A 55,545-nucleotide genomic window follows, 5' to 3' on the forward strand; every position below is an offset into this window, starting at 1 on the left:
AAATCCCTGGTGGGCCTGGTGCAACACATCACCAAGCAAGTGATCCAGCGCGAACTGGCCATCGATTCGAGCCAGATCGAACACGTCATGCGTGAGGCGCTCAAGTTGTTGCCGTTGGGCGTGGGTAACGTGCGGCTGTACATCAATCCCCAGGACTTCGAACTGGTCAAGGCCCTGCGCGAGCGCCATGAAGAAACCTGGCGCATCGTCGAGGACGCGGCGCTGCTGCCGGGCGGTTGTCGGGTGGAAACCGAACACAGTCGCATCGACGCCACTGTTGAAACCCGCATCAGCCAGATCATGGCCAAATTGTTCGACCAACTGCACGAACAGGCCCTGCACCCGGCGGCCGCCGACCTGAGCCTGGAGCTGCCGGATGAACCCCTGATCAGTGCCGATGCCGCGCCGGTCGATGTGGAGCAGGAGGTGCCTGAATCGGACGCTTCTGTACCGGACAACCGCGATGCGCCTTGAGCGAACCAGCTTCGGCAAGCGCCTGGGCAGCTACGCCGAGGCCAGTGAGCTGGCCGGCCAACCGATCCTGGAAGGTCGCCTGCTGCGCATGGTCGGCCTGACCCTCGAAGCTGAGGGTCTGCGTGCCGCCATGGGCAGCCGCTGCATGGTGATCAACGACGACAGCTACCACCCGGTACAGGTCGAAGCCGAAGTCATGGGCTTCTCCGGCAGCAAGGTCTTCTTGATGCCGGTGGGCAGCGTCGCCGGTATCGCACCGGGCGCGCGCGTCGTGCCCCTGGCCGACAATGGTCGCCTGCCCATGGGCATGAGCATGCTCGGGCGGGTGCTGGACGGGGCCGGGCGCGCCCTGGACGGCAAGGGCGGCATGAAGGCCGAGGATTGGGTGCCGATGGACGGCCCGACGATCAACCCCCTCAAGCGTGACCCCATCAGCGTGCCGCTGGACGTGGGTATCCGTTGCATCAACGGTTTATTGACGGTCGGCCGCGGCCAACGCCTGGGCCTGTTTGCCGGTACCGGGGTGGGTAAGAGTGTGCTGTTGGGCATGATGACCCGCTTCACCGAAGCCGACATCATCGTGGTGGGGCTGATTGGTGAACGGGGTCGTGAGGTCAAGGAGTTCATCGAGCACATCCTCGGTGAGGAAGGGCTCAAGCGTTCGGTGGTGGTGGCTTCGCCTGCGGACGATGCGCCGTTGATGCGGCTGCGGGCTGCCATGTATTGCACGCGCATCGCCGAGTATTTCCGCGACAAGGGCAAGAACGTCCTGTTGCTGATGGATTCGCTGACCCGTTTCGCCCAGGCCCAGCGGGAAATCGCCCTGGCCATCGGCGAACCGCCGGCCACCAAGGGCTATCCGCCTTCGGTCTTCGCCAAGTTGCCGAAACTGGTCGAGCGCGCCGGCAATGCGGAAAAGGGCGGCGGTTCGATCACCGCGTTCTATACCGTGCTGTCCGAAGGTGACGACCAGCAAGACCCCATCGCCGACTCGGCCCGGGGGGTGCTCGACGGTCACATCGTGCTGTCCAGGCGCCTGGCCGAAGAAGGTCACTACCCGGCCATCGACATCGAGGCTTCCATCAGTCGGGTCATGCCGTCGGTGATCAGTGCCGAGCACATGAAACGGGCCCAGCAGTTCAAGCAGTACTGGTCGCGCTACCAGCAAAGCCGTGACCTGATCAGCGTCGGTGCCTATGTGCCCGGCGGTGACCGCGAGACCGACACCGCCATCAGTCTTTACCCGGCCATGGCCGTCTACCTGCGCCAAAGCTTGAACGACAACATCGGCATGGGCGCCAGCGAGGCGCACCTGCAGACTATTTTCGCTCCGGTCTCAGGCACGTAACCGGCCATGGCCACGAGTCGTGCGGCGCGCCTGGCACCCGTGGTGGACATGGCGGAAAAGGCCGAGAAGACCGCCGTCCAGCGACTGGCTTATTTCCAGGGGCAAGTGGCCGTTGCCGAGAGCAAACTGGCAGACCTGGAAAACTTTCGACTCGAATACCAGGAGCAGTGGATTGCCCGAGGCAGCCACGGGGTCTCCGGGCAATGGTTGCTGGGTTACCAGGGGTTCCTGGCACAACTGGGCACCGCCATCGACCAGCAGCGCCAGAGCCTGGTCTGGCACCAGAACAACCTGGAGAAGGCTCGCCAGAGCTGGCAAGAGGCGTTTGCCCGGGTCGAAGGGTTGCGCAAACTGGTGCAGCGCTATATCGATGAGGCGCGACAGTTGGAAGACAAACGCGAACAGAAACTGCTCGATGAGTTGTCCCAGCGCCTGCCGCGACAGAACCCCTACTGATGCGAAATGAGGTTTTTGTCGTATGAGCGAGGCAAAACCTTGCTCAGACCTTTACCAGATGCTACACCTTGTACACGTATGTCCATGACAAGGAAGCCGATCATGTCAGTCGTTACCGAAGTATCCCCCGATGGGCATAAGCTGACGATTTCGATCAAGGGTCGATTCGATTTCGGGCGGCATCAGGAGTTTCGCGAGTCCTATGAGCGGCTCAATACGAAACCCGATTCCATCGTGGTGGATTTGAAAGAAGCCACTTATCTCGACAGTTCCGCCTTGGGCATGCTCCTGCTGTTGCGCGATCATGCCGGCGGCGATGATTCGGATATCCGGGTCGTCAACAGCAGCTCCGACGTCAAGAAAATCCTCGCGATCTCCAATTTCGACAAGCTGTTCGACATCAGTTGATCGCCATGCAATCGTCGTCGGAGTCACTGACGGTCCTGATTGCCGAAGACAGTGCCGCTGATCGACTGCTGTTGTCGACCATTGTCCGCCGCCAGGGTCACCACGTGCTTACCGCGGCCAATGGCGCCGAAGCGGTCGACGTCTACCTGGAACAGCGTCCGCACCTGGTGCTGATGGACGCGATGATGCCCGTGATGGACGGCTTCGAAGCCGCGCAGAGAATCAAGCAACTGGCTGGGGATCAATTGGTCCCGATCATTTTCCTCACCTCCCTGACTGAGAGCGAAGCCCTGGCCCGTTGCCTGGAAGCGGGTGGCGACGACTTTCTGGCCAAGCCCTACAACCAGGTGATCCTGGCAGCCAAGATCAAGGCCATGGACCGCTTGCGCCGGTTGCAGGCCACGGTGGTGGAGCAGCGCGACCAGATTGCCCGGCACCATGACTACCTACTCAACGAACAACGGGTCGCCAAGGCCGTGTTCGACAAGATCGCCCACTCCGGCTGCCTGAGCGCGCCAAACATCCGTTACCTGCAATCGCCTTATGCCTTGTTCAATGGCGACTTGCTGCTGGCCGCGTTCAACCCGGCTGGCGACATGCACGTCCTGCTGGGGGATTTCACCGGGCACGGTTTGCCGGCGGCGGTCGGGGCGATGCCGCTGGCGGAAGTGTTCTACGGGATGACGGCCAAGGGCTACGGCCTGGCGCAGATCCTGCGGGAGATGAATGCCAAGCTCAAGCGCATCCTGCCGGTGGACATGTTCTGTTGCGCAACGCTGTTGTGCCTCAGTTTCCAGCGTTGCACGGTGGAAATCTGGAACGGCGGCATGCCCGATGGTTACCTGCATGACAGCCTCAGCGGTGAGCGTACGCCATTGCCGGCGCGCCACCTGCCGTTGGGCGTGCTCACGCCACACCTGTTCGATGACCGCACCGAAGTACATTCGATGTCCCTGGGGGACCGGGTGTTTCTGTTGTCCGATGGCGTAATAGAGACCAGTGACCGCGATGACCAGCCGTTTGGCGTGGAGCGGTTGCAGCAGGTATTTTCGGCCAACCGTGAGCCTGACCGTCTTTTTGAAGACATCCAGCAGGCCCTGCGGGATTTTCGCGGTGAGGCCCGTGACGACTTCAGCATGGTCGAGGTGCGACTGGTCGCACCGACGCAACTCAATCCGCCACCACCGGTCTATTCCGATAGCGGCCAGTCCAGCCCACTGGACTGGTCGGTGAGTTTCGAGTTCCGGGCCCAGACCCTCAAGCGCTTCAACCCGATGCCCTACCTGTTGCAGTTGCTGCTTGAGGTCCATGGGCTCAGGGCCCAGAGTGGCGCCCTTTATAGCGTCATGTCTGAGCTCTACTCCAATGCCCTGGATCACGGGGTGCTGGGGCTCGACTCGAGCCTCAAGCGTGATGCGGCGGGTTTTGCTCGCTACTACAGCGAGCGCAATACGCGCCTGGATGAACTGAGCGACGGTTACGTGCGGGTGCACTTGCACGTTTCGCCAAGCGGCGAGGGTGGTCGCCTGGCCATCGAAGTCGAAGACAGCGGCGAGGGTTTCGATGTCGCCCGGGTGCTGGCACGGCCCGTGGACAGTGATCGGTTGTCGGGGCGCGGCGTGAGCCTGGTACGCCAGTTGAGCCATCAGGCCCGCTGGTCCGACGATGGTCGTAGTGCGCGCGTGGAGTTTTTCTGGGAGGCTCTGGCATAATTGGCTTCATTCTTGATCAGGGAGCGAACAAGTGAACGAGATTCATCTGGACCGCGACGTGCTCAGCACGTTGAAGGAAGTCATGGAGGAGGGGTATCTGGAGTTGCTGGATACGTTTCTCAACGACTCCGAGGCTCGCCTGCGCGTGCTGCATGAAGCGCGGGACGCTGAGAAGTTGAGCGCCACCGCCCACAGCTTCAAGGGCAGCAGCAGCAACATGGGCGCCATCCGTCTGGCCGAGCTGTGCGGCGAACTGGAACAGCGTGCCAAGCAGCCGTCATTGGGCGGTATCGAGAACCTGGTCAACGAAATCGACAGTGAGTTCGCCCATGTCCGCAAACTTTGCCGGGAAGAGCGTGAAGGCTTCCACTGCTGAGATTTGACGGCCACGCAAACGTTGGCCCGTGCCTTGCATTGCCTAGTCTCGACTGTGCAAATGATTCCAGTGCAGCGGAGACCTTTTTATGCCCGTTACCCCCAATTCACTGCTTCAGGCCTCTGTCCAGGCCAAGCCCAAGGTCGCCGTCAATTCACCGGCAGCGGCCCCGGACCTCGGGGATAGAGCCTCCAGCTTCGCTCAGGTCTTCGCCAAGCAGGCGCCTGCCAAAGCGGCGGCGGCCCCGGAGCCCGTGGTGAAATCGGCGCTCGACAAGGCCGCCGATAACACCGTCAAAAAAGACACCAGCAACGAAAGCCCTGCCGCCCCGGAACCGACGGTTGCCGATAGCGGCAAACCCTTGCCCGCGGACAAACCAGCCAGCACCGACGACAAGGCCGCCAGCGATACCAGCGCCGACTTGGCTGAAACGCCCGTGGCGGATGCGGCGCCGGTCGATCCGAGCCTTGATCCTGGTGTGCTGCCGGACATGACGGTGGTGCCGGTCGCGACAGCCCCGGCGGAACCTGCCACCGTGGCGGTCACGACTGAGGCCCAGGTCGCCACGGCAGTCGCGGCGCCCGTTGTCCCGTTGGCCGCCCCGGCCCAGCCTGCGACCCCGGTCGTCGATCCAGCCTTCGACCCGGAGGCCGACCCTCTCGACGCATTGCCCGCCTTGCGCTTGGCAATGGAGCAGGGCGGTCATGTTTCCGCCACCAGCCAGGCGCAGCCCAAGAGCGCTGCCCCGGTGTCGCTCGACGGTGAGCCGACGTCGGCGCAGACCTTTGCCGCCGGTATGGCCAGCATGCTCAGCGTGCAAGCCGATCAGAACAGTACCGAGTCCGGTAGCCAGGGGGGCGACAAGGCTTTCGGCGGCTTGATCAGCGATGGCCTCAAGGACCTGGGTGCCGCGTCCAGCGACACCCGCGTGGATGATTTCGCCAACCGCCTGGCCGCACTGACCCAGGCCGCTACACCCAAAACCGCCAACGCAGTGCCGGTCAACCAACCTATCGCGATGAATCAGAGCGGTTGGACCGAAGAGGTGGTCAACAGGGTGATGTACCTGTCCAGTGTCAATCTCAAGGCGGCCGACATCCAATTGCAGCCCGCTGAGCTCGGACGCCTGGATATCCGGGTGAACATGGTTCCGGACCAGCAGACCCAGGTCACGTTCATGAGCGCCCACTCGGGCGTTCGTGAAGCCCTCGAAGGCCAGTTGCATCGCCTGCGCGACAGCTTTAGCCAGCAGGGCATGGGCCAGGTCGACGTCAGCGTGTCGGATCAATCCCGGGGTTCGCAGAACCAGGAGCAGCAAGCCCAGCAGCAGGCCCGGGCCGGGCGTACGACGTCATCTGGCGGGCGGGTGGATTCAGCGGAGGAAGCTGGTCCGGCCGGCATCGCTGAAGTGGCCGCCAGCACGACCAGCGTCATTGGCACCAGTGCGGTCGACTACTACGCCTGATCCAACGATGCTCACCCCTGTGGGAGCGAGCTTGCTCGCGATAGTCGATTGTCAGTCATCCTTGCAGGGGCTGGTTCATCGCTATCGCGAGCAAGCTCGTTCCCACATTGCTTTCATGGGGGCTGAAGAGCGTATCTGCCCGTCATCCCAAGTACCGACACTTCTGGCATAACACTTGCTCCTGCCTTGCCGTGCAACAGTGAAAACCCCGATTAGTGACGGATTATTGGCATGGCGAAGAGTGAAGCAGCAGCTGTAAAAGACCCTGCAACCAAAGGCAAACTCAAGCTGATCATCATGATCGTGGTGGGTTTGCTCCTGGCGATCGGCGTGTCCGTAGGGGCGACCTGGTATTTCATGCACAGCGCTCAGAGCAAGCCAGTGGCGGTCGAGGCTGCGCCCGTGGGCAAGCAGCCAGCGATTTTCGAACCGATGGCGCCCGCCTTCGTGGCCAACTACACCGTGAACGGTCGTCAACGCTACATGCAGGTCAGCATTACTTTGCAAGGTCGCAACCAGGCCGACCTGGAAGCGCTGCGGGTGCACATGCCGCTGATCCGCAATAACCTGGTGATGCTCTTTTCCGGACAGAGTTTCGACACCTTGGCCACACCCGTCGGCCAGGAAATGCTGCGCCAGAAAGCCACGGCCAGCGTGCAGGAAGTGGCTCAGAAAGAGCTCGGCAAAGTGGTGATCGAACAGTTGCTCTTCACTAACTTCGTATTGCAGTAGGAACACGACATGGCCGTGCAGGACCTGCTGTCCCAGGACGAAATCGACGCGCTGTTGCATGGTGTCGACGATGGTCTGGTACAGACCGAAAACGCTGCTGAACCGGGCAGCGTCAAAAGCTACGACCTGACCAGCCAGGATCGCATCGTTCGCGGACGCATGCCGACCCTGGAAATGATCAACGAGCGTTTCGCCCGGTACACTCGCATCAGCATGTTCAACATGCTGCGCCGCTCGGCCGACGTGGCTGTCGGCGGCGTGCAGGTGATGAAGTTCGGCGAGTACGTGCATTCGTTGTACGTGCCCACCAGCCTCAACCTGGTGAAGATCAAGCCGTTGCGCGGCACCGCGTTGTTCATCCTCGACGCCAAGCTGGTGTTCAAGCTGGTGGACAACTTCTTTGGTGGCGACGGTCGTCACGCCAAGATCGAAGGTCGTGAATTCACCCCGACCGAGCTGCGGGTGGTGCGCATGGTGCTGGAACAGGCCTTCATCGATTTGAAGGAAGCCTGGCAGGCGATCATGGAAGTGAACTTCGAGTACATCAACTCGGAAGTGAACCCGGCCATGGCCAACATCGTCGGGCCGAGCGAAGCCATCGTGGTCTCGACCTTCCACATCGAACTCGATGGCGGTGGCGGCGACCTGCACGTGACCATGCCGTATTCGATGATCGAGCCGGTGCGCGAAATGCTCGACGCCGGTTTCCAGTCGGACCTCGACGACCAGGACGAACGCTGGATCAACGCCTTGCGCCAGGACGTGCTCGACGTCGATGTGCCGATCGGCGCGACGGTCGCCCGGCGCCAACTGCGTCTGCGGGACATCCTGCACATGCAGCCGGGGGACATCATCCCCGTCGAGATGCCGGAAGATATGATCATGCGCGCCAATGGCGTGCCGGCCTTCAAGGTCAAGATGGGCTCTCACAAAGGCAACCTGGCGTTGCAGGTGATCGAGCCGATCGAACGCCGCTGAGCAGTGTCAACTTCTTAAGTTTGTAACGGATTTTACGTTTTTTACTGATTTTTGCCCGCCGAGGACAAATGATGGCTGACGATATGAATACCCAGGATGACCAGGCGCTGGCCGACGAATGGGCTGCGGCCCTGGAAGAAACCGGCGACGCCGGGCAGGCTGATATCGATGCCTTGCTGGCCGCCGATAGCGGTAATCAGGGGTCCAACCGCCTGCCGATGGAAGAGTTTGGCAGCGTGCCCAGGAGCAACGAGCCGGTCACGCTGGATGGACCGAACCTGGATGTGATCCTCGACATCCCGGTGTCGATCTCCATGGAAGTGGGCAGTACCGATATCAACATCCGCAACCTGCTGCAGCTCAACCAGGGTTCGGTGATCGAGTTGGACCGCCTGGCCGGCGAGCCGCTCGACGTGCTGGTCAACGGCACCTTGATCGCCCATGGCGAAGTGGTGGTGGTCAATGAGAAGTTCGGCATTCGCCTGACGGACGTGATCAGCCCGAGCGAACGCATCAAGAAGCTGCGCTGAGTGAAAGGTTTCTTCGCCGCAGCGTCGATGCTGCCATTGAGCGTGCTGGCGGCCGAACCGGTTGCCACGGCGGCTGTTGCGCCGGCGGCAGGCAGTGGGGTCGCCGGGCAACTGGCGCAACTGGTGCTCGGCTTGCTGTTGGTGCTGGGCTTGATCTTCTTTCTCGCCTGGTTGTTGCGCCGCGTGCAACAGGCGGGACCGACCGGCAAGGGCCAGGTCATCGACATCGTCGGTTCGCGCGCGCTCGGGCCGCGCGACCGGCTGGTGCTGGTGCAGGTCGGCAACGAGCAGATTCTGCTGGGCCTGAGCCCGGGCACCATCACCGCCTTGCACGTCCTCAAGGAGCCGGTGCAGGTACCCTCCAGCGAGCCGGCCAGCCCCGAATTTGCCCAGCGCCTCATGGAGCTGCTGGGGAAAGACCAGAAGGATAAAAAGTAATGCCGTTGCGCATTCTGTTGGCATTGGCCCTGATGCTGGCCGCACCGTTGGCGTTCGCCGCCGACCCGCTGTCGATCCCGGCGATCACCCTGGGGACCAACGCCGAAGGGGCCCAGGAATACTCGGTCAGCCTGCAGATCCTGCTGATCATGACAGCGCTGAGTTTCATTCCGGCGTTCGTCATGCTGATGACCAGTTTCACCCGGATCATCATTGTCTTTTCGATCCTGCGCCAGGCCCTGGGCCTGCAACAGACCCCCTCGAACCAGATCCTCACCGGCATGGCGCTGTTCCTGACCATGTTCATCATGGCGCCCGTGTTCGATCGGGTGAACCAGGATGCGCTGCAACCCTACCTGGCAGAAAAAATCACTGCTCAGGATGCCGTGGCCAAGGCCCAGGTGCCGATCAAGGATTTCATGCTGGCCCAGACCCGCAGCAGTGACCTGGAGCTGTTCATGCGCTTGTCCAAGCGCACCGACATCCCCAGTGCCGACCAGGCGCCGCTGACCATCCTGGTGCCGGCGTTCGTGACGTCCGAGCTGAAAACCGCGTTCCAGATCGGTTTCATGATTTTCATCCCGTTCCTGATCATCGACCTGGTGGTCGCCAGCGTGCTGATGGCCATGGGTATGATGATGCTGTCGCCGCTGATCATTTCCCTGCCGTTCAAGATCATGCTGTTTGTGCTGGTGGACGGCTGGGCGTTGATCATCGGTACGCTGGCGGGCAGTTTCGGCGGTGTTTAGGCCTTTTGTGCGGGTAGGACGATATGACGCCTGAAGTAGCGGTAGACCTGTTCCGTGAAGCGCTCTGGCTGACGACCATGATGGTTGCCATCCTGGTGATCCCCAGCCTCCTGGTGGGGTTGCTGGTGGCGATGTTCCAGGCCGCGACCCAGATCAACGAACAGACCTTGAGCTTCCTGCCGCGCCTGCTGGTGATGCTGGTGACGTTGATCGTCGCCGGTCCCTGGATGGTACAAACCTTCATGGAATACATCCTGCAGCTGTACGGCAGTATTCCGCAGTTGATCGGCTGACCCCATGTCGATGCTCGAGCTGACGGACACCCAGATCAGTTCTTGGGTGGCATCGTTCGTCCTGCCACTGTTTCGCGTCACCGCGGTGCTGATGAGCATGCCGGTCTTCGGCACGACCCTGGTGCCCCGGCGCGTGCGCTTGTATTTCGCCCTGGCGATCACGGTGGTCATCGCGCCCGGGCTACCACCGATGCCGCCGGTCAATGCCCTGGACCTCAGCGCGCTGATGCTGGTGGCCGAGCAAATTCTCATCGGTGCCTTGATGGGGTTCTCGTTGCAGCTGTTCTTCCAGGCATTCGTGGTGGCCGGGCAAATCATCTCGATCCAGATGGGCATGGCTTTCGCGTCCATGGTCGACCCCACCAATGGCGTGACGACGGCGGTGATCGGTCAGTTCCTGACGATGCTGGTGACCCTGTTGTTCCTCGCCATGAATGGGCATTTGGTGGTGTTCGAGGTGTTGACCGAGAGCTTTACCACCATGCCGGTGGGCAGTGCGTTCCTGGTCAATCACTTCTGGGAAATCGCCGGCAAGCTCGGCTGGGTCCTGGGTGCAGCGATGGTGCTGGTATTGCCGGCGATCACCGCGTTGCTGGTGGTCAACATCGCGTTTGGCGTGATGACCCGCGCGGCGCCGCAATTGAATATTTTCTCCATTGGCTTCCCGCTCACCCTCGTGCTGGGCATGGTGATTTTCTGGGTCAGCCTGGGGGATATCCTCAATCAGTATCAGCCGCTGGCCACCCAGGCCTTGCAGCTTTTACGCGACATGGCACAGGCACGCTGAACCATGGCCGAGAGCGAGAGTGGTCAGGACAAGACAGAAGACCCCACGGAAAAGCGCCTGCGCGAGTCTCGGGAAAAGGGCGAGACCGCCCGTTCCAAGGAACTCAACACGCTGGCGATCATGCTGGCCGGGGCGGGTGGGTTGCTGATTTATGGCGGCGGGTTGGCCTTGGACTTGCTGGAAATCATGCGCCTGAATTTCTCCCTGCCCCGCGAGGTGCTGCTGTCTCCGGGGGCTATGTCCCAGCATCTGCTGCACTCGGGCAAGATCGCGATCCTGGCGGTGCAGCCGGTTCTGATCTGCTTGCTGTTGGCCGCCGTGATCGGGCCGATTTCCTTGGGCGGCTGGTTGTTCGCCGCCGGTAGCCTGGCCCCCAAGTTCAGCCGGATGAACCCGGCCGCCGGTCTCAAACGCATGTTTTCCACCACGGCGCTGATGGAGTTGCTCAAGGCGTTTGGGAAATTCCTGCTGGTCCTGTTCGTCGCGCTGACGGTGTTGCAGGCCGACATCGACGATCTGCTGCGCATTGCCCACGAGCCACTGGAGCAGGCGATTATCCACAGCGTGCAGTTGGTGGGCTGGAGTACGTTGTGGATGGCTTGCGGCCTGATCCTGATCGCGGCCATCGACGTGCCGATCCAGCTGTATCAGAGCAAGCAGAAGCTGATGATGACCAAGCAGGAAGTGCGCGACGAGCACAAGGACGCGGAGGGCAAGCCGGAGGTCAAGCAGCGTATCCGTCAATTGCAGCGCGAGGTCTCCCAGCGGCGGATGATGGCGGCCATCCCCGACGCCGATGTGGTCATCACCAACCCGACTCACTACGCCGTCGCCCTCAAGTACGACCCCGAAAAAGGCAACGCTCCCGTGTTGCTGGCCAAGGGCAGCGACTTCCTGGCGCTGAAGATCCGTGAGATCGCCGTGGCTAATGAAGTGATGCTGCTCGAGTCCCCGGCGCTGGCGCGATCGATTTACTACTCCACCGAACTCGACCAGGAAATTCCTGGAGGCCTGTACCTGGCCGTGGCCCAGGTATTGGCCTATGTCTACCAGATCCGCCAGCACCGCGCGGGCAAGGGCAAGCGCCCCGAACCGCTCAAGGACCTGCCGATCCCGCCGGATTTGCGCCGCGATTCCTGAGTCAGGCCTCCGTCCCGGCCTGCGACGGGCGCTTGGTGTGCCCTGTACCTGTCAGTCCTGACAGTAGACAGCTGTTTTCTCTAGCCATGTAATGCTTCTGGATGCTCACTCAACCCAGGGGTATGACATGACAATGCGCGAATACAAGAATCTTGGAGGCATGGCGCTGGAGTTTGTGACGGGGGTGGTCGAAGCCAATTTCGGCGAACGGGCTATCGCTTGTGCGTTCACGTTTGACCTGGCACTCGATTTCGCGCGCTTCAAGGCCGCGGCAAACAAGTACGTGCCCAGTTATCTGGAGAATGAGATCAATGCCATTCGGCCGGAATTGGAAGGCCTGGCTTACCACATCTCCTACGATTACTTCGCTGATCAGGCAGGAAAAATCACCAGCAACGAGGTGCTGTTTCATATTTTCACCGGTGCTGACAGCTATTTTGACGGGTGGTCGAGTGGGGTCATGGAGCAGCGTTATCACAAACCGATTTTCCAGATCCTTGATGGTAAATTGAGGCTGGCCGCGCGTACGGATTTTCGATGGGAGGACCCCAAGCGGCTCATCACGATCGCGGATCTCCCGATCATTCGGTTCCAATGGGCACTGAACGTGATGGAAGGCCACGAGGTAAACGTTCCTGGACAACCTGGGGCGGACATCAAGGCGCCGTCTTCGATGGTGGTGTTCACGTACACGAGCGAAGACCGGGTTGAAGTCGATGGTCAGCAAATGTACAGGGGGACGCGTTACGTCAGGGGCTGGAAACTGGATTTCGGTCCGATCACACCGCAGCAGATACTGACAGCGCAGTGACCAACCGGTGAGTTGAACCCGGCTGAATGCATGCTGTTGCGAATGTTGGCTGCAAGTTGGAAGGCTTCTTGCAATACCCCGTCTGCGCCCCCTTCGGGCGTCAAAAGTTTGCTTCACAGGAACGGGGAAAATCGGTGGATCGCTCACAGTTATTCAGCACTGCGCGCAGCAATGTCGTAGACCTCAGCCGGGGTAATCTGGGCGTGCCGCTGTTGCTGCTGGTCATGCTTGCCATGATGATGCTGCCGGTGCCGCCGTTCCTGCTGGACGTGTTCTTCACGTTCAACATCGCCCTGTCGATCGTCGTGCTGCTGGTGTGCGTCTACGCCCTGCGGCCACTGGATTTCGCCGTCTTCCCGACCATCCTGCTGGTGGCCACGCTGCTGCGCCTGGCGCTGAACGTGGCGTCCACCCGCGTGGTGATGCTCCACGGCCAGGACGGGCACGCCGCCGCAGGTAAGGTGATCCAGGCCTTCGGTGAGGTGGTGATCGGCGGTAACTACGTGGTCGGTATCGTGGTCTTCGCCATCTTGATGATCATCAACTTCGTCGTGGTGACCAAGGGTGCCGGGCGGATTTCCGAGGTGAGCGCGCGTTTCACCCTCGATGCGATGCCCGGCAAGCAGATGGCGATCGACGCCGACCTCAACGCCGGCCTGATCGACCAGAGCCAGGCCAAGCTGCGTCGCCTGGAAGTGGCCCAGGAAGCCGAGTTCTACGGTTCCATGGACGGTGCCAGCAAATTCGTGCGCGGTGACGCCATCGCCGGCCTGCTGATTCTGTTCATCAACCTGATCGGCGGCATGGCTGTCGGCATCTTCCAGCACAACATGTCGTTTGGCGACGCCGGCAGGGTTTACGCCTTGTTGACCATTGGTGACGGTTTGGTGGCGCAATTGCCATCACTGTTGTTATCCACAGCGGCCGCGATCATGGTGACCCGTGCTTCGGGCTCCGAAGACATGGGCAAGCAGATCGGTCGGCAGATGTTCGCCTCGCCCAAGGCCCTGGCCGTTGCCGCGGGCCTGATGGCAGTGATGGGCCTGGTGCCGGGAATGCCACATATTTCCTTCCTGAGCATGGCGGCCATGGCGGCCGGTGGCGCCTACCTGTTCTGGAAGAAGCAGAACGTACAGAAGGTCCAGGCCCTGCAAGAGGTCAAGCGCCAGCAGGAGTTGCTGCCGTCGCCGGCCCGCGCCATGGAAACCAAGGAACTGGGCTGGGATGACGTGACCCCGATCGACATGATCGGCCTGGAAGTCGGCTATCGCCTGATTCCCTTGGTCGACCGTAACCAGGGTGGTCAGTTGCTGGCGCGGATCAAGGGGGTGCGCAAGAAGCTCTCCCAGGACCTGGGCTTCCTGATGCCCACCGTACATATTCGCGACAACCTCGACCTGGCGCCGAGCGCCTATCGCCTGACCTTGATGGGGGTGATCCTGGCCGAAGCCGAGATCTACCCCGACCGCGAATTGGCGATCAACCCTGGCCAGGTCTATGGCAGCCTCAACGGCATCACCGCCAAGGATCCGGCTTTTGGCCTGGAAGCGGTGTGGATCGAAATCAGCCAGCGGGCCCAGGCCCAGTCCCTCGGTTATACCGTGGTGGACGCCAGTACCGTGGTGGCGACCCACTTGAACCAGATCCTGTACAAGCACTCCAGCGAGCTGATCGGCCACGAAGAAGTCCAGCAACTCCTGCAAGTACTGGCCAAAGGCTCGCCGAAGCTGGCTGAAGAACTGGTGCCGGGCGTGGTTTCGTTGTCGCAGTTGCTCAAGGTGCTGCAGGCGCTGCTGGCCGAACAAGTGCCTGTGCGCGACATACGCAGTATCGCCGAGGCCATCGCCAACAACGCCTCCAAGAGTCAAGATACCGCCGCCTTGGTGGCTGCGGTTCGGGTCGGCGTGTCCCGCGCAATCGTCCAAAGCATTGTAGGCACTGAGTCTGAGCTGCCTGTGATCACCTTGGAGCCAAGGTTGGAACAGATATTGCTCAATAGTCTGCAGAAGGCAGGACAAGGCTCGGAAGAGGGTGTTCTGTTGGAGCCAAGCATGGCCGAGAAGCTGCAGCGTTCGCTGATCGAAGCAGCTCAGCGGCAGGAGATGCAAGGCCAACCGGTGATCCTGCTGGTGGCCGGTCCGATTCGCGCGATGCTCTCGCGATTCGGTCGCCTCGCGGTCCCGGGGCTGCATGTGCTGGCGTACCAGGAAATACCGGACAACAAGCAAGTGACCATCGTTGCGACAGTAGGGCCCAACGGCTGAGGTAGTGGTTTATGCAAGTGAAGCGTTTTTTCGCCGCCGACATGCGTCAGGCCATGAAACTGGTTCGTGACGAGCTGGGCGCTGAAGCAGCCATCATTGGCAACCGTCGTATCGCCGGCGGTGTCGAGCTGACGGCGGCCCTGGATTACAAGCTGTCTGCGCTGGCCCCGCGGGTTCCGAACATGGAGCTCGAAGACGAGCTGCGCAAGACCCAGTCGCGCATCGCCAGCGCCCAGGCCGAACTGAGCCTGCGCAGCAGCGAAGGCGAGGGTGCCGCGGGCACCAATCGTCAATTGTTCGCCGGTCAGCCGCTGACCGCCGGCCTGCCGTTGACCGCTGCCGAGCCGCTGATCGAGCAGGCCCAGGCCGAACCGCGTCGTCCGGAGCCGGCACCCGCCGCACCTGCCCGCGGGCTCGACCCGCGCGCCCTGGACTCGATGCGCTTCGAGCTCAACAGCCTGCGCGAGCTGATGGAAGTCCAACTCGGCTCCCTGGCCTGGAACCAATTGCAAGGCAGCCGTCCGGCCCAGGCCAACCTGTGGCGTCGCCTGCAACGCATCGGCTTGTCCGGCCCGTTGTCCCGGGACCTGCTGGCGCTGATCAATGGTATCGAAGAGCCTCGCCAGGCCTGGCGCATGTTGCTGGCGCACCTGGCGCGGATGATCGCCACGCCGGAAGTCGAGCCGCTGGAGGAGGGCGGGGTGATTGCCATGGTCGGTCCTGCCGGCATGGGCAAGACCACCACCCTGGCCAAGCTCGCCGCCCGCTATGTACTCAAGTACGGCGCCCAGAGCATCGCCCTGGTGAGCATGGACAGTTTCCGCATCGGTGCCCAGGAACAACTCAAGACCCTGGGCCGGATCCTCAATGTGTCGGTGACCCATGTGGATCCGGGCCAATCCCTGGCCCAGGCGCTGGAGCCGCTGCTGCGCAAACGCGTCGTGCTGATCGATACCGCCGGCCTGCAAGCCAGCGATCCGGCCCTGCGCATGCAGCTCGAAAGCCTGGCCGGACGCGGTATCAAGTCAAAAAATTATCTCGTGTTGGCAACCACCAGCCAGAAACAGGTTCTAACCGCCGCATACCACAGCTACAAACGCTGCGGACTGGCTGGCTGCATCCTGACTAAGCTGGACGAAACGGCAAGCCTGGGCGAGGTGTTGAGCCTGGCGATCGGTCATGAACTGCCGGTGGCCTACCTGACCGATGGGCCGCGGATCCCGGATGATTTGCATCTGCCGCGCCGTCATCAACTGGTCAGCCGTGCCGTGAGTGTGCAAATGCAGGAAGAACCCAGCGAAGAAGCCATGGCTGACATGTTCGCTGACATCTACCACAGCCCGACCAAGCAGGTCGGCTGAGGTAATCATGAATATTTTTTGTACCTACATCGATGGTCTGCCATGCATTGTTCCTTATGCGAACGCGCAGCCAGTAATGTGGCCTCCGTCTAAGAAGACAAGGTAAAGAACGAACATGGGCAGCATGCATCCCGTACAGGTGATCGCGGTGACCGGCGGCAAAGGTGGCGTCGGGAAGACTAACGTGTCAGTGAACTTGTCCCTGGCTCTGGCAGAGCTTGGCCGACGGGTCATGCTGCTGGACGCCGACCTGGGCCTGGCGAACGTCGACGTGCTGCTGGGGCTCACCCCCAAACGCACCCTGGCGGACGTGATCGAGGGCCGTTGCGAACTGCGCGACGTGCTGTTGCAGGGACCTGGCGGGATTCGCATCGTGCCGGCTGCCTCCGGCACCCAGAGCATGGTTCACCTGACCCCGGCCCAGCACGCGGGCCTGATCCAGGCCTTCAGCGACATCGGCGACAACCTCGATGTGCTGGTGATCGACACCGCGGCCGGCATCGGCGACTCGGTCGTCAGTTTCGTCCGCGCCGCCCAGGAAGTGCTGCTGGTGGTCTGCGACGAACCGACGTCCATCACCGATGCCTACGCCCTGATCAAACTGCTGAACCGCGACTATGGCATGAACCGCTTCCGCGTCCTGGCCAATATGGCCCAGAGCCCGCAGGAAGGGCGCAACCTGTTCGCCAAGTTGACCAAGGTCACCGATCGCTTCCTGGACGTCGCCCTACAATACGTCGGCGCCGTGCCGTACGACGAAAGCGTACGCAAGGCCGTCCAGAAGCAACGCGCCGTTTATGAAGCTTTTCCACGTTCCAAATGCGCGCTGGCGTTCAAGGCGATCGCCCAGAAGGTCGATACCTGGCCACTGCCGGCCAACCCCCGCGGGCATCTGGAATTTTTCGTCGAGCGTCTTGTGCAACAAACAGCAGGGCCCGTGCTATGACAGCCAGCGGTTACAACCATCTCTACAAAAAATCGGCACGGGACGCCCAATACGAATTGATCGAGCGTTATGCGCCACTGGTCAAGCGTATTGCCTACCACTTGCTGGCGCGGTTGCCGGCCAGTGTCCAGGTCGAGGACTTGATCCAGGCCGGCATGATCGGCCTGCTTGAAGTGTCGAACAAATACGACGCCAGCAAAGGTGCCAGTTTCGAGACCTATGCCGGTATCCGCATTCGCGGGGCGATGCTCGATGAGGTCCGCAAGGGCGATTGGGCGCCGCGTTCGGTGCACCGCAATACCCGCATGGTCAGTGACGCGATTCGGGCAATTGAAGCTAAAACCGGGCGTGACGCTAAAGATCACGAAGTTGCGGCCGAACTCCAGTTGAGTCTCGACGATTATTACGGGATTTTGAACGATACCTTGGGCAGCCGCCTGTTCAGTTTCGACGACCTGTTGCAGGACGGCGAACACGAAGGGCTGCACGAGGATAACGCGAGTGCTCACATGGAGCCGTCGCGTGACCTGGAAGATGAACGTTTCCAGAGTGCGCTGGCGGATGCGATTGCCAATTTGCCGGAGCGTGAGCGGCTGGTCTTGGCGCTGTACTACGACGAAGAGCTGAACCTCAAGGAAATCGGTGAGGTCCTGGGGGTCAGCGAATCGCGGGTCAGCCAGTTACACAGCCAGTGCGCGGCCCGTTTGCGGGGGCGTTTGGGGGAGTGGCGAGCGCGTTGACAGGCAGTGTGGGGACACTGCGACGAGGCTGGCCTGGCAGGTGCTGCGCCAGTCTCCATCCGTTGTGCTCCAGACCGTTGTCGAGTGTTGTGCCGGATTGATTGAAATGGCGCGTCCAGGTGCTGGGCGCGTTTAAGACTGCTTGGAGGTCGAATTGGACAAGAACATGAAAATCCTCATCGTTGATGACTTCTCAACGATGCGGCGGATCATTAAAAACCTGTTGCGTGACCTTGGGTTCACCAACACGGCCGAAGCAGATGACGGGACCACTGCGCTCCCGATGTTGCACAGTGGCAACTTCGATTTTCTGGTCACCGACTGGAACATGCCAGGCATGACCGGTATCGACCTGCTGCGCCAGGTGCGTGCCGACGAAAAACTCAAGCATCTCCCGGTGTTGATGGTCACTGCCGAAGCCAAGCGCGAGCAGATCATCGAAGCGGCCCAGGCCGGTGTAAACGGCTATGTGGTCAAACCCTTCACGGCCCAGGCGTTGAAAGAGAAGATCGAAAAAATCTTCGAACGCATCGGTTAACGGCGCCACGGGGGAGCTATGGACAACGAATCTTCAATGGGCGATTTCGAATCGACCCTGAAAAAACATGCCCGCGAACTGGTCGACAGCCTTGAAAAAGGTCGCTTTGGCGATGCGGTTCAAATGATCCATGAGCTCAACCAGACCCGTGACCGCGGTCTGTATCAGGAAGTGGGCAAGCTCACGCGTGAACTGCACAGCGCGATTGTCAATTTCCAGATCGACCCGCACATGCCGCAGGCCGAGGAAGTCTCGCAGATCACCGACGCCACCGAGCGCCTGGGGTATGTGGTCAAACTGACCGAAGCCGCGGCCAACCGCACCATGGATCTGGTGGAAAGCGCAACGCCGCTGGTCAATGGCCTGAGCGAAGAGGCCCAGGCCTTGAGCACCGACTGGGGCCGGTTCATGCGTCGTGAAGTCGGTGCTGAAGAGTTTCGGGAGCTGGCCCGCCGGGTCGACGGTTTCCTGACGCGCAGCAGCACCGAGAACCGCGCCGTGGCAAGCAACCTCAACGACATTCTGCTGGCCCAGGACTATCAAGACCTGACCGGCCAGGTGATCAAGCGTGTGACCCAGTTGGTCACCGAAGTGGAAAGCAACCTGCTCAAACTGGTGTTGATGGCTAGCCAGGTCGACCGCTTTGCAGGCATCGAACACGACCGTGAAGCGATGCTTGCTGAAAAAGATCCACAAAAACATCTCTCTCAGGGTGAAGGTCCGCAAATTCATGCCGATAAAAGAGAAGACGTTATGTCCGGTCAGGACGATGTGGACGATTTGCTGTCCAGCCTTGGATTCTGAGTTTTAGCCCTGTTTTAGGAGCAGCCATTAATGAGCTTCGGCGCCGATGAAGAGATCCTTCAGGATTTCCTGGTTGAGGCCGGCGAGATTCTAGAGCAACTGTCTGAGCAACTGGTCGAGCTGGAAAGTCGACCCGATGATGCAGACTTGCTCAATGCAATTTTTCGCGGTTTCCACACTGTAAAAGGAGGCGCCGGCTTCCTCCAGCTCAACGAGCTGGTGGAGTGCTGTCACATTGCCGAGAACGTGTTCGACATCCTGCGCAAGGGTGAGCGTCGCGTTGACTCGGAATTGATGGACGTGGTGCTCGAAGCGCTGGATGCGGTCAACAGCATGTTCAGCGAAGTGCGCGAGCGCTCGCCGATCACCCCTGCCACCCCTGAGTTGCTCGCCGCGCTGGCACGCCTGGCCGAGCCGCAATCGGCTGACGAAGCGGCGCCGGTTGTCGAAGCGGTGGTTGAAGAACCGGTCGCCGAAGAATCGGGCGACATCACCGATAACGAATTCGAACAGCTGCTGGACTCCCTGAATACCGTCAAGGCCCAGGCCGAGGCGCCGGCCGTTCAGGTCGCACCTGCTGCGCAAGCCACCGGGGCTGGCAGCGATGAAATCACCGATGCCGAGTTCGAGTCGCTGCTCGACCAGCTTCACGGCAAAGGCCAGTTCGCGCCGGATGCGGTCGTCCCGCCGACGGCCCCGGCCGCACCGAAAGCGGCGGGCGACAGCTCCGACATCACCGACGACGAATTCGAAGCGTTGCTCGACCAGTTGCATGGCAAGGGCACCTTTGCCGTTGACGCGCTGGATTCGGCCATCGCTTCGGCGCCGACCCCGGCCAAGCCTGCCGCCGCTGCCGCTGGCAGCGATCTGATCAGCGACCACGAATTCGAATCGCTGCTCGATGAGCTGCATGGCAAGGGCAAGTTCAGCGAAGTCGGTACGGCGTCTGCCGCGCCTGCCGCCACCGCGGCGGCACCGGCGGCCAAGGCTGCGCCCAAACCCGCTGCCAAGGCACCGGAACCCAAGGCCGAGCCCGCCAAGCCTGCCGCTGCCGCCGCCGCGGCGCCAGCCCGGGCTCCGGCGGCTGCGCCAGCGGAAAAACCGGCCAGCGAAGCCGAGACCACCGTTCGGGTCGACACCGCACGCCTGGACGAGATCATGAACATGGTCGGCGAACTGGTGCTGGTGCGTAACCGTCTGGTGCGCCTGGGCCTCAACAGCCAGGACGAAGCCATGTCCAAGGCCGTGTCGAACCTCGACGTGGTCACGGCCGATTTGCAGACCGCGGTCATGAAGACCCGGATGCAGCCGATCAAGAAAGTCTTCGGGCGCTTCCCGCGCCTGGTTCGCGACCTGGCTCGCCAGCTCAAGAAAGAAATCAACCTGGAACTGGTGGGTGAAGAGACCGACCTCGACAAGAACCTTGTCGAGGCCCTGGCCGACCCGCTGGTCCACTTGGTGCGCAACGCGGTCGACCACGGCATCGAGTCGCCGGAAGAACGCGAAGCCTCGGGCAAGGTCCGCAGCGGCAAGGTGATCCTGGCCGCCGAGCAGGAAGGCGACCACATCCTGCTGTCGATCTCCGACGACGGCAAAGGCATGGACCCGAACGTGCTGCGTTCCATCGCGGTGAAACGCGGTGTAATGGACAAGGATGCCGCCGACCGCCTGAGCGACACCGAGTGCTACAACCTGATCTTCGCCCCGGGTTTCTCGACCAAGACCGAGATTTCCGACGTGTCGGGCCGTGGCGTGGGCATGGACGTGGTGAAAACCAAGATTTCCCAGCTCAACGGTTCGATCAACATCTACTCGACCAAGGGCCAGGGTTCGAAGATCGTCATCAAGGTCCCGTTGACCTTGGCGATCATGCCGACCCTGATGGTGATGCTGGGCAACCAGGCCTTCGCCTTCCCGCTGGTCAACGTCAACGAGATCTTCCACCTCGACCTGTCGCGCACCAACGTGGTGGACGGCCAGGAAGTGGTGATCGTACGGGACAAGGCATTGCCGCTGTTCTACCTCAAGCGCTGGCTGGTCAGCTCCGCGGCTCATGTGGAGCAGGGCGAGGGTCACGTGGTGATCCTTTCGGTGGGCACCCAGCGGATCGGCTTCGTCGTCGACCAGTTGGTGGGCCAGGAAGAAGTGGTCATCAAGCCGTTGGGCAAGATGCTCCAGGGCACCCCGGGCATGTCCGGCGCCACCATCACCGGCGACGGCCGCATCGCGTTGATTCTCGATGTGCCAAGCATGCTCAAGCGTTACGCCGCCCGGCGTATTTGATTCTGGAGGGGAGCGGCCCAGGGCCGCGCCTCGTCTAACGGAGTGTTTATGGTAGTTAAAGTCCTGGTGGTGGACGATTCGGGTTTTTTCCGTCGCCGTGTCTCGGAAATCCTTTCGGCGGACACGAGTATTCAGGTCGTCGGTACCGCGACTAATGGCAAAGAGGCGATCGATCAGGCCCTGGCACTCAAGCCGGACGTGATTACCATGGACTACGAGATGCCGATGATGGACGGCATCACGGCCGTGCGGCATATCATGCAGCGCTGCCCGACCCCGGTCTTGATGTTCTCGTCCCTGACTCACGAAGGCGCCCGGGTAACCCTCGATGCGCTGGACGCCGGGGCGGTGGATTTCCTGCCGAAGAATTTCGAAGATATTTCGCGCAACCCCGACAAGGTCCGGCAGTTGCTGTGCGAAAAGGTCCACAGCATTTCCCGCAGCAATCGGCGTGTCGGTGCCTACAGCACACCGGCGCCAGCCCCGGTTGCGGCGCCAAGCCCTGCGCCAGCGCCGACGGCATCGAGCAGCTTCAATCCGGCCCCGGTACGCAGCGCCCCGGCACCTGCGCCGACGCGTTCGGCACCTGCCAGTGCAACGTCGCCGGCACCCAAGCGCAAAGCCTACAAACTTGTGGCGATCGGTACGTCCACGGGCGGCCCGGTGGCGTTGCAACGGGTCCTGACCCAGTTGCCGGCCAACTTCCCGGCGCCCATCGTGCTGATCCAGCACATGCCGGCGGCGTTCACCAAGGCGTTTGCCGAGCGTCTGGACAAGCTGTGCAACATCAACGTCAAGGAAGCCGAGGATGGTGACATCCTGCGTCCGGGCCTGGCATTGCTGGCGCCGGGTGGCAAACAGATGATGATCGACGGCCGTGGTGCGGTGAAAATCCTGCCGGGCGATGAGCGCCTGAACTACAAGCCTTGCGTGGACATTACCTTCGGTTCCGCGGCCAAGTCCTACGGTGACAAAGTTCTGGCGGTGGTGCTCACCGGCATGGGTGCCGACGGTCGCGAAGGCGCACGGTTGCTCAAGCAGGGCGGCAGTGCGATCTGGGCCCAGGACGAAGCCAGTTGCGTGATCTACGGCATGCCGATGGCTATCGTCAAAGCCGATCTTGCCGACGCGGTGTACGGGTTGGACGACATCGGTAGACACCTGGTCGAGGCCTGCCTGTAATGGATGTGCTCAGCCTGATTGGCATCATCATGGCGTTCGTCGCCATCATTGGCGGCAATTATCTGGAAGGCGGTCATCTGGGCGCGTTGGCCAACGGCCCGGCGGCGTTGATCGTGCTGGGGGGCACCATTGGCGCGGCGCTGTTGCAGTCGCCCATGAGCGCTTTCAAGCGGGCCATGCAGGTGCTGATCTGGATTCTGTTCCCGCCCCGTGTCGACCTGGCCGGTGGCATCGACCGCGTGGTGAACTGGAGCCTGACCGCTCGCAAGGAAGGCTTGCTGGGCCTGGAAGGGGTGGCCGACGCCGAACCCGACAGCTACTCACGCAAAGGCCTGCAATTGCTGGTGGACGGCGCCGAGCCGGAAGCCATCCGCAGCATCCTGGAAGTGGATTTCTACACCCAGGAAAGCCGCGACATCGAAGCGGCCAAAGTATTCGAAAGCATGGGCGGCTACGCGCCGACCATCGGCATCATCGGTGCGGTGATGGGCCTTATCCACGTAATGGGCAACCTGGCTGATCCATCGCAGCTGGGCAGTGGTATCGCCGTGGCGTTCGTCGCCACGATCTACGGCGTGGCCAGTGCCAACCTGGTGTTGTTGCCGATCGCGGCCAAACTCAAGTCCATCGCGTTGCGCCAGTCGCGCTATCGCGAAATGCTGCTGGAAGGGATCCTGTCGATCGCCGAAGGTGAAAACCCGCGCTCCATTGAGTTGAAGCTCCAGGGCTTCATGGACTGATGGGAGACATGGAAAATGGCACGTCGCAGGCATCGTGAAGAACACGTCAACCATGAACGCTGGCTGGTTTCCTACGCCGACTTCATCACGCTGCTGTTCGCTTTTTTCGTGGTCATGTATTCGATTTCATCGGTCAACGAAGGCAAGTACAAAGTCATTTCCGAGGCGTTGATCGGGGTCTTCACCGATTCCGACCGAGCCCTCAAGCCCATCCCCATCGGCGAGGAGCGGCCCAAGACCACCACCCCGGCCAAACCCTTGGTCAAGGACAGCGAGCAGGTCGATGCCGGTATCGCCGGCAGCAGCGATCCGTTGAAAAGCATCGCCGACGATATCAGCGCGGCGTTCGGTGACCTGATCAGCTCCAACCAGATGACCGTGCGTGGCAACGAGCTGTGGGTCGAGATCGAACTCAATTCCAGCCTGTTGTTCGGCAGCGGCGATGCCATGCCCAGCGACATGGCGTTCAACATCATCGATAAGGTCGCGGCGATCCTCAAGCCCTTCGACAATCCGATCCATGTCGAAGGCTTCACGGACGACCAGCCGATCCGTACCGCGCAATACCCGACCAACTGGGAACTGTCCTCGGCCCGTTCGGCGAGCATCGTGCGCATGCTGGCGATGCAGGGCGTGAACCCCGGTCGCCTGGCCTCGGTGGGCTACGGTGAGTTCCAGCCGGTGGCCAACAACGCCACGGCCGAGGGGCGTGCGCGCAACCGGCGGGTGGTGCTGGTGGTGTCGCGTAACCTCGATGTTCGTCGTAGCCTGACCGGTACCGGTACGGCCAATGCAACCCCGGATGCGGCATTGAAGCGGGCTGGCACACAAACTGCACCGGCTCCGGTCAAGTCGCCGGGAAGACAGAGTGCCGTCAATTCTCCGTCACCCGCTTTATAACCGAGCTATTTCTCGGTCGAGCCTGTTTCGGCCGGGAGGAACGATCCGAATGAGAGTCTGGGCAGTCGCCAATCAAAAAGGTGGTGTGGGCAAGACCACATCTTCCATCGCTTTAGCCGGGTTGCTGGCCGAGGCGGGCAAGCGCGTGGTCATCGTCGATCTGGACCCCCATGGCTCGATGACCAGCTATTTCGGTTACGATCCCGACAGCCTGGAGCACAGCAACTTCGACCTGTTCCTGCACAAAGGCGTCGTGCCCGAGGGCTTGCCGGGGCAATTGTTGTTGTCCACCAGCGACGAGCGGATTTCCCTGTTGCCGTCGAGCACCGCCCTGGCCACCCTGGAGCGACAATCGCCTGGGCAGAGCGGCCTGGGCCTGGTGATCGCCAAGAGTCTGGCGCAGCTGTGGCAGGATTTCGATTACGCGATCATCGACAGCCCGCCGTTGCTGGGGTTGCTGATGGTCAATGCCCTGGCCGCCAGTCAGCAATTGGTGATCCCCGTGCAGACCGAACATTTGGCCGTCAAGGGGCTGGAACGCATGGTCAATACACTGGCGATGGTCAACCGCTCGCGCAAACAGACGCTGGCCTTCAACATCGTGCCGACGCTGTTCGACCGTCGTACCCAGGCGTCCCTGGGAACCCTGCGGGTGTTGCGGGACAAGTACCCGGATGACATCTGGCAGGGCTATATCCCCGTCGACACCCGCCTGCGGGATGCCAGCCGCGCCGGTGTGACCCCTTCGCAATTCGATGGCAAGAGCCGTGGCGTGCTGGCTTACCGAGCGCTGCTCAAGCATCTGCTGGCCCAACAGCTTGTTCCGCAGCAGGTGGCTTAAGGTGACGAGGCTTTCCACTGGCAGTGTGTTCGCTTGCGAACGCTCAAGTCCTGCCGCATTCATGCCGATAACCTCTTCAAGTGGCGCACTGTTCCTATGAGCCGCCCAGTAAAGACAACCTCGCGTCCGCAAATGGCCCTGCAGTCCTATCTGGATGGGCTGTTGCAGGAAGCGACCGAAGAACTGCCACCGCCGTCAAGCGTGATCGAGGCGTTGCCCGAACACGTCGAAGCCGAGGGTGTGCTGGATGAATTTCAAGCGGCCGTGCTCGAAGAGCAGGCCCGTGACGCACAGAAATCAGTGGTGGCCGCGGCGGTCGAAGCACCGTTCATCAAGCCACAGCTGGCGGTAATGGAGGCACCTGCTCCGATCCTGGCACCGGTCTCGACCGTTGCCCCGTTGCTGCAGGGGCTGGTGACGCCGGTGGTGGAGGTCCACTTGCCGCCGAGCAACCCACCGCCACCGGTGCCGGGCGACGACCGTCCGGCCTGGGCGGCCGAGCCATTCGAGTGTTTGTTGTTCGATGTGGCCGGGTTGACCCTGGCGGTGCCGCTGGTCTGCCTGGGATCGATTTACTCCCTGGCCGGGCAGGAGCTGACGCCGTTGTTCGGCCAGCCGGAATGGTTCCTCGGGATCCTGCCGAGCCAGGCGGGCAACCTGAAGGTACTGGATACGGCACGCTGGGTGATGCCGGACCGTTATCGCGATGATTTTCGCCAGGGCCTGCAATACGTGATTTCGGTGCAAGGTTACGAGTGGGGATTGGCGGTGCACCAGGTCAGCCGTTCGCTGCGCCTGGATCCGAACGAGATCAAGTGGCGCAGCCATCGAGGGCAACGGCCATGGCTGGCCGGTACGGTGATCGAGCACATGTGCGCCTTGCTGGACGTTGCCGAGTTGGCGGAGTTGATCGCCAGCGGCGGGGCAAAACACCTGGGCGGCAGCAAGAAGCCGGTCCAGAAACCGAAATAAGACAACCGGTGACGCACAGCGTCGCCGGACAGAATACACGCCGCCACAGGCGGTTTTTCGAGGGGTCAAGGTATGAATGATAAGGCGTCGTCTCAAAAGGGTTCTGAAGATCCGATTCTGCAATGGGTGACCTTCAAGCTCGATAACGAAACCTACGGCATCAACGTGATGCGCGTTCAGGAAGTGCTGCGCTATACCGAGATCGCCCCGGTACCGGGTGCACCCAGCTATGTGCTGGGCATCATCAACCTGCGTGGCAACGTGGTCACCGTGATCGATACCCGTCAGCGCTTCGGCCTGATGAACGCCGAGATCAGCGACAACACCCGGATCGTCATCATCGAGGCCGACAAGCAAGTGGTTGGCATCATGGTCGACAGCGTCGCCGAAGTGGTTTACTTGCGCCAGTCGGAAATCGAGACGGCCCCGAACGTGGGTAACGAAGAGTCCGCCAAGTTCATTCAAGGCGTGTGCAACAAGAATAACGAGTTGCTGATTCTGGTTGAACTGGACAAGATGATGAGCGAAGAAGAGTGGTCGGAACTGGAGAGTATCTGATTGATTCTTGAGGTAGCAGTCATTGTCCTGTTCCTTTTCTGGGCAGGTACGCTGGCGATGTTCTTGGCATACATACGTGGCCAGCGGCAGATTGCCGCTCAGCAGGCCCAGGGCGATGCGCTGCGCGACCAGCGCATCAAGGACCTGGCCAAGCGCGTCGACGATTATCAGAACGGCACCGTGCGCATGGGCGAAGCGCTCCATGAGCTGCGTGCCGTGGTTGCGCCGTTGCCGGACAAGCTCGCCCAGTTGGAACAGCGTGACCCCTCCAGCCTGTCCTTCGCCCAGGCCGCCCGCCTGGTGGGCATGGGTGCCAGCGTCGACGAACTGACCCAAGCCTGCGGCCTGACCCAAGCCGAGGCGGAGCTGATGAGCAAGCTGCACCGAGGCGGCTGATCGTTTTCTTCACAGACCCCATGTGGGAGCGAGCTTGCTCGCGATAGCGGTGTGACCGTCGACAGCGATGTCGGATGTGAACCCGTCATCGCGAGCAAGCTCGCTCCCACAGGTTTTTCTGGTGTTCACTTCTGATCATTCCAGCCAGCCTATCGCTCTTGTGGCTGTGATCAGTAATCGTCGCCGCGGTCGGTCACATCCTTTTCGACACTCGGCGCATTCGGGTCATGGCCTTGGGGGAACTTGCCCTTGAGGTTCCAGGCGAACGCGATGATCTCGGCAATCGTGCGGTACAGCTCTTCCGGGATGCTGTCCCCCAATTCCATCCGTGCCAGCAGCTTCACCAGCTCGGCATTTTCATAGATCGGTACTTCACTGTCCCGGGCGATACGCAGGATTTCCTCGGCCAGGGCTTCGTCGCCCTTGGCGGTGAGGGTCGGGGCATGGTGCCCGTCGTATTTGAGGGCGATGGCCTGGCGGGGTTCGGTGTGGGTTGTCATGCGGTTTCGTCCACCCAGCGTTGTTCCAGGCGAGTCTTGGGGCCTTGGGGCGGGGTGCCAAGGTGGCAGTCCAGGTCGCCGACGTTCAGGCCACAGGTCACCAGGCGCTCACGCAGTGCTGTCAGGTTGCTTTCGATCAGGCTCGCGGTGTAAGGCCGTTCTGCCCACAATTGGCTGGACAGACTGCCGCTGAGCAACTGGGCTTGAATCTGCAGCGGACCGAGCGGTTCCATGTCGAATGCCAGTTCGACCCGCCAGAGCTGCTGTTTCGGCTCGCGTTCTTCCCGGCGTTCGTCTGGTTGTTCCCGGGGCGGGGTTTCCTCGCGCTGGAACTTGACCTGCAACGGCACGATGTCCTGCAGGTTGCGCATCGGGATCTCCAACTGCCAGGTGCTCATCAAGCGACCGTCGTCGGTCAGGCCGGTTTGTTCCAGGCTCGACAACTGATGGCTTTGCAGGCGCGACACGGCAGCGGCGGCCAGACGCAGCAGGTGCTCCAGATCGCCGCCTTCGTCCTGGTCTTTCAACTGGCGCGAGGGCAGCGGAAAACTGGTGGGTTGCGGCTTGGCGCTGACCTGGCCGAGCATCCCCAGGGCGCTGCGCACGAAACTCGGCAGAACCTGGGCCAGCGTATTGGCGGCAATGATGGCGCTGAGGTTGGTGGAGGCGGGCAGGGCCGGTGTCAGTTGGGCAATCAGTTTCAGCAGGTCGCCTTTCATGTCCGGCGCCAGGCTCGGTGGCTGGCCGGCGAGCAGTTTGCTTTCCAGGAACACCCCGCTGGCGACCATGGCCTGGGCCAAGCCCTTGGGCGTGCTCAGTTGCTGGACATCCGGCAGCCCAGCCAGCAAGCGAGTCACCGCGGCGCGCAACTCGGTGCCGGTGTCGTCGGTGACCGGCAGGTTTTGCAGGGCAGTGATCAGGCTGTCCAGCGAGCCCTGGCGGCTCACTTGGGTGAGCAGTTGCTGGCTCACCGCCAGTTGCTCCTGGCGGTTGCTCAGGGGAACGAATTTCAGCGTCTGGGCATCTTGCACCTGGGCGCTCAAGAGCGTGCCGATGCGCAGCGGTCGAGGGCTGTCGATGTCCAGGGTACTGCCAGCCTGGGCGGTGTTGAGCAGGCTCACCAATGACCGATAGACCGCCGGCTGCCCAGGCAATGACGGCAATGCCTGGCTGGTCAGCACCTTGCCTTGCAGCAGCGTGCCGACCGGCATCTGCGTCGTGTCGATGCGCGTCAAGGTGGCGACGCTGGAGGCAACGGCCTGCTGCACGGCAATCGTCAGGTTGCTGGGGGACGGTTGGGTCACGGCCAGGCTGGTGCCCTGGGGTAATGGCTGGGTGCTGGTGGCTTGCACGGTGGTCTGGCGGCCGCTCTCCAGGGTGACCTTGAGCAACAGCTGGAAAGTCTGGTCGGCCTGCTTGAGCGACAGCACTTCGGCCTGGGCGGTCTGGCCGGGGCCGATCAGCCCTTCGGCCGGTGCCAGCAATTTGAGCAGCTCGCCCGTCACCGCTGGCATACGCGTCGTTGCCGTGGCCTGGGGCAGCGGCAGGATGTTGATGTCGCCTGTCATCTGCGGTCTTACCCTGGGGAAAATAAGCCCTCTTGAGAGTAGGGCATCACATGTATAATGCCGCCCGTCTTTCAGGGAGTGGCGAAAACCTTGCAATTGTTTGACGCAGCTCTGTGGAACAGGCCGTCAAAGCATCTATGCTGCACCTCTTTAACGGCCGCTGCACCGCCGACTTGAACCGTATAAGGCCCGCGATCCCTTGACCAGTCCTCTCCTGCAAACCGTTGGCCTCGCCTGTGAGCGAGACTTGCGGCTGCTTTTCGAAAATCTCGAATTGAGACTCTCGCCTGGCGATATGGTGCAGATCAGTGGCCCCAACGGTAGCGGCAAGACCAGCCTGTTGCGCCTGCTCGCCGGATTGATGCAGCCCACCGCGGGCCAAGTGTTGCTCAATGGCCAGCCCTTGCACAGCCAGCGCAGCGAGCTGGCCCGTAACCTGCTCTGGATCGGCCATGCCGCCGGCATCAAGGACTTGCTGACCCCCGAAGAAAATCTCAGCTGGCTCTGCGCTCTGCACACGCCGGCCGGTCGCGAGGCGATCTGGCAGGCGTTGGCGGCGGTCGGGCTGCGCGGCTTCGAGGATGTACCGAGCCACACCCTGTCCGCCGGCCAGCAGCGCCGGGTGGCCCTGGCCCGGTTGTACCTGGACGGTCCACCGCTGTGGATCCTCGACGAGCCGTTCACTGCCCTGGACAAGCAGGGCGTCGCGCAGCTCGAGGAACACCTGGCACGGCATTGCGAAAACCGCGGCATGGTGCTGTTGACCACCCACCATACGCTGGCGCGGATGCCGTCCGGCTATCGCAACATCGATCTGGGGAACTGGGCCGTATGAGTGTGTTTGGCCTGTTACTGGCCCGCGAGGCGCGCCTGCTTTTTCGTCGTCCGGCCGAATTGGCCAATCCGTTGGTGTTCTTCGCGATCGTCATCGCGCTGTTCCCGCTGGCGGTCGGTCCGGAGACTCAATTGTTGCAAACCTTGTCTCCGGGACTGGTCTGGGTGGCTGCGCTTTTATCGGTCCTGCTCTCGCTGGACGGGCTTTTCCGCAGTGATTTCGAAGACGGTTCCCTGGAACAGTGGGTCCTTTCGTCGCACCCCCTGGCCCTTCTGGTTTTGGCCAAGGTACTGGCACACTGGGTTTTTTCCGGGCTGGCGCTGGTGCTGCTCTCGCCGCTGTTGGCGATGATGCTGGGTTTGCCTGCCGCGTGCATGCCGGTGTTGCTGGTGTCGCTGCTGCTGGGCACACCGGTGTTGAGCCTGCTCGGTGCGGTAGGCGCGGCGTTGACGGTGGGGTTGAAGCGCGGTGGCCTGTTGCTGGCGCTGCTGATCCTGCCCTTGTATATCCCGGTGCTGATCCTGGGCAGTGGTGCCTTGCAAGCGGCGTTGCAAGGCATGCCCGCGACCGGTTATCTGCTGTGGCTTGGGAGCCTGACCGCCCTGGCGATAACCCTGACACCCTTTGCAATAGCCGCTGGCCTGAAGATCAGCGTCGGCGAATAATAATGAGGCCTGGTCAAGAATTGACCACTTCTGCGGAAGTTAAGGCAGACCTGGCAGCTCGTGATGACGAGCCGCAACCGTGATGGAAACAGCAATGAACTGGACCTGGTTTCATAAGCTCGGCTCACCCAAGTGGTTCTACGGCATCAGCGGCAAGATGCTGCCCTGGTTGAGCCTCTTCGCTCTGCTGCTGATCGGCTCTGGCGTCGTCTGGGGCCTGGCCTTCGCCCCACCGGATTACCAGCAGGGCAACAGCTTCCGCATCATCTACATCCACGTTCCCACCGCGATGCTGGCCCAGTCCATCTACGTGATGCTGGCCGTGTGTGGTGTGGTCGGGCTGGTGTGGAAGATGAAGCTGGCCGACGTGGCCCTGCAATGCGCCGCGCCCATCGGCGCCTGGATGACCGCCGTGGCGCTGGTCACCGGGGCCATCTGGGGCAAGCCGACCTGGGGATCGTGGTGGGTCTGGGATGCGCGACTGACGTCGATGCTGATCCTGCTGTTCCTGTACTTCGGTCTTATTGCGCTGGGCAACGCCATCAGCAATCGTGACAGTGCCGCCAAGGCCTGCGCGGTGCTGGCGATTGTCGGCGTGATCAACATCCCGATCATCAAGTACTCGGTGGAATGGTGGAACACCCTGCACCAGGGCGCGACGTTCACCCTCACCGAAAAGCCGGCGATGCCCGTGGAAATGTGGCTGCCGCTGTTGCTCACCGTATTGGGCTTCTACTGTTTCTTCGGCGCGGTGCTGTTGCTGCGCATGCGCCTGGAAGTGCTCAAGCGCGAATCCCGGGCCAGTTGGGTGAAGGCCGAAGTACAGAACAGCCTGGAGGCCGCTCGATGAGTTTCGCTTCATTCGGCGATTTCCTCGCCATGGGCCATCATGGCCTGTATGTCTGGTCAGCCTATGGCATTTGCCTGGTGGTGCTGGCCCTCAACGTGGCGGTGCCGATCCTGGCCCGCAAGCGGTATCTGCAACAAGAGGCGCGTCGTCTGCGCCGGGAGAACGGTCAGTGAATCCGCTGCGCAAAAAACGTCTTGTCATCATTCTGGCGATCCTGGTGGGTGTCGGTGCCGCGGTCGGCCTGGCCTTGAGCGCCTTGCAGCAGAACATCAACCTGTTCTACACCCCGACCCAGATCGCCAGTGGCGAAGCGCCCAAGGACACCCGCATCCGCGCTGGCGGCATGGTGGAAAAAGGCTCGCTGGTGCGCTCCGGGGATTCACTGGACGTGAAGTTCAATGTCACCGACTTCAACAAGACCGTGACCATCACCTATCGCGGCATCCTCCCGGACCTGTTCCGCGAAGGGCAGGGCATCGTCGCCCTGGGCAAGCTCAACGCCGATGGCGTGGTGGTGGCCGACGAAGTGCTGGCCAAGCACGATGAAAAATACATGCCGCCGGAAGTGACCAAGGCCTTGAAAGACAGCGGCCAGTCGGCGCCCGCTCCCGTGAAGGAGGGCTGATCGATGACTGCTGGCATCTTTATTCCCGAGTTGGGCCACCTTGCGATGATCCTGGCCCTGTGCTTCTCCCTGGTACAGGCCGTGGTGCCCTTGCTCGGTGCCTGGCGCGGCGACCGCTTGTGGATGAGCCTGGCCCAGCCGGCGGCGTGGGGGCAGTTCGCCTTCATGCTGTTCGCCTTCGGTTGCCTGACCTATGCGTTCATGGCCGACGACTTTTCCGTGGAGTACGTTGCCAGCAACTCCAACAGCGCCTTGCCCTGGTACTACAAGTTCAGCGCCGTGTGGGGCGCCCACGAGGGTTCGCTGTTGCTTTGGGCGTTGATCCTCGCCGGCTGGACCTTCGCGGTCTCGGTGTTTTCCCGGCAGTTGCCCCAGGTGATGCTGGCACGGGTGCTGGCGGTGATGGGCATGATCAGCACCGGTTTCCTGTTGTTCCTGATCGTCACGTCCAACCCGTTCAAGCGCATCCTGCCGCAGATGCCGATGGATGGCCGCGACCTCAACCCATTGTTGCAGGACATCGGCCTGATCGTTCACCCACCGATGCTCTACATGGGCTACGTCGGTTTTTCCGTGGCCTTCTCCTTCGCCATCGCCGCGTTGCTCGGTGGTCGCCTCGATGCCGCGTGGGCACGCTGGTCGCGCCCGTGGACCATCGTCGCCTGGGCCTTCCTCGGTATCGGCATCACCCTCGGTTCGTGGTGGGCCTACTACGAACTCGGTTGGGGCGGCTGGTGGTTCTGGGACCCGGTGGAAAACGCCTCGTTCATGCCCTGGTTGGTGGGCACGGCGCTGATTCACTCCCTGGCTGTCACGGAAAAACGCGGTGTGTTCAAGAGCTGGACCGTGTTGCTGGCCATCGCGGCGTTCTCCCTGAGCCTGCTGGGAACGTTCCTGGTGCGTTCCGGCGTGCTGACGTCGGTGCATGCCTTCGCCTCGGACCCTGAGCGTGGCGTGTTCATCCTGATGTTCCTGCTGTTCGTCGTCGGCGGTTCGCTGACGTTGTTCGCCCTGCGTGCGCCAGTGGTCAAGAGCCAGGTCGGCTTCAACCTCTGGTCACGGGAAACCCTGTTGCTGGGCAACAACCTGGTGCTGGTGGTGGCCGCGTCGATGATCCTGCTGGGGACGTTGTACCCGCTGGTGCTCGATGCGTTGTCCGGTGCCAAGCTGTCGGTTGGCCCGCCGTATTTCAATGCGTTGTTCATCCCGCTGATGGCGATCCTGATGGTGGTGATGGCCATCGGTGTGCTGGTGCGCTGGAAGGACACGCCGGTCAAATGGCTGCTGGGCATGTTGACCCCGGTGCTGCTGGGCACGGCCGCCCTGGCCGTGGTGGCCGGCGTGGCCTATGGCGACTTCAACTGGGCGGTGCTGGCGACGTTCGTGCTGGCGGCCTGGGTGTTGCTGGCCGGTGTCCGGGATATCTTTGACAAGACCCGCCACAAAGGCCTGATCAAAGGCCTGCCGACCCTGACCCGCAGTTACTGGGGCATGCAGATCGCCCACCTGGGCATCGCCGTCTGCGCCCTGGGCGTGGTGTTGTCCAGCCAGAACAGCGCCGAGCGCGACCTGCGCCTGGCACCGGGCGAGTCCATGGACCTGGGCGGTTATCAATTCGTGTTCGAGGGCGCCAAGCATTTCGAGGGGCCGAACTTCACGTCCGACAAAGGCACCGTGCGGGTCATTCGCAACGGTGAGGAAATCACCGTGCTGCATCCGGAAAAACGTCTCTACACCGTGCAGAACTCGGTCATGACCGAGGCTGGGATCGATGCCGGTTTCACCCGCGACCTCTACGTGGCCTTGGGCGAATCCCTGGGCGACGGTGCATGGGCGGTGCGGGTCCACGTCAAGCCGTTCGTGCGCTGGATCTGGTTCGGTGGCTTGCTTACCGGCCTGGGTGGGGTGCTGGCGGCGCTGGATCGGCGCTATCGGGTCAAGGTGAAAGCCCGGGTGCGTGAAGCCCTGGGCGTGACGGGAGCCACTGCATGAAACGTTGGTTGATGGTGTTGCCGCTGGCGCTGTTCCTGTTGATGGCGGTGTTTTTGTTCCGGGGGTTGTACCTGAACCCGAGCGAATTGCCCTCGGCAATGATCGGCAAGCCGTTCCCGGAGTTTTCCCTGCCCTCGGTGCAAGGTGACAAGACCCTGACCCGTGCCGACTTGCTGGGCAAGCCGGCGCTGGTCAACGTGTGGGGCACCTGGTGCATTTCCTGCCGGGTCGAACACCCGGTGCTGAACAAGCTGGCCCAGAACGGCGTGGTGATCTACGGCGTCAATTACAAGGACGTCAATGCCGACGCCTTGAAGTGGCTGGCCGAATTCCACAACCCGTATCAATTGGACATTCGTGATGAAGACGGCTCCCTGGGCCTGAACCTGGGTGTCTATGGCGCACCGGAAACCTTCTTCATCGATGCCAAGGGCGTGATCCGCGACAAGTTCGTCGGCGTGATCGACGAACAGGTCTGGCGCGAGAAACTGGCCGCCAAGTACCAGGCCCTGGTGGACGAGGCCAAGCCATGAAGCGCTGGTTAGCCGCCGCCATCCTCGGTTTGAGCCTGGTCGGTGTGGCCCGGGCCGCCATCGACACCTACGAATTCGCCAACGATGGCGAGCGCGAGCGGTTTCGCGAACTGACCAAGGAACTGCGCTGCCCCAAGTGCCAGAACCAGGACATCGCCGACTCCAACGCCCCGATTGCCGCCGACCTGCGCAAGGAAATCTTTCGCATGCTCGGCGAGGGCAAGGACAACCAGCAGATCATCGACTTCATGGTCGATCGCTACGGTGAGTTCGTGCGCTACAACCCCGCCCTGTCCTCCAAGACCGCGCTGCTCTGGTTCGGCCCCGCCGGACTGTTGCTTGGCGGTTTCGTCGTCATCGCGGTGATCGTGCGCCGCCGCCGGGTCCAGCGTACAGCCGCCCCGGACACGCTTTCTGTCGAAGAGCGCCAGCGCCTCGACCAACTGTTGGATAAAACCAAGCATGATTGATTTCTGGCTCGCCGCAGGTCTGCTTCTTCTGGTTGCCCTGAGTTTTCTGTTGATCCCTGTGCTGCGCGGTCGCCGCGCCCAACTGGAGGAGGACCGCACCGCGCTCAACGTGGCGCTGTATCAGGAGCGCGTCGCCGAATTGCAGGTTGAACGGGAGGAGGGCGTGCTCAACGCCGCGCAACTGGACACCGGTCGCGCCGAGGCGGCTCGTGAGCTGCTCGCCGACACCGAGGGCGCCGATGCCCCGCGCGAATCCCGGTTGGGCAAGCCATTGCCGTTGCTCGCCGCCGTGCTGGTGCCGGTGTTGGGCCTGGCCCTGTACCTGCATTTCGGTGCCAGTGACAAGGTCGAGTTGACCCGCGAGTTCGCCCAGGCGCCGCAGTCGATGGAAGAGATGACCCTGCGCCTGGAACGCGCGGTGGCGGCGCAGCCGGATAATGCCGAGGGGCTGTACTTTCTCGGGCGTACCTACATGGCTCAGGATCGTCCGGCGGACGCGGCGAAGATCTTCGAGCGCACCGTGGCCGTCGCCGGTCGTCAACCGGAACTGTTGGGCCAGTGGGCCCAGGCGCAGTATTTCGCCGATGGCAAGAAATGGTCGGATAAAGTCCAGGCCTTGACCGACGAAGCGCTCAAGCTCGATCCGAAGGAGGTTACCAGCCTCGGCCTATTGGGCATCGCCGCGTTTGAAGGCGAGCGTTATCAGGATGCGATCGACTACTGGGGGCGTCTGCTCGCGCAACTGCCGGAAGGCGACAAATCCCGCGAGGCGCTGCAGGGCGGCATTACCCGTGCCACCGAGAAGCTGCAAGCCAGCGGTGGCAAAGTCGCCCAGGCCCCGGTGGCCAAGACTGGGGCATTGCTCAAGGTCCGCGTCGATCTGGCACCGGCACTCAAGGCCAAGGTGCAGCCGGGCGACAGCGTGTTCATCTTCGCCCGTGCCGTTTCCGGCCCACCGGCGCCGCTGGCCGCCAAACGCCTGACGGTGGCCGATCTGCCGGTCACGGTGGAATTGGGCGACGCGGACGCCATGATGCCGCAGTTGAAACTGTCGAACTTCCCCGAAGTCCAACTGATGGCGCGCATCTCCCGGGCCGGTCAGCCGACCGCCGGTGAGTGGATCGGCCGCAGCCAGCCCCTGGCGAGCAGCACCACGGCGCAACAACAATTGACCATCGACAGCCCGGACAAATAACAGGAATTCGCACCATGACCGCCATCGCTCGTATCACCCTGCTCACGCTCGTCATGGGCCTGAGCGCTTGTGCGGTCCAGCGTCCGTCGGAGCCCTCGGCGCCGCTGCCACCGATTCCACCGTCGACCCCAACCACCAAACCGGCCCCGTCCACGCCGCCAGGCAAGCCGGCCATCCCGAACAAACCGGCCAAGCCACTGCCGCGCACTTCCGCCAGCTTCGCCCCGCCACCGGGTGGCAACAGCCATTGGGACGCCAAGCTGGGGGTCTACGTGCTGGACAACCAGACTAATACGTTCTATCGCCAGCGTACCTATTACCGCTGGAACAATGGTTGGAGTCGTTCCGTCAGCCCGAATGGCCCATGGGAAGACACCACCATCGAAGGTGTGCCGGCGGGCCTTGGACGCCAGTTTCATTGACGATGATCGTTTTCACACTGGACTGGATGTGATCGGCAACCCTGTGGCGAGGGAGCTTGCTCCCGCTGGGCTGCGAAGCAGCCCCAATCCAGCCACCGCGGTCCGTCAGGCATATTTCGTTATTCGGGTTTTACGACTGCTTCGCAGCCGAGCGGGAGCAAGCTCCCTCGCCACAATAGCGTTCGGCTCAACTTCATCAGCAGGCCGGGGATTTTGTGTTTCTGGATATTCTTTGAACGAAATTTTCACTAAATCTTGCGGACAATCCCCCGCGCTCATCTCGCCGCCGGTTATTTAATGGCAATGCCGTAGCCGTTCGTGCAACATTTGCGCACTCGCGCAAGCCCCGGGGCCAGGCTTTGGCCAACAGAGGGCGCGCCGTTGTTTCTCTTTTGTCACTCCAATTCCAATAGGGTCCTTAAACGACATGGCAATCCCGGACGCCCTGAGTCAGCAGCGCACCACGCATCGCCTGCTGCAACCGACCGTCAAATCGCACCTGGCCTACACGTTGCTTTGCGCCCTGGTGATGATGGTTATGTTAAGCCTGCTGCGCGTGGCGCTGCTGGTCTATAACCGCGAGATGATTCTCGACACCCCGGCCTCGACCTTCGTTGAAGCGTTCGCCAACGGCCTGCGCTTCGACTTGCGCCTGGTGGTCTACCTCTGCATCCCGTTGCTGCTGGCGTTGTTCAGCGCAAGGGCCATGGCTGCCCGTGGTTTTTTTCGTTTCTGGCTGACCGTCACCTCCAGCATCGCGCTGTTCCTCGGCTTGATGGAGATGGACTTCTACCGTGAATTCCACCAACGCCTCAACGGCCTGGTCTTCCAATATGTGAAGGAAGACCCGAAAACCGTGATGAGCATGCTCTGGTACGGTTTCCCGGTGGTGCGCTACCTGCTGGCCTGGGTCGGCGGCACCCTCATCCTCGCCCTGGCGTTCAAGGGCGCCGACCGCGCCACCCGTCCCCGTGGGCCGTTCAGTGGCGGTACTATCGGCACTCGGCAGATCGCCCCGTGGTATGGGCGTGTCGCGGTGTTCATGGTTTGCCTGCTGGTGGCCGTGGCCGCTGCGCGTGGCACCTTGCGCCAAGGTCCACCGCTGCGTTGGGGGGATGTCTACACCACCGATTCGAACTTCGCCAACCAGTTGGGACTCAATGGCACGTTGTCGTTGGTGGCGGCGGCCAAGAGCCGGATGTCCGAAGACCGTGACAACATCTGGAAAGCCACCCTCGAGCAGCCGCTGGCACAGCAGACCGTGCGTGACATGCTGGTGATGCCTGACGACAAACTCGTGGACACCGAGACCGCCGCCGTGCGCCGCGACTACACGCCGCCGGCGGACAAGACCCTGCCGATCAAGAACGTGGTCGTGATCCTCATGGAAAGCATGGCCGGTCACTCGGTGGGCGCCCTGGGCGCGCCGGGCAACATCACGCCTTACATGGACAAACTGTCCAAGGAAGGCCTGCTGTTCGACCGTTTCTTCTCCAACGGCACCCACACCCACCAGGGTATGTTCGCCACCATGGCGTGCTTCCCGAACCTGCCGGGTTTCGAATACCTGATGCAGACGCCGGAGGGCAGCCACAAGCTGTCAGGCTTGCCGCAACTGCTCAGCGCCCGAAACTATGACGACGTGTATGTCTACAACGGCGATTTCGCCTGGGACAACCAGTCGGGGTTCTTCAGCAGCCAGGGCATGACCAACTTCATCGGGCGTAACGACTTCGTGAACCCGGTGTTTTCCGACCCCACCTGGGGCGTGTCCGACCAAGACATGTTCGACCGTGGCCTGATCGAGCTCAAGGCACGGGAAAATGGCAAGCCGTTCTATGCCTTGCTGCAAACCCTGTCCAACCACACGCCTTATGCGTTGCCGACACCGTTGCCGGTCGAGCCGGTCACCGACCGTGGCAGCCTGAACGAACACTTGACGGCCATGCGCTACGCCGACTGGGCGCTGGGCCAGTTCTTCGAGAAAGCCCGCAAGGAGCCTTACTTCAAGGAAACCCTGTTCGTGGTGGTGGGCGACCATGGCTTTGGCAACGAACGCCAGATCACCGAAATGGACCTGGGCCGTTTCAACGTGCCGATGCTGTTGATCGGCCCGGGCGTCCAGGAAAAATTCGGCCAGCGCAGCCACACCGTGGGGACCCAGGTCGACATCGTGCCGACCATCATGGGCCGGCTCGGTGGGCAGGTACGGAACCAGTGCTGGGGTCGTGACCTGTTGAACCTGCCGGAAGGCGACACCGGGTTTGGCGTGATCAAACCGTCGGGCAGTGAACAGACGACGGCGATCATTCGCGACGACAAGATCCTGGTCCTGCCGAAGGAGAAGGAAATGCCGCCGAAGATGTACCGCTATGAACTGGGCGCCAACCCTCATGCGCAAATCATCCCGGACGCACCGGACACTGCCGAGATGAAACTCAAGCTCGAATCGTTCCTGCAAACCGCGACCAAGAGCCTGTTGGATAACACCGCCGGCGTCGTTGACGGCAAGCCGGACTGATAAACGGCGAGCATAAAAAAGAGGCCTGCGAAGGCCTCTTTTTTTTGCGCTTACTTAGTGGTTTATATCTTGCCCAGTAATAGCAGGACCAACAGCACCACCAACACTACACCAATGATACCGGACGGACCGTAACCCCAACTTCTGGAGTGTGGGAAGACCGGAAGACCACCGATCAGCAGGAGGATCAGGATGATGATAAGTATTGTGCCCATTTGTAGATTTCCTTATTGGTCAGTTTTGGAGTGTTGTAACTTCCAACTACCAGCACGCATGCGTTAAATCCGGGCGGCTTAATAAGTCCGACCGTAACGTCTGGTAAAAAATTCAAAGTTTTTGTAGCGGCTACGGTTTGCCCTCGCCATTCAGCAATTTGATGGAGCGTGGGTCCGGCAGGCGCCTTCGCTACACTCGGCCTATCTCTCCCGGAACAAGGCTGTTTGCTATGCAAAATCGCATGATGATCACTGGCGCCGGCTCCGGCCTGGGTCGCGAAATCGCGCTGCGTTGGGCCCGCGAAGGCTGGCACCTGGCCTTATCGGATGTCAGCGAACCAGGCCTTGTGGAAACCCTCAAACTCGTGCGCGCGGCGGGTGGTGACGGCTTCACCCAGCGCTGCGATGTGCGCGACTACAGTCAATTGACTGCGTTCGCCCAGGCTTGCGAAGAGAAGCTCGGCGGCATCGATATCATCGTCAACAATGCCGGCGTCGCTTCGGGCGGGTTCTTCAGCGAACTCTCCCTGGAGGATTGGGACTGGCAGATCGCGATCAACCTGATGGGCGTGGTCAAGGGCTGCAAGGCGTTCCTGCCGCTGCTGGAAAAAAGCCGCGGCAAGATCATCAACATTGCTTCCATGGCCGCTCTGATGCAGGGGCCAGCCATGAGCAACTACAACGTGGCCAAGGCCGGTGTGGTGGCGTTGTCGGAAAGCCTGCTGGTGGAACTGGCGCAGCAGGAGGTGGGCGTACACGTGGTGTGCCCGTCGTTCTTCCAGACCAATCTGCTGGACTCCTTCCGCGGTCCGACCCCGGCCATGAAAGCCCAGGTTGGCAAATTGCTGGAAAGCTCGCCGATCAGCGCCGCCGACATTGCCGACTACATCTATCAGCAAGTCGCCCAGGGCCAGTTCATGATCCTGCCCCATGAACAGGGACGCATGGCGTGGGCCCTCAAGCAGAAGAACCCACAGTTGCTGTACGACGAAATGACCGTCATGGCCGACAAGATGCGCGCCAAGGCTCGGCAGAACCTGAATTGACCTGGCTGCCCGATGTCCTCAGGATGGCGCCATTCGGCCTTCCTGATGGACATCTGCATGCTCAACTACTTGTGGTTTTTTCTCGCCGCGCTGTTTGAAATCGCCGGTTGCTACGCCTTCTGGATGTGGCTGCGCCAGGGCAAGAGCGCCTGGTGGATCGCCCCGGCGCTGCTCAGCCTGACCTTGTTCGCCCTGTTGTTGACTCGCATCGAAGCGACGTACGCGGGGCGTGCCTACGCCGCCTATGGCGGCATCTATATCATTGCCTCGATTGGCTGGCTGGCCGTGGTGGAGCGGGTCCGGCCACTGGGTTCCGACTGGATTGGCGTGGCGCTCTGCGTGTTGGGGGCGAGCGTGATTCTATTCGGCCCGCGGTTCTCGGCGTCCTGAAATAACCTACGGTCCGGCAGGGTTTTGCAGGAAGTTTCCTTCAGTCGCAAGAACTTTGCTTGTAGGGCCTTACTGAATTCTCGCCGGTGTCTTGAGAACGGAAAGCAGGCCGGGCATGGTCAGGGTCCAGACATTCTTAAGGACAAGAACCATGCTCGTATTAAGCCGCGCTGTGGGTGAGTTGATTTCCATCGGTGACGATATTTCCGTCCGTGTGCTGTCGGTCAGCGGCACCACCGTGCGTTTTGGCGTGGAAGCGCCACGGCACGTCGATGTCCATCGCTCCGAAATCTACGAAAAGATCCAGAGGAAAAAGGCCCACGCCGCCCGCAAGGCGTGTTCAGTCGAATAGGTGCTTGGGCACGTCGTGCTTGAGCATCAGTTGGCACTGTTCGCTTTCGGGGTCGAAGACGATCAACGCCTGGCCTTTGGTCAGCGCTTGCCGGACCCGTAGAACCCGCGTTTCCAGGGGCGTGTCGTCACCGTTGTCGGTGCCGTCGCGGGTCACGAAGTCCTCGATCAGGCGAGTGAGTGTGTCGACTTCGAGTTGGTCGTGGGGGATGAGCATGGGGTACCTCGGCTAGACAATGAGGCGATGCTACGGCCAATGGGCTTTTGCGGCTAGCCTTGGGTTTTGTGGGGCCTGTTCTGGCCTCATCGCGAGCAAGCTCGCTCCCACAGGGGAATGCATTTCAAGTGTGGGAGCGAGCTTGCTCGCGATGGCAATAGCCCAGACAGTGAAATGCTGGATCAACTATCCGACCGCTGCCCCACCAGGCTATCCACCGATGGCACTCGGGTATCGCTTTCCATCTGTGCATCGTGCTCGATCTGATGACTGAAGCGGTCCAGCGAGCCTTGGGCCGGTTGTGCGTCGCTGGCGAACACCGGTGGGCTGAGAATGTAGGCGCCGAGCAGGCGGCTGAGGGCGGCCAGGCTGTCGATGTGGGTGCGTTCGTAGCCATGGGTGGCGTCGCAGCCGAAGGCGAGCAGGGCGGTACGGATATCGTGGCCGGCGGTGATGGCCGAATGAGCGTCGCTGAAGTAATAGCGGAACAGGTCGCGGCGTGCCGATATGTCGTTCTCCTTGGCCAGTTTCAGCAAGTGCCGCGACAGGTGATAGTCGTAGGGGCCCCCGGAGTCCTGCATCGCCACGCTGACCGAATGTTCGCTCGAGTGCTGGCCGGGGGCGACGGGCGCGATGTCGATGCCGACGAATTCGCTGACGTCCCAGGGCAGTGCGGCCGCGGCGCCGCTGCCGGTTTCCTCGGTGATGGTGAACAGTGGGTGACAATCGATCAGCAGTTCTTCACCGCTGTCGACAATCGCCTTGAGCGCCGCCAGCAGCGCCGCGACCCCGGCCTTGTCGTCCAGGTGCCGGGCGCTGATGTGGCCGCTTTCGGTGAATTCCGGCAGGGGATCGAAGGCCACGTAATCGCCGATGCCCACCCCCAGGGTTTCGCAGTCGGCACGGGTGGCGCAATAGGCGTCCAGGCGTAATTCGATGTGGTCCCAACTGATGGGCATTTCGTCCACGGCGGTGTTGAACGCGTGCCCGGACGCCATCAATGGCAGCACGCTGCCGCGAATCACGCCGGTGTCGGTGAACAGGCTGACCCGGCTGCCTTCGGCAAACCGGCTGGACCAGCAACCTACCGGGGCCAGGGTCAGGCGACCGTTGTCCTTGATGGCCCGCACTGCGGCACCGATGGTATCCAGGTGCGCCGAGACGGCCCGGTCGGGGCTGCTCTTGCGGCCCTTGAGCGTCGCGCGGATCGTGCCGCGACGGGTCATTTCGAACGCGATACCCAGCTCCTCGAGCCGCTCGGCGACGTAGCGCACGATGGTATCGGTAAAGCCCGTAGGGCTGGGAATGGCGAGCATTTCCAGCAGGACTTTCTGCAGGTATTCGAGATCCGGTTCGGGAATTTTACTGATCATGGAAACTCCTGATGGGTTGAGCACATCGATGGTTTCGATGAGTGAGTCCGACTGTTGGATGACGGTGCCTGCACTGGCCTTATCGCGAGCAAGCTCGCTCCCATAGAGTTTTTGCAGTGAACACAGAATGTATAAACACCAAAAACTCCATGTGGGAGCGAGCTTGCTCGCGATGGGGACTGTTCAGGCACCACAGTTCTGCTAGGCCACCGTCTGGCTATGAGGAAACAACAAATCCACAAAGCGCTCGGCGGTGGGCTGGGGTTCGTGGTTGGCCAGGCCGGCGCGTTCGTTGGCTTCGATGAACACGTACTCGGGTTGATCGGCCGCCGGCACCAACAGGTCGAGGCCGACCATGGGGATGTCCAACGCCCGCGCGGCGCGCACCGCCGCATCGACGAGGGTCGGATGCAGGATGGCGGTGACATCCTCCAGCACGCCGCCGGTATGCAGGTTTGCCGTACGCCGGACGAACAGGTGTTCCCCGGCCGGCAGCACGCTGTCGTAGTCGAACCCCGCCGCGTTGAGTGTGCGCAGGGTCTCGGCATCCTTCGGGATCTTGCTTTCACCGCCCGTGGCAGCCTGCCGTCGGCGGCTTTGGGCTTCAATCAACGCGCCGATGGTGTGCCGGCCGTCGCCGATCACCTCCGCCGGACGCCGGATCGCCGCCGCCACCACTTCAAAGCCGATCACCAGGATGCGCAGGTCCAGCCCTTCGTGGAAGCTTTCCAGCAACACCTGGCTATCGAACTGCCGAGCCGTTTCGATGGCGCTCTGCACTTCCTCGATGGTGCGCAGATCCACCGCCACGCCTTGGCCCTGTTCTCCGTCCAGCGGCTTGACCACCACCCGTTCGTGCTCATCGAGGAACGCCAGGTTGTCATCGGCATTGCCCGCCAACTGTTGGGCCGGCAGGTTCAGGCCGGCGCTTTTCAGTACCTTGTGGGTCAGGCTTTTGTTCTGGCACAAGGTCATGCTGATGGCGCTGGTCAGGTCGCTCAGGGATTCGCGGCAGCGCACCCGGCGGCTGCCGTGGACCAGGGTGAACAAGCCGGCCTCGGCATCGTCCACCTGCACTTCGATGCCTCGACGGTGAGCTTCTTCGACAATGATCCGCGCATAAGGATTGAACTGCGCCTCGGGACCTGGGCCGAGGAACAACGGCTGGTTGATGCCGTTCTTGCGTTTGATGGCGAAGGTCGAGAGATTGCGAAAGCCGAGTTTGGCGTAGAGGTTTTTCGCCTGGCGATTGTCATGCAGCACCGACAGGTCGAGGTAGCTCAAGCCCCGGCTCATGAAATGCTCGATGAGGTGACGCACCAGCACTTCGCCCACACCGGGCCGTGGGCATTGCGGATCGACGGCCAGGCACCAGAGGCTGCTGCCGTTTTCCGGGTCGTTGAAGGCCTTCTGATGATTCAGGCCCATGACGCTGCCGATCACCGCACCGGTGTCGTCGTCTTCGGCCAGCCAGTAGACCGGGCCGCCCTCGTGGCGCGGGGTCAGTCGCAGCGGGTCGATGGGCAACATGCCCCGGGCCTGGTAGAGCTGGTTGATGGCCTGCCAGTCGGTCTCGCTCTGGGCCCGGCGAATCCGGAAACCGCGAAACACCCGGGTGGACTGGCGATAGTCGCTGAACCACAGGCGCAAGGTATCGGATGGATCGAGGAACAGTTGCGCCGGTTCCAACCCCAGCACTTGCTGGGGCGCGGCCACGTACAAGGCAATGTCGCGTTCACCGGGTTGTTCGTTGAGCAGTTCCCGGGCCAGGCTCGCCGGGTCCGGGAAGGTGTGGCCGATCAGCAGTCGGCCCCAGCCGCAATGCACCGCGATCGGGTCGGCGCCCAATTCGCTGCCGTCTTCGGCCAGGCGTGCCTGCAGGCGTTCGTAAGAAGGCGCCTGGCCGCGCAAGAGGCGTTGGTTGTGAACGGTTGCGTGAGGTTTCATCGATCAGATTCCTTGCTCGCTGAGCCACAGGTTCAGCGCCGCCAGTTGCCACAGTCGCGAGCCGCGCAACGGCGTGAGCTGGCCGTTGGGGTCGGTGAGCAGGCGGTCGAGCATGGCCGGGTTGAACAGGCCGCGATCCTGGCTCGGATCCAGCAGCAGCTCGCGGACCCAGGCCAGGGTATGGCCTTCCAGGTGCTTGAGGCCAGGCACTGGGAAATAACCTTTCTTGCGGTCGATCACCTCGCTGGGGATCACCCGTCGGGCGGCTTCCTTGAGCACCTGCTTGCCGCCATCGGGCAACTTGAACTGCGCCGGGACTCGGGCCGAAAGCTCGACCAAGCGGTAGTCCAGAAACGGCGTGCGCGCTTCCAGGCCCCAGGCCATGGTCATGTTGTCGACGCGCTTGACCGGGTCGTCCACCAGCATCACCGTGCTGTCCAGGCGCAGGGCCTTGTCCACCGCGGCATTGGCCCCGGGTTGGGCGAAATGTTCCTTGACGAAGTCACCGGCCGCGTCATTGGCCGTCAGCCAGTTGGGCTGCACGGTGGCCGCATATTCTTCGTAGCTGCGGTCGAAAAACGCAGCGCGATAGGCGGCGTACGGATCGCTGGCGCCATCGACCTGCGGGTACCAGTGGTAACCGGCGAACAGCTCGTCGGCGCCCTGGCCGCTTTGTACGACTTTGCAATGCTTGGCCACTTCCCGCGACAGCAGGTAGAAGGCGATGCAATCGTGGCTGACCATCGGCTCGCTCATGGCGCGGAACGCCGCGGGCAGTTGCTCGATGATCTCTTTTTCGTCGATGCGCAGTTGGTGGTGGCGGGTGCCGTAGTGCTTGGCGATCAGGTCCGAATATTGGAATTCGTCACCGCGCTCGCCGCCGGCATCCTGGAAACCGATGGAGAACGTGGACAGGTCTTCCACGCCCACTTCCCGCAACAGACCCACCAACATGCTTGAGTCGACGCCCCCGGACAGCAGCACGCCGACATCCACGGCGGCGCGCTGGCGAATGGCGACGGCTTCACGGGTGCTGTCGAGCACGCGGTCGGTCCAGTCTTCCAGGTTCAGGTGCTGTTCGTCGGCCCGAGGGCCGTAGGGCAGGGTCCACCAGGTTTTCTGCTCGGTGGTGCCGTCGGCTTCGATGCGCATCCAGGTAGCGGGCGGCAGTTTTTCAACACCGGCCAGCAAGGTACGGGGCGCCGGGACCACGGCGTGGAAATTCAGATAATGGTTGAGGGCCACCGGGTCGAGCATGGGGTTGATGTCGCCGCCCTTGAGCAGCGCCGGCAATGCCGAGGCGAAGCGTAGCCGCTGGCCGGTGCGCGACAGGTACAGCGGCTTGACGCCGAGGCGGTCGCGGGCGATGAACAGCCGCTTGGCATCGCGCTCCCAGATGGCGAACGCGAACATGCCGTTGAGCTTGGGCAGCAGTGCTTCGCCCCAGGCGTGGTAGCCCTTGAGCAGCACTTCGGTGTCGCCACCGGAATAGAAGGTGTAGCCCAGGGCTTCGAGTTCGGTGCGCAGTTCCGGGTAGTTGTAGATCGCGCCGTTGAAGGCCAGGGACAGGCCCAGTTGATTGTCGATCATCGGCTGGGCCGAGCCGTCCGACAGGTCCATGATTTTCAGGCGCCGATGGCCCAGGGCAATCGGCCCCTGGCTATGAAAACCCCACGCGTCAGGGCCGCGAGGGGCCAGGTGATGGGTGATCCGCTCTACGGCCGCAAGGTCCGCAGGTTGTTGATCGAAACGTAACTCTCCAGCTAATCCGCACATAAGTCCTTACCGGTTTTTCCGTTGGGGAGGGGTCAAGCAGCACGCGCCAAAAGGGCGGGTACCCTGAAACTGACCGGAGGGATTGCTGTGAGTTTTAGATCGATGCGTTATAAGCCGGCGGGTGGGTTGGTCTGCCATGGGATTTAAAGATAGGCGAACCTGTGGGAGCTGAGCTTGCTCGCGATGGCGGTGGATCAGCCGGCATCTTAGTAGGCTGACACATCGCCATCGCGAGCAAGCTCAGCTCCCACAGGGTTTGTTGTGAGCCATCCATCGGGGTCAGGCCTTGCCCCGAATCAAGGCCCGCAACGCAAACCGGTTCGGGTGGCAGGCCTCGGCCACGCTGCGGGGCAGTGGCAGTGGTTCGTTGTCCAGCCAGGCGGCGATCAGTTCGCCCGACAGGGGCGCGGTGATCAGGCCTCGGGAACCGTGGCCGCTGTTGATGTACAGGCCCGCGAGCCACGGGCAAGGGGCGTCCGGTACTTGGCGGGCGTCTTTGCCCAGGGCCGCATAGGTGTCGGTAAAGGCCTGGCGGTCGGCCAACGGTCCGACAATCGGCAGGTAATCCGGGCTGGTGCAGCGAAACGCCACGCGGCCTTCGAGGTGCTCCGGGTCCAAGGTAGCGGCGTTCAAGCGCTGCACCAGGTCTTGGGAGATTTCTTCGAGCATCTGCAGGTTGCCGGCGTGCTCGGCGGCGGTGGGGGTCAGGTCGTCGCTGTTGAAGTCGAAACTGGCGCCCAGGGTGTGTTCGCCCTGCCGCGGCGGCGCCACATAACCTTCGGCGCAGACCACCGTCGCCAGGCTCTGGCTGCGGTGGGTTTGCGGCAGACGGGTGATCTGCCCGCGAATGCGCTTGAGCGGCAAGTCGGCAGCCGGTTCGAAGCGTTTGATCTCGGCAGCACTGGCGAGAATCACCACCGGTGCGCTGGCCAGGCAGCGTTCGCTGTCCCACGCCTGCCATTGGCCGTCGACGCGGCGCAAGTGCAGCACGTCATGATGGGGTTGCACATCGATCGCCGGTCCTGAGGCTTGCCAGCGACACAATGCTGGCGGATGCACCCAGCCGCCCTCGGGATAAAACAAGCCTCCACAGGCCAGGCCGATGCCGGATCGGGCCTGGGCTTCGGACTGATCCAGGGTGTGCAGTAAATCCGTTGGGAACGCCTCGGCCAGTTGTGCCTGGCGTTCGGTTTCCTTGCTGTTGAAGGCCAACTGCAAAACGCCACAGGCATCCCAGTCAACGCCGCGTTGCAGTTGCTCCAGCACGCGTCGGGTGTAGCCGAAGCCGCTGAGGATCATCTGCGACAATGCGGTGCCGTGGGCCGACAACTTGAGGTACAGCACGCCCTGGGGGTTGCCGGAGGCCTCCTCGGCCAACCCGGCATGCCGCTCCAGCAGTGTCACCTGCCAGCCACGGGCGGCGAGGCTCGCCGCGCTGGCACAACCGGCCAGGCCACCGCCGATCACCAGGGCCCGGCGCTCGCCGGTGGGTGGCACGGGGCGGGCGTACCAGGGTTTTGCCGGGGACGGCGTCGGTGTCTGCTCCGGCCAGCCAAGAAACACGCCCCGCAGGATTTCCCACTTATGGCCGATCCCCGGCGTGCGCTTCATCTTGAAGCCCGCCGCGTTCAGCAGGCGCCGGACCCAACCGGTGCTGGTGAAAGTACTGAGGGTGGCGCCGGGTGCGGCCAGCCGGGCCAGTTCGGCGAACAGCTCGGCGGTCCACATCTCTGGGTTTCGGGCCGGTGCGAAACCGTCCAGGAACCAGGCATCGATCTGCCCGTCCAACTGCGGCAACTGCTCCAGGGCATCGCCGATCAACAGGGTCAGCGTCACCCGCCCATTGGCCAGGACCAGGCGCTGGAAACCCTGATGGATCGCCACGTATTGCCCAAGCAGTTGCTCGGCCTGGAGGGCGAGCTGCGGCCAGAGGGCCAGGGCCCGACACAGGTCCTGCGGGTTCAATGGATACTTCTCGACGCTGACGAAATGCAGCCGCGCCCCGGACGGCGCGCATTGTTCGAACAACTGCCAGGCGCAGAGGAAGTTCAAGCCGGTGCCAAAGCCGGTTTCGCCGATCACCAGGCGCCCGTCGGCGGGCAGCGCGGCAAAGCGCTCGGCCAGGTTGTTCTGCTCGAGGAACACGTAACGGGTTTCTTCCAGCCCGGACTGATCGGAGAAATACACGTCGTCGAACACCCGCGAACGCGGGCGACCCTGGTCGTCCCAGTCGAGTTGGGCGTGGTGCTGTACAGGCGTCATGGCAGGCTCGGTCGAAACAAGGTAGCCATTCTAGCCGATCGATTACCGATTGCTCCTGTGCATACGCATCCGTAGGAGCTGACGAGTGCAACGAGGCTGCGATCTTTCGCGCGAGACTCAATTGACCGGGACAAGATCGCAGCCTCGTTGCACTCGACAGCTCCTACACAGCTCCTACACGGGCCGCATCCAATCCGCTAGTCTTGCCCCAATCCCTGGAAGGAGCTGTCCATGTTCGAATCCGCTGAAATCGGTCACGTCATCGATAAAGACACCTTTGAAGCCGAGGTGCCGGCCCTGCGTGAAGCACTGCTGGAAGCGCAGTTCGAGTTGCAGCAACAGGGTCGGTTTCCGGTCATCGTGTTGATCAACGGCATCGAAGGCGCGGGCAAGGGCGAGACGGTGAAGTTGCTCAATGAATGGATGGACCCGCGGCTGATCGAAGTGCGCACCTTCGACCAGCAGACCGACGAGGAGCTGGCGCGGCCTCCCGCGTGGCGTTATTGGCGGATGCTGCCGGCCAAGGGGCGCATGGGGATTTTCTTCGGCAACTGGTACAGCCAGATGCTGCAAGGCCGGGTCCATGGCGAATTCAAGGACCCACGGCTCGACCAGGCGATCGCCGGTGCCGAGCGCCTGGAAAAAATGCTCTGCGATGAAGGCGCGCTGATCTTCAAGTTCTGGTTCCACCTGTCCAAGAAACAGATGAAGGCCCGGCTCAAGGGGCTCAAGGATGACCCGCTGCACAGTTGGCGCATCAGCCCGCTGGATTGGCAGCAATCCCAGACCTATGACAAGTTCGTCAAATACGGCGAGCGTGTGCTGCGCCGCACCAGTCGCGATTACGCGCCCTGGCATGTGATCGAAGGCATGGACAGCTGTTATCGCAGCCTCACCGTCGGGCGGATCCTGCTCGACGGTTTGCGCCAGGCCCTGGACCGGCCGAAGATCAAGCCGCAAAAGGTCAGCGTGGCGCCGCTGCCCGAGTTGGATGGCCAGATCACGTTGCTCGACAGCCTGGACATGACCCGGCGCCTGGACAAGGCCGACTACGAAGAGCAACTGATCACCGAGCAGGCGCGCTTCGCCGGGCTGCTGCGGGACAAACGCATGCGCCAGCATGCCCTGGTGGCGGTGTTCGAAGGCAACGACGCGGCGGGCAAGGGCGGGGCGATCCGGCGGGTCACGGCGGCCCTGGACCCGCGCCAATACAGCATCGTGCCCATTGCCGCACCCACGGAAGAAGAGCGCGCCCACCCCTACATGTGGCGGTTCTGGCGGCATATTCCCGCACGCGGCAAGTTCACCATGTTCGACCGCTCCTGGTACGGCCGGGTGCTGGTGGAGCGGGTCGAAGGGTTTTGCAGCCAGGCCGACTGGCTGCGGGCCTACGGGGAAATCAACGATTTCGAGGAACAGCTCGCCGATGCCGGCGTGGTGGTGGTCAAGTTCTGGCTGGCCATCGACAAGGAAACCCAACTGGAGCGTTTCCAGGAGCGCGAGGACATCCCGTTCAAGCGCTTCAAGATCACCGAGGATGACTGGCGCAACCGCGACAAGTGGGATGCCTACCGCGCCGCGGTGTGCGACATGGTCGACCGCACCAGCACCGAGATTGCCCCCTGGACCTTGGTGGAGGCCAACGACAAGCGCTGGGCGCGGGTCAAGGTGTTGCGCACCCTCAACCAGGCGCTGGAGGCGGCTTTCGAGCGCAGTGCGAGACAGGCTCGCAAGAAGAAGCGCTAGGGCGATGGGCGCGCATACGCGAGGTGAATGATTGTCGCGGTCGGTTATCCAGTGGATCTATGCTCGATCCACTCTCAACCGACTACAACAATGAGGTACAGCCATGCGTGAAGTGGTGATCGTCGACAGCGTACGGACCGGCCTGGCCAAGTCCTTTCGTGGCAAGTTCAACATGACCCGTCCGGATGACATGGCGGCCCATTGCGTCAATGCCTTGCTGGCGCGCAACGACATCAACCCGGCCAGTGTCGAGGACTGCATCGTCGGGGCCGGGTCCAATGAAGGTGCCCAGGGCTACAACATCGGGCGCAACGTGGCGGTGCTCTCGCAATTGGGCATCGGCACGGCCGGCATGACCCTCAACCGCTTCTGTTCTTCGGGCCTGCAAGCCATTGCCATCGCCGCCAACCAGATCGCTTCCGGTTGCAGCGACATCATCGTGGCCGGCGGGGTGGAGTCCATCAGCCTGACGATGAAAAGCGTCAACACCGACAACCTGATCAACCCGCTGCTCAAGGAACAGGTGCCCGGGATTTATTTTCCCATGGGCCAGACCGCCGAGATCGTCGCCCGCCGCTACCAGGTCAGCCGCGAGGAGCAGGATCGCTACGCCTTGCAGAGCCAGCAACGCACCGCCAAGGCACAGGCGGCGGGGTTGTTCGATGACGAAATCATTCCGATGGCGGTCAAGTACCGGGTCGAGGACAAGAACACGGGTGCCGTGCAGATCCTGGACGGTGTGGTCGATCACGACGATTGCAACCGCCCGGACACCACCTATGAAAGCCTGGCCGGCCTGAAACCGGTGTTCGCCGAAGACGGCTCGGTGACGGCGGGCAACTCCTCGCAGTTGTCCGACGGGGCCTCGATGACCTTGGTGATGAGCCTGGAAAAGGCCCTGGCCCTGGGGCTCAAGCCCAAGGCGTTTTTCCGCGGCTTTACGGTGGCCGGTTGCGAGCCGGACGAAATGGGCATCGGCCCGGTGTTTTCGGTGCCCAAGCTGCTCAAGGCCAAGGGCTTGCAGATCGCCGATATCGACCTGTGGGAACTCAACGAGGCGTTCGCTTCCCAATGCCTGTACAGCCGCGACCGGCTGGAAATCGATCCGCAGAAATACAACGTCAACGGCGGCTCGATCTCCATCGGCCATCCATTCGGCATGACCGGTTCGCGGCAGGTGGGGCATCTGGTGCGTGAGCTGCAACGGCGCAACCTGCGTTACGGCATCGTGACCATGTGCGTGGGCGGCGGGATGGGGGCTACGGGGTTGTTCGAGGCGGTGAGATAACCACGGGCTTAGGGAGGTCGGCGGCTTTTGTGGCCAGGGAGCTTGTGTGGCGAGGGAGCTTGCTCCCGCTCGGCTGCGAAGCAGTCGTTAACCTGTCGATGCGGTTTATTGGCGGGGCAGAAGGGCCGCTTCGCGACCCAGCGGGAGCAAGCTCCCTCGCCACAAGAGAGCGGTACGCTAGCTGGCGACCTGAGTCAGTTGCAGCATTCGCTGTACATACGCCTCCACTTCCCGCAACGCATCCTCGCGACTGGCGAACGGTCCTTCCTGGGTGCCTTCCCGGGTGTTGAAGTAAAATTCGCCGTTTATCCGGCAAATCCGGTCACTGGGAAAGACCATCGCAGGGGCGAGGTCCTGGGCGCGTTTGCCGAGCATGAGGGGCTCCAAAAGAGGCGGCTGGATCAGGTTGAGTGAAGTTTAGGAGCTGGCGTTGACGGCTGCTTGGCGAACCGATAGGCGGCCATGTGCCATATCCGTGCCCGGTTCAATTAATCCCCAACTGTTCCTGTGTTGCTGGGCGATAGACGCCTAGAATGGGCGTTCTTTGTCTTGGGCTTCGAGGGTTGCATGCACATATCGTCCGGTCGCTGGGTCTATGGCTTGTTCCTTGCCCTGTTGACTGCCCTGCTCTGGGGAATCCTGCCGATCAAGCTCAAGCAAGTGCTGCAAGTGATGGACCCGGTCACCGTGACCTGGTTTCGCTTGCTGGTGTCCGGCGGTTTGCTGTTCATCTATTTGGCGGCCACCCGGCGCCTGCCCAGTCGCAAGGTGCTCGGCCCTCGCGGCGGCTGGCTGGTGGCGATGGCGGTGCTCGGGCTGGTGGGCAACTACGTGTTGTACCTGATGGGCCTGAATCGCTTGAGCCCCGGCACCGCGCAACTGGTGGTGCAGATGGGGCCGATCATGTTGCTGGTCGCCAGCCTGTTCGTGTTCAAGGAGCGGTTCAGCGTGGGGCAGGGCATCGGCCTGCTGGTGTTGCTGATCGGTTTCACGCTGTTTTTCAACCAGCGCCTGGGCGAGTTGCTGACGTCCCTGAGCGACTACACCGCCGGGGTGCTGATGGTGTTGCTGGCGTCGACGGTATGGACGTTCTATGCCCTGGGCCAGAAGCAATTGTTGACGGTGTGGAACTCGTTGCAGGTGATGATGGTGATCTACCTGTTCTGCGCGCTGCTGCTCACACCCTGGGTGCATCCGTTGGAGGCGCTGCAATTGAGCCCGTTGCAAGGCTGGTTGTTGCTCGCTTGTTGCCTCAACACCCTGATTGCCTATGGCGCGTTCGCCGAAGCCCTGGCCCATTGGGAAGCGTCGCGGGTCAGCGCGACCCTGGCGATCACGCCGCTGGTGACCTTCGCCGCGGTGGCGATGGCGGCCTGGTGGTGGCCTGATTATGTCCATGCCGAGCAGATCAACCTGCTGGGCTATGGCGGGGCGGTGCTGGTGGTCCTGGGGTCGGCGCTGGTCGCCCTGGGGCCCTCGCTGATCGCCGGGCTCAGGGCCCGGCGCGAGCGTTTGGCTGTCGGGCGTTAGCCCCCTGTGGGAGCGAGCCTGCTCGCGATAGCGGCTCACGAGTCAACAGTGATGCCGAGCCTGCCGGCCTCATCGCGAGCAAGCTCGCTCCCACAGTGGATCTTCAGTGGATGTAATGTCGCGGTCCACGCTGGCCTGTGGGAGCGAGCTTGCTCGCGATAGCGCACTATCGATCAAGGCAAAACTCAGCCCTGGCTACCCGCTTCCAGCATATTCTCCGGCCTCACCCAGGCATCGAACTCTTCATCGGTGAGATACCCCAACTGCAACGCCGCTTCGCGCAAGGTCAGCCCTTCACCGTAGGCTTTCTTGGCGATTTCCGCTGACTTGTCGTAGCCGATGTGCGGGTTCAGCGCGGTTACCAGCATCAACCCACGTTCCAGGTGCGCGGCCATCTGCTCGGTGTCCGGTTCGAGCCCGGCGATGCAGTGCTGCTGGAAGTTGCTGCAGCCATCGGCCAACAGGCGAATCGATTGCAGCAGGTTGTGGATGATCACCGGTTTGAACACGTTCAACTGCAGATGCCCCTGGCTGGCGGCAAAACCGATGGTCACGTCGTTGCCCATGACCTGGCAGGCCAGCATCGACAAGGCTTCGCACTGGGTCGGGTTGACCTTGCCGGGCATGATGGAACTGCCCGGTTCGTTGGCCGGCAATTTCACCTCGGCGAACCCGGCCCGTGGCCCGGAGCCCAACAGGCGCAGGTCGTTGGCGATTTTCATCAGGGTCACGGCGAGGGTTTTCAGCGCGCCGGACAACGAGGTCAGGGGTTCATGGCCGGCCAGCGCGGCAAACTTGTTGGGTGCGGTGACGAACGGCAGGCCCGACAGCGCCGCCAGTTCTGCGGCAATCGCTTCGCCGAACCCATGGGGTGAATTGAGCCCGGTGCCCACTGCCGTGCCGCCCTGGGCCAGTTCGCAGACCGCCGGTAGCGCGGCGCGAATCGCCCGTTCGGCGTAATCGAGCTGGGCAATGAACGCCGACAGTTCCTGGCCAAAGGTGATCGGCGTGGCATCCATCATGTGGGTACGGCCGGTCTTGACCAGCTTCATGTGGCGCGCGGCCAGTTCCGCGAGACCGCCGGACAGCTCGCCGATGGCCGGCAACAATTGCTGATGGACGGCCTGGGCGGCGGCGATGTGCATCGCGGTGGGGAAGCAGTCGTTGGAACTCTGCGAGCGGTTGACGTGGTCGTTGGGGTGCACCGGGCTCTTGCCGCCGCGGGGGTTGCCGGCCAGTTCGTTGGCGCGTCCGGCGATCACTTCGTTGACGTTCATGTTGCTCTGGGTCCCGCTGCCGGTCTGCCAGACCACCAGCGGGAATTGGTCGTCGTGCTGGCCGTCCAGCACTTCGTCGGCGGCCTGTTCGATCAGGCGGGCGATGTCGGCGGGGAGGTCGCCATTGCGATCATTGACCCGCGCGGCGGCCTTCTTGATCAGCGCCAGGGCGTGCAACACCGACAGCGGCATGCGTTCGTTGCCAATGGCGAAGTTGATCATGGAACGCTGCGTCTGCGCGCCCCAGTAGGCGTCGTCCGGGACTTCAACCTGGCCAAGGCTGTCGGTTTCGATACGGCTCATCGGGTCAAACTCCTTAAAGGCTGAATGCGCAGTTTAGGCCCAGATGGGCGGCTCCGGTTCCCTCAATCATCCCTCAATTCAGCAACGGCGGCTTCGGCCCGTCAATCGGACCCGACAACCGTCGGGGTTGAGCCCCGGCGTTTTTTAGGCGCAGAATGGTCGCCCTTGGGGTTTTACCTCGCCTGTAATGAAAGGAAACTCGATGACCCGTCTTCGTGCCATCTGTACCGCAGTTGCTCTGGTGTGTGCCAGCGGCCCTGTTTTCGCCGATACCGCCAGCCACAACGCCAGCGCCGAAGCGTTCCTGACCCTGGCGCACGCTGACAAACTGGGCACTCCGGTGTACATGCAAGTGCAGCAGATGTTTGCCCAGCGCTTTGAACAGACCAAGGCCCCTGAGTCGAAAAAAGCCACCCTGGAAACCTA

58 protein-coding genes (2 of these 58 running past the window's edge) are annotated in these 55,545 nt (G+C 62.1%); 48 read left to right on the forward strand and 10 right to left on the reverse strand.

The window, feature by feature from the left end:
• The 30 genes from fliH to J4E63_RS05590 all read left to right on the forward strand — a co-directional run.
• Positions 1-474 carry the 3' portion of a flagellar assembly protein FliH gene (fliH, locus tag J4E63_RS05445; RefSeq protein WP_207281319.1) on the forward strand. The gene continues 372 nt to the left of window position 1, outside the view, so only the last 474 of its 846 coding nucleotides appear in the window; its start codon lies off the left edge, out of view; it ends in the stop codon at positions 472-474.
• Complete coding sequence (fliI, locus tag J4E63_RS05450) at positions 464-1,822, forward strand: flagellar protein export ATPase FliI (RefSeq protein WP_003199089.1); 1,359 nt, start codon at positions 464-466, stop codon at positions 1,820-1,822. The genes fliH and fliI overlap by 11 nt, the downstream gene beginning before the upstream one ends.
• Positions 1,823-1,828: 6 nt before the next feature.
• Positions 1,829-2,278, forward strand: coding sequence for a flagellar export protein FliJ (gene fliJ, locus J4E63_RS05455; RefSeq protein WP_053182982.1), 450 nt, complete (start codon positions 1,829-1,831; stop codon positions 2,276-2,278).
• Between the two features lie 102 nt (positions 2,279-2,380).
• Positions 2,381-2,686 carry an STAS domain-containing protein gene (locus J4E63_RS05460; protein ID WP_207281320.1) on the forward strand — a complete coding sequence of 102 codons (306 nt, stop codon included), beginning with the start codon at positions 2,381-2,383 and terminating at the stop codon, positions 2,684-2,686.
• A 5-nt stretch (positions 2,687-2,691) separates the two neighbouring features.
• Positions 2,692-4,398: a fused response regulator/phosphatase gene (locus tag J4E63_RS05465; protein ID WP_207281321.1), complete on the forward strand. Its 1,707-nt coding sequence runs from the start codon at positions 2,692-2,694 to the stop codon at positions 4,396-4,398.
• Positions 4,399-4,429: 31 nt separating this feature from the next.
• Entirely contained in the window at positions 4,430-4,774 is a 345-nt protein-coding gene (locus J4E63_RS05470) for an Hpt domain-containing protein (protein ID WP_053178502.1), read from the forward strand.
• A gap of 88 nt (positions 4,775-4,862) precedes the next feature.
• Positions 4,863-6,239 (forward strand): flagellar hook-length control protein FliK, encoded by a 1,377-nt coding sequence (locus tag J4E63_RS05475; RefSeq protein WP_207281322.1) that lies wholly within the window; start codon positions 4,863-4,865, stop codon positions 6,237-6,239.
• A gap of 231 nt (positions 6,240-6,470) precedes the next feature.
• Positions 6,471-6,971: a flagellar basal body-associated protein FliL gene (fliL, locus tag J4E63_RS05480; RefSeq protein WP_192259461.1), complete on the forward strand. Its 501-nt coding sequence runs from the start codon at positions 6,471-6,473 to the stop codon at positions 6,969-6,971.
• 9 nt (positions 6,972-6,980) lie between these two features.
• On the forward strand, positions 6,981-7,949 hold the full coding sequence (fliM, locus tag J4E63_RS05485; RefSeq protein ID WP_053120288.1) for a flagellar motor switch protein FliM: 969 nt from the start codon (positions 6,981-6,983) through the stop codon (positions 7,947-7,949).
• A 71-nt stretch (positions 7,950-8,020) separates the two neighbouring features.
• Positions 8,021-8,479, forward strand: coding sequence for a flagellar motor switch protein FliN (fliN, locus tag J4E63_RS05490; protein WP_192259463.1), 459 nt, complete (start codon positions 8,021-8,023; stop codon positions 8,477-8,479).
• Positions 8,480-8,917 (forward strand): flagellar biosynthetic protein FliO, encoded by a 438-nt coding sequence (gene fliO / locus J4E63_RS05495; protein ID WP_310650694.1) that lies wholly within the window; start codon positions 8,480-8,482, stop codon positions 8,915-8,917.
• Complete coding sequence (fliP, locus tag J4E63_RS05500) at positions 8,917-9,666, forward strand: flagellar type III secretion system pore protein FliP (protein ID WP_060738641.1); 750 nt, start codon at positions 8,917-8,919, stop codon at positions 9,664-9,666. The genes fliO and fliP overlap by 1 nt, the downstream gene beginning before the upstream one ends.
• Positions 9,667-9,689: 23 nt before the next feature.
• Entirely contained in the window at positions 9,690-9,959 is a 270-nt protein-coding gene (gene fliQ / locus J4E63_RS05505; RefSeq protein WP_038858957.1) for a flagellar biosynthesis protein FliQ, read from the forward strand.
• A 4-nt stretch (positions 9,960-9,963) separates the two neighbouring features.
• A complete protein-coding gene (gene fliR, locus J4E63_RS05510; protein WP_192259465.1) occupies positions 9,964-10,746 on the forward strand; it encodes a flagellar biosynthetic protein FliR in 783 nt (260 codons plus the stop codon).
• 3 nt (positions 10,747-10,749) lie between these two features.
• A complete protein-coding gene (gene flhB / locus J4E63_RS05515; protein WP_207281323.1) occupies positions 10,750-11,886 on the forward strand; it encodes a flagellar biosynthesis protein FlhB in 1,137 nt (378 codons plus the stop codon).
• Between the two features lie 127 nt (positions 11,887-12,013).
• Positions 12,014-12,697 carry a hypothetical protein gene (locus J4E63_RS05520; RefSeq protein WP_207281324.1) on the forward strand — a complete coding sequence of 228 codons (684 nt, stop codon included), beginning with the start codon at positions 12,014-12,016 and terminating at the stop codon, positions 12,695-12,697.
• A 134-nt stretch (positions 12,698-12,831) separates the two neighbouring features.
• Positions 12,832-14,961, forward strand: a complete 2,130-nt coding sequence (gene flhA / locus J4E63_RS05525; RefSeq protein WP_027912735.1) for a flagellar biosynthesis protein FlhA — start codon at positions 12,832-12,834, stop codon at positions 14,959-14,961.
• A gap of 11 nt (positions 14,962-14,972) precedes the next feature.
• Entirely contained in the window at positions 14,973-16,322 is a 1,350-nt protein-coding gene (flhF, locus tag J4E63_RS05530; protein WP_060738636.1) for a flagellar biosynthesis protein FlhF, read from the forward strand.
• 115 nt (positions 16,323-16,437) lie between these two features.
• Positions 16,438-17,268, forward strand: a complete 831-nt coding sequence (gene fleN / locus J4E63_RS05535) for a flagellar synthesis regulator FleN (RefSeq protein WP_003184001.1) — start codon at positions 16,438-16,440, stop codon at positions 17,266-17,268.
• The gene (fliA, locus tag J4E63_RS05540; protein ID WP_014337177.1) at positions 17,265-18,008 is read left to right on the forward strand and encodes an RNA polymerase sigma factor FliA; all 744 of its coding nucleotides are present in this window, start codon (positions 17,265-17,267) and stop codon (positions 18,006-18,008) included. Before fleN ends, fliA begins: the two co-directional genes overlap by 4 nt.
• Positions 18,009-18,174: 166 nt before the next feature.
• Positions 18,175-18,546, forward strand: coding sequence for a chemotaxis response regulator CheY (locus J4E63_RS05545; protein ID WP_003199125.1), 372 nt, complete (start codon positions 18,175-18,177; stop codon positions 18,544-18,546).
• Between the two features lie 18 nt (positions 18,547-18,564).
• The gene (locus tag J4E63_RS05550) at positions 18,565-19,350 is read left to right on the forward strand and encodes a protein phosphatase CheZ (protein ID WP_060738635.1); all 786 of its coding nucleotides are present in this window, start codon (positions 18,565-18,567) and stop codon (positions 19,348-19,350) included.
• A gap of 30 nt (positions 19,351-19,380) precedes the next feature.
• The gene (locus J4E63_RS05555; RefSeq protein WP_207281325.1) at positions 19,381-21,633 is read left to right on the forward strand and encodes a chemotaxis protein CheA; all 2,253 of its coding nucleotides are present in this window, start codon (positions 19,381-19,383) and stop codon (positions 21,631-21,633) included.
• Positions 21,634-21,681: 48 nt separating this feature from the next.
• Positions 21,682-22,815, forward strand: coding sequence for a chemotaxis response regulator protein-glutamate methylesterase (locus tag J4E63_RS05560; RefSeq protein ID WP_092204556.1), 1,134 nt, complete (start codon positions 21,682-21,684; stop codon positions 22,813-22,815).
• Positions 22,815-23,555 (forward strand): flagellar motor protein, encoded by a 741-nt coding sequence (locus J4E63_RS05565; RefSeq protein ID WP_003199135.1) that lies wholly within the window; start codon positions 22,815-22,817, stop codon positions 23,553-23,555. The genes J4E63_RS05560 and J4E63_RS05565 overlap by 1 nt, the downstream gene beginning before the upstream one ends.
• Before the next feature lie 15 nt (positions 23,556-23,570).
• Complete coding sequence (gene motD, locus J4E63_RS05570) at positions 23,571-24,455, forward strand: flagellar motor protein MotD (protein ID WP_060738632.1); 885 nt, start codon at positions 23,571-23,573, stop codon at positions 24,453-24,455.
• 49 nt (positions 24,456-24,504) lie between these two features.
• On the forward strand, positions 24,505-25,296 hold the full coding sequence (locus tag J4E63_RS05575) for a ParA family protein (protein ID WP_060738631.1): 792 nt from the start codon (positions 24,505-24,507) through the stop codon (positions 25,294-25,296).
• 96 nt (positions 25,297-25,392) lie between these two features.
• Positions 25,393-26,268, forward strand: a complete 876-nt coding sequence (locus J4E63_RS05580) for a CheW domain-containing protein (RefSeq protein WP_207281326.1) — start codon at positions 25,393-25,395, stop codon at positions 26,266-26,268.
• A 72-nt stretch (positions 26,269-26,340) separates the two neighbouring features.
• Positions 26,341-26,826 (forward strand): chemotaxis protein CheW, encoded by a 486-nt coding sequence (locus J4E63_RS05585; protein ID WP_003199144.1) that lies wholly within the window; start codon positions 26,341-26,343, stop codon positions 26,824-26,826.
• Entirely contained in the window at positions 26,827-27,222 is a 396-nt protein-coding gene (locus J4E63_RS05590; RefSeq protein WP_060738629.1) for a DUF2802 domain-containing protein, read from the forward strand.
• 170 nt (positions 27,223-27,392) lie between these two features.
• Here the strand turns inward: J4E63_RS05590 and J4E63_RS05595 are convergent, their stop codons facing one another.
• Positions 27,393-27,722, reverse strand: coding sequence for an EscU/YscU/HrcU family type III secretion system export apparatus switch protein (locus tag J4E63_RS05595; protein WP_060738627.1), 330 nt, complete (start codon positions 27,720-27,722; stop codon positions 27,393-27,395).
• Positions 27,719-29,290, reverse strand: a complete 1,572-nt coding sequence (locus J4E63_RS05600) for a flagellar hook-length control protein FliK (RefSeq protein WP_207281327.1) — start codon at positions 29,288-29,290, stop codon at positions 27,719-27,721. Before J4E63_RS05600 ends, J4E63_RS05595 begins: the two co-directional genes overlap by 4 nt.
• Before the next feature lie 199 nt (positions 29,291-29,489).
• Between J4E63_RS05600 and ccmA the strand changes: the two genes are divergently transcribed.
• From ccmA to J4E63_RS05655, 11 genes are all read left to right on the forward strand, one after another.
• Positions 29,490-30,125 carry a cytochrome c biogenesis heme-transporting ATPase CcmA gene (ccmA, locus tag J4E63_RS05605; RefSeq protein WP_207281328.1) on the forward strand — a complete coding sequence of 212 codons (636 nt, stop codon included), beginning with the start codon at positions 29,490-29,492 and terminating at the stop codon, positions 30,123-30,125.
• Entirely contained in the window at positions 30,122-30,790 is a 669-nt protein-coding gene (gene ccmB, locus J4E63_RS05610) for a heme exporter protein CcmB (protein WP_003183957.1), read from the forward strand. Before ccmA ends, ccmB begins: the two co-directional genes overlap by 4 nt.
• A 94-nt stretch (positions 30,791-30,884) precedes the next feature.
• Positions 30,885-31,640 (forward strand): heme ABC transporter permease, encoded by a 756-nt coding sequence (locus J4E63_RS05615; RefSeq protein ID WP_092167464.1) that lies wholly within the window; start codon positions 30,885-30,887, stop codon positions 31,638-31,640.
• Entirely contained in the window at positions 31,637-31,813 is a 177-nt protein-coding gene (ccmD, locus tag J4E63_RS05620) for a heme exporter protein CcmD (RefSeq protein WP_003199159.1), read from the forward strand. The genes J4E63_RS05615 and ccmD overlap by 4 nt, the downstream gene beginning before the upstream one ends.
• Entirely contained in the window at positions 31,810-32,265 is a 456-nt protein-coding gene (gene ccmE / locus J4E63_RS05625; protein WP_060738623.1) for a cytochrome c maturation protein CcmE, read from the forward strand. Before ccmD ends, ccmE begins: the two co-directional genes overlap by 4 nt.
• Before the next feature lie 3 nt (positions 32,266-32,268).
• On the forward strand, positions 32,269-34,257 hold the full coding sequence (locus J4E63_RS05630) for a heme lyase CcmF/NrfE family subunit (protein ID WP_207281329.1): 1,989 nt from the start codon (positions 32,269-32,271) through the stop codon (positions 34,255-34,257).
• Entirely contained in the window at positions 34,254-34,790 is a 537-nt protein-coding gene (locus tag J4E63_RS05635) for a DsbE family thiol:disulfide interchange protein (protein ID WP_060738621.1), read from the forward strand. Before J4E63_RS05630 ends, J4E63_RS05635 begins: the two co-directional genes overlap by 4 nt.
• On the forward strand, positions 34,787-35,260 hold the full coding sequence (locus tag J4E63_RS05640; protein WP_092197749.1) for a cytochrome c-type biogenesis protein: 474 nt from the start codon (positions 34,787-34,789) through the stop codon (positions 35,258-35,260). The genes J4E63_RS05635 and J4E63_RS05640 overlap by 4 nt, the downstream gene beginning before the upstream one ends.
• Complete coding sequence (gene ccmI, locus J4E63_RS05645) at positions 35,253-36,455, forward strand: c-type cytochrome biogenesis protein CcmI (protein WP_207281330.1); 1,203 nt, start codon at positions 35,253-35,255, stop codon at positions 36,453-36,455. The genes J4E63_RS05640 and ccmI overlap by 8 nt, the downstream gene beginning before the upstream one ends.
• Before the next feature lie 14 nt (positions 36,456-36,469).
• Positions 36,470-36,877, forward strand: a complete 408-nt coding sequence (locus J4E63_RS05650; RefSeq protein WP_060738618.1) for a hypothetical protein — start codon at positions 36,470-36,472, stop codon at positions 36,875-36,877.
• A gap of 427 nt (positions 36,878-37,304) precedes the next feature.
• Positions 37,305-39,398: an LTA synthase family protein gene (locus tag J4E63_RS05655; RefSeq protein WP_207281331.1), complete on the forward strand. Its 2,094-nt coding sequence runs from the start codon at positions 37,305-37,307 to the stop codon at positions 39,396-39,398.
• A gap of 62 nt (positions 39,399-39,460) precedes the next feature.
• Here J4E63_RS05655 and J4E63_RS05660 read toward each other — a convergent pair whose 3' ends face one another.
• Positions 39,461-39,613 carry a DUF3309 family protein gene (locus tag J4E63_RS05660; protein WP_003183939.1) on the reverse strand — a complete coding sequence of 51 codons (153 nt, stop codon included), beginning with the start codon at positions 39,611-39,613 and terminating at the stop codon, positions 39,461-39,463.
• Positions 39,614-39,843: 230 nt separating this feature from the next.
• On the opposite strand from J4E63_RS05660, the gene J4E63_RS05665 reads away from it, so the two are divergent.
• The 3 genes from J4E63_RS05665 (at position 39,844) to csrA (ending at position 41,401) form a co-directional block, all read left to right on the forward strand.
• Positions 39,844-40,659 carry an SDR family oxidoreductase gene (locus J4E63_RS05665; protein WP_103307863.1) on the forward strand — a complete coding sequence of 272 codons (816 nt, stop codon included), beginning with the start codon at positions 39,844-39,846 and terminating at the stop codon, positions 40,657-40,659.
• A gap of 57 nt (positions 40,660-40,716) precedes the next feature.
• A complete protein-coding gene (locus tag J4E63_RS05670; RefSeq protein WP_092441333.1) occupies positions 40,717-41,049 on the forward strand; it encodes a YnfA family protein in 333 nt (110 codons plus the stop codon).
• A gap of 151 nt (positions 41,050-41,200) precedes the next feature.
• On the forward strand, positions 41,201-41,401 hold the full coding sequence (csrA, locus tag J4E63_RS05675) for a carbon storage regulator CsrA (protein WP_060738615.1): 201 nt from the start codon (positions 41,201-41,203) through the stop codon (positions 41,399-41,401).
• Here the strand turns inward: csrA and J4E63_RS05680 are convergent.
• The 5 genes from J4E63_RS05680 to mnmC form a co-directional block, all read right to left on the reverse strand.
• Positions 41,390-41,617: a YheU family protein gene (locus J4E63_RS05680; RefSeq protein ID WP_003199186.1), complete on the reverse strand. Its 228-nt coding sequence runs from the start codon at positions 41,615-41,617 to the stop codon at positions 41,390-41,392. The genes csrA and J4E63_RS05680 overlap by 12 nt on opposite strands.
• Positions 41,618-41,799: 182 nt before the next feature.
• Positions 41,800-42,990: an osmoprotectant NAGGN system M42 family peptidase gene (locus J4E63_RS05685; protein WP_060738614.1), complete on the reverse strand. Its 1,191-nt coding sequence runs from the start codon at positions 42,988-42,990 to the stop codon at positions 41,800-41,802.
• 201 nt (positions 42,991-43,191) lie between these two features.
• A complete protein-coding gene (gene ngg, locus J4E63_RS05690) occupies positions 43,192-44,937 on the reverse strand; it encodes an N-acetylglutaminylglutamine synthetase (RefSeq protein ID WP_207281332.1) in 1,746 nt (581 codons plus the stop codon).
• Between the two features lie 3 nt (positions 44,938-44,940).
• Positions 44,941-46,713: an N-acetylglutaminylglutamine amidotransferase gene (locus tag J4E63_RS05695; RefSeq protein ID WP_207281333.1), complete on the reverse strand. Its 1,773-nt coding sequence runs from the start codon at positions 46,711-46,713 to the stop codon at positions 44,941-44,943.
• Positions 46,714-46,992: 279 nt separating this feature from the next.
• Positions 46,993-48,975 (reverse strand): bifunctional tRNA (5-methylaminomethyl-2-thiouridine)(34)-methyltransferase MnmD/FAD-dependent 5-carboxymethylaminomethyl-2-thiouridine(34) oxidoreductase MnmC, encoded by a 1,983-nt coding sequence (mnmC, locus tag J4E63_RS05700; RefSeq protein ID WP_207281334.1) that lies wholly within the window; start codon positions 48,973-48,975, stop codon positions 46,993-46,995.
• A 231-nt stretch (positions 48,976-49,206) separates the two neighbouring features.
• Here mnmC and pap point away from each other — a divergent pair, with 231 nt between their 5' ends.
• Both pap and J4E63_RS05710 read left to right on the forward strand, forming a co-directional pair.
• Entirely contained in the window at positions 49,207-50,721 is a 1,515-nt protein-coding gene (pap, locus tag J4E63_RS05705; RefSeq protein WP_192259499.1) for a polyphosphate:AMP phosphotransferase, read from the forward strand.
• 103 nt (positions 50,722-50,824) lie between these two features.
• The gene (locus J4E63_RS05710) at positions 50,825-52,009 is read left to right on the forward strand and encodes a thiolase family protein (RefSeq protein ID WP_192259501.1); all 1,185 of its coding nucleotides are present in this window, start codon (positions 50,825-50,827) and stop codon (positions 52,007-52,009) included.
• Between the two features lie 177 nt (positions 52,010-52,186).
• Here J4E63_RS05710 and J4E63_RS05715 read toward each other — a convergent pair whose 3' ends face one another.
• Complete coding sequence (locus tag J4E63_RS05715) at positions 52,187-52,384, reverse strand: DUF6316 family protein (protein ID WP_060738608.1); 198 nt, start codon at positions 52,382-52,384, stop codon at positions 52,187-52,189.
• A 192-nt stretch (positions 52,385-52,576) separates the two neighbouring features.
• Between J4E63_RS05715 and J4E63_RS05720 the strand changes: the two genes are divergently transcribed.
• Positions 52,577-53,539 carry a DMT family transporter gene (locus J4E63_RS05720; RefSeq protein ID WP_041475797.1) on the forward strand — a complete coding sequence of 321 codons (963 nt, stop codon included), beginning with the start codon at positions 52,577-52,579 and terminating at the stop codon, positions 53,537-53,539.
• Between the two features lie 185 nt (positions 53,540-53,724).
• On the opposite strand, the gene J4E63_RS05725 is transcribed toward J4E63_RS05720, so the two are convergent.
• Positions 53,725-55,119, reverse strand: a complete 1,395-nt coding sequence (locus J4E63_RS05725) for a class II fumarate hydratase (protein ID WP_207281335.1) — start codon at positions 55,117-55,119, stop codon at positions 53,725-53,727.
• 202 nt (positions 55,120-55,321) lie between these two features.
• Between J4E63_RS05725 and J4E63_RS05730 the strand changes: the two genes are divergently transcribed.
• Positions 55,322-55,545, forward strand: the 5' end (the start) of a protein-coding gene (locus J4E63_RS05730) for a DUF2059 domain-containing protein (RefSeq protein ID WP_092167494.1). The gene runs 298 nt beyond the window's last position; the window shows 224 of its 522 coding nt (coding positions 1-224); it begins with the start codon at positions 55,322-55,324; its stop codon lies beyond the right edge, outside the window.

This window comes from Pseudomonas sp. FW300-N2F2 (assembly GCF_017351655.1).
Taxonomy (GTDB): Bacteria; Pseudomonadota; Gammaproteobacteria; order Pseudomonadales; family Pseudomonadaceae; genus Aquipseudomonas; species Aquipseudomonas fluorescens_AA.

What these genes read in the sequence shown, in the direction of transcription:
- J4E63_RS05720 (WP_041475797.1), top strand. Translation starts at nt 52,577, where the DNA reads ATGCACATATCGTCCGGTCGCTGGGTCTATGGCTTGTTCCTTGCCCTG.
- flhF (WP_060738636.1), top strand. Translation starts at nt 14,973, where the DNA reads ATGCAAGTGAAGCGTTTTTTCGCCGCCGACATGCGTCAGGCCATGAAA.
- fliM (WP_053120288.1), top strand. Translation starts at nt 6,981, where the DNA reads ATGGCCGTGCAGGACCTGCTGTCCCAGGACGAAATCGACGCGCTGTTG.
- J4E63_RS05545 (WP_003199125.1), top strand. Translation starts at nt 18,175, where the DNA reads ATGAAAATCCTCATCGTTGATGACTTCTCAACGATGCGGCGGATCATT.
- mnmC (WP_207281334.1), bottom strand. Translation starts at nt 48,975, where the DNA reads ATGACGCCTGTACAGCACCACGCCCAACTCGACTGGGACGACCAGGGT.
- J4E63_RS05585 (WP_003199144.1), top strand. Translation starts at nt 26,341, where the DNA reads ATGAATGATAAGGCGTCGTCTCAAAAGGGTTCTGAAGATCCGATTCTG.
- fliR (WP_192259465.1), top strand. Translation starts at nt 9,964, where the DNA reads ATGTCGATGCTCGAGCTGACGGACACCCAGATCAGTTCTTGGGTGGCA.
- J4E63_RS05650 (WP_060738618.1), top strand. Translation starts at nt 36,470, where the DNA reads ATGACCGCCATCGCTCGTATCACCCTGCTCACGCTCGTCATGGGCCTG.
- fliN (WP_192259463.1), top strand. Translation starts at nt 8,021, where the DNA reads ATGGCTGACGATATGAATACCCAGGATGACCAGGCGCTGGCCGACGAA.
- J4E63_RS05710 (WP_192259501.1), top strand. Translation starts at nt 50,825, where the DNA reads ATGCGTGAAGTGGTGATCGTCGACAGCGTACGGACCGGCCTGGCCAAG.
- fliJ (WP_053182982.1), top strand. Translation starts at nt 1,829, where the DNA reads ATGGCCACGAGTCGTGCGGCGCGCCTGGCACCCGTGGTGGACATGGCG.
- fliI (WP_003199089.1), top strand. Translation starts at nt 464, where the DNA reads ATGCGCCTTGAGCGAACCAGCTTCGGCAAGCGCCTGGGCAGCTACGCC.
- J4E63_RS05725 (WP_207281335.1), bottom strand. Translation starts at nt 55,119, where the DNA reads ATGAGCCGTATCGAAACCGACAGCCTTGGCCAGGTTGAAGTCCCGGAC.
- J4E63_RS05670 (WP_092441333.1), top strand. Translation starts at nt 40,717, where the DNA reads ATGCTCAACTACTTGTGGTTTTTTCTCGCCGCGCTGTTTGAAATCGCC.
- fliQ (WP_038858957.1), top strand. Translation starts at nt 9,690, where the DNA reads ATGACGCCTGAAGTAGCGGTAGACCTGTTCCGTGAAGCGCTCTGGCTG.
- fliP (WP_060738641.1), top strand. Translation starts at nt 8,917, where the DNA reads ATGCCGTTGCGCATTCTGTTGGCATTGGCCCTGATGCTGGCCGCACCG.
- pap (WP_192259499.1), top strand. Translation starts at nt 49,207, where the DNA reads ATGTTCGAATCCGCTGAAATCGGTCACGTCATCGATAAAGACACCTTT.
- J4E63_RS05475 (WP_207281322.1), top strand. Translation starts at nt 4,863, where the DNA reads ATGCCCGTTACCCCCAATTCACTGCTTCAGGCCTCTGTCCAGGCCAAG.
- J4E63_RS05595 (WP_060738627.1), bottom strand. Translation starts at nt 27,722, where the DNA reads ATGACAACCCACACCGAACCCCGCCAGGCCATCGCCCTCAAATACGAC.
- J4E63_RS05685 (WP_060738614.1), bottom strand. Translation starts at nt 42,990, where the DNA reads ATGATCAGTAAAATTCCCGAACCGGATCTCGAATACCTGCAGAAAGTC.
- J4E63_RS05615 (WP_092167464.1), top strand. Translation starts at nt 30,885, where the DNA reads ATGAACTGGACCTGGTTTCATAAGCTCGGCTCACCCAAGTGGTTCTAC.
- J4E63_RS05715 (WP_060738608.1), bottom strand. Translation starts at nt 52,384, where the DNA reads ATGCTCGGCAAACGCGCCCAGGACCTCGCCCCTGCGATGGTCTTTCCC.
- flhB (WP_207281323.1), top strand. Translation starts at nt 10,750, where the DNA reads ATGGCCGAGAGCGAGAGTGGTCAGGACAAGACAGAAGACCCCACGGAA.
- J4E63_RS05460 (WP_207281320.1), top strand. Translation starts at nt 2,381, where the DNA reads ATGTCAGTCGTTACCGAAGTATCCCCCGATGGGCATAAGCTGACGATT.
- J4E63_RS05680 (WP_003199186.1), bottom strand. Translation starts at nt 41,617, where the DNA reads ATGCTCATCCCCCACGACCAACTCGAAGTCGACACACTCACTCGCCTG.
- J4E63_RS05560 (WP_092204556.1), top strand. Translation starts at nt 21,682, where the DNA reads ATGGTAGTTAAAGTCCTGGTGGTGGACGATTCGGGTTTTTTCCGTCGC.
- fliA (WP_014337177.1), top strand. Translation starts at nt 17,265, where the DNA reads ATGACAGCCAGCGGTTACAACCATCTCTACAAAAAATCGGCACGGGAC.
- J4E63_RS05635 (WP_060738621.1), top strand. Translation starts at nt 34,254, where the DNA reads ATGAAACGTTGGTTGATGGTGTTGCCGCTGGCGCTGTTCCTGTTGATG.
- J4E63_RS05565 (WP_003199135.1), top strand. Translation starts at nt 22,815, where the DNA reads ATGGATGTGCTCAGCCTGATTGGCATCATCATGGCGTTCGTCGCCATC.
- J4E63_RS05600 (WP_207281327.1), bottom strand. Translation starts at nt 29,290, where the DNA reads ATGACAGGCGACATCAACATCCTGCCGCTGCCCCAGGCCACGGCAACG.
- J4E63_RS05630 (WP_207281329.1), top strand. Translation starts at nt 32,269, where the DNA reads ATGACTGCTGGCATCTTTATTCCCGAGTTGGGCCACCTTGCGATGATC.
- J4E63_RS05660 (WP_003183939.1), bottom strand. Translation starts at nt 39,613, where the DNA reads ATGGGCACAATACTTATCATCATCCTGATCCTCCTGCTGATCGGTGGT.
- csrA (WP_060738615.1), top strand. Translation starts at nt 41,201, where the DNA reads ATGCTCGTATTAAGCCGCGCTGTGGGTGAGTTGATTTCCATCGGTGAC.
- fliL (WP_192259461.1), top strand. Translation starts at nt 6,471, where the DNA reads ATGGCGAAGAGTGAAGCAGCAGCTGTAAAAGACCCTGCAACCAAAGGC.
- J4E63_RS05555 (WP_207281325.1), top strand. Translation starts at nt 19,381, where the DNA reads ATGAGCTTCGGCGCCGATGAAGAGATCCTTCAGGATTTCCTGGTTGAG.
- J4E63_RS05695 (WP_207281333.1), bottom strand. Translation starts at nt 46,713, where the DNA reads ATGTGCGGATTAGCTGGAGAGTTACGTTTCGATCAACAACCTGCGGAC.
- motD (WP_060738632.1), top strand. Translation starts at nt 23,571, where the DNA reads ATGGCACGTCGCAGGCATCGTGAAGAACACGTCAACCATGAACGCTGG.
- J4E63_RS05520 (WP_207281324.1), top strand. Translation starts at nt 12,014, where the DNA reads ATGACAATGCGCGAATACAAGAATCTTGGAGGCATGGCGCTGGAGTTT.
- J4E63_RS05640 (WP_092197749.1), top strand. Translation starts at nt 34,787, where the DNA reads ATGAAGCGCTGGTTAGCCGCCGCCATCCTCGGTTTGAGCCTGGTCGGT.
- ccmB (WP_003183957.1), top strand. Translation starts at nt 30,122, where the DNA reads ATGAGTGTGTTTGGCCTGTTACTGGCCCGCGAGGCGCGCCTGCTTTTT.
- fleN (WP_003184001.1), top strand. Translation starts at nt 16,438, where the DNA reads ATGGGCAGCATGCATCCCGTACAGGTGATCGCGGTGACCGGCGGCAAA.
- ccmI (WP_207281330.1), top strand. Translation starts at nt 35,253, where the DNA reads ATGATTGATTTCTGGCTCGCCGCAGGTCTGCTTCTTCTGGTTGCCCTG.
- ccmD (WP_003199159.1), top strand. Translation starts at nt 31,637, where the DNA reads ATGAGTTTCGCTTCATTCGGCGATTTCCTCGCCATGGGCCATCATGGC.
- J4E63_RS05465 (WP_207281321.1), top strand. Translation starts at nt 2,692, where the DNA reads ATGCAATCGTCGTCGGAGTCACTGACGGTCCTGATTGCCGAAGACAGT.
- J4E63_RS05575 (WP_060738631.1), top strand. Translation starts at nt 24,505, where the DNA reads ATGAGAGTCTGGGCAGTCGCCAATCAAAAAGGTGGTGTGGGCAAGACC.
- ngg (WP_207281332.1), bottom strand. Translation starts at nt 44,937, where the DNA reads ATGAAACCTCACGCAACCGTTCACAACCAACGCCTCTTGCGCGGCCAG.
- J4E63_RS05655 (WP_207281331.1), top strand. Translation starts at nt 37,305, where the DNA reads ATGGCAATCCCGGACGCCCTGAGTCAGCAGCGCACCACGCATCGCCTG.
- J4E63_RS05580 (WP_207281326.1), top strand. Translation starts at nt 25,393, where the DNA reads ATGAGCCGCCCAGTAAAGACAACCTCGCGTCCGCAAATGGCCCTGCAG.
- J4E63_RS05550 (WP_060738635.1), top strand. Translation starts at nt 18,565, where the DNA reads ATGGACAACGAATCTTCAATGGGCGATTTCGAATCGACCCTGAAAAAA.
- J4E63_RS05665 (WP_103307863.1), top strand. Translation starts at nt 39,844, where the DNA reads ATGCAAAATCGCATGATGATCACTGGCGCCGGCTCCGGCCTGGGTCGC.